Origin of the sequence: Nocardia brasiliensis NBRC 14402 (genome assembly GCF_000308475.2) — a bacterium.
GTDB classification, from domain to species: domain Bacteria; phylum Actinomycetota; class Actinomycetes; order Mycobacteriales; family Mycobacteriaceae; genus Nocardia; species Nocardia brasiliensis.
This window is the reverse complement of the sequence record NZ_BAFT02000053.1, coordinates 1-48,374: the sequence shown is the minus strand read 5'-3', so window position 1 is coordinate 48,374 and position 48,374 is coordinate 1. Positions and strand designations below refer to the sequence as shown.

General features: G+C 67.8%; 45 protein-coding genes, 2 tRNA genes and 1 pseudogene. 9 read left to right on the top strand and 39 right to left on the bottom strand.

Translation table 11 applies throughout. From position 1 onward, the window contains the following. Positions 1-137: 137 nt before the first annotated feature. From murA to argS, 23 genes are all read right to left on the bottom strand, one after another. On the bottom strand, positions 138-1,397 hold the full coding sequence (gene murA, locus TY25_RS16210) for a UDP-N-acetylglucosamine 1-carboxyvinyltransferase (RefSeq protein WP_042257062.1): 1,260 nt from the start codon (positions 1,395-1,397) through the stop codon (positions 138-140). 224 nt (positions 1,398-1,621) lie between these two features. Beyond that, positions 1,622-2,203, bottom strand: a complete 582-nt coding sequence (locus TY25_RS16205; protein WP_029903032.1) for a cob(I)yrinic acid a,c-diamide adenosyltransferase — start codon at positions 2,201-2,203, stop codon at positions 1,622-1,624. A 48-nt stretch (positions 2,204-2,251) separates the two neighbouring features. Beyond that, a complete protein-coding gene (locus TY25_RS16200; protein WP_014982074.1) occupies positions 2,252-2,668 on the bottom strand; it encodes a DUF2550 domain-containing protein in 417 nt (138 codons plus the stop codon). Between the two features lie 238 nt (positions 2,669-2,906). Further along, positions 2,907-3,284, bottom strand: coding sequence for a F0F1 ATP synthase subunit epsilon (locus TY25_RS16195; RefSeq protein WP_014982073.1), 378 nt, complete (start codon positions 3,282-3,284; stop codon positions 2,907-2,909). Between the two features lie 6 nt (positions 3,285-3,290). Further along, positions 3,291-4,739 carry a F0F1 ATP synthase subunit beta gene (atpD, locus tag TY25_RS16190; RefSeq protein ID WP_014982072.1) on the bottom strand — a complete coding sequence of 483 codons (1,449 nt, stop codon included), beginning with the start codon at positions 4,737-4,739 and terminating at the stop codon, positions 3,291-3,293. Positions 4,740-4,762: 23 nt separating this feature from the next. After that, a complete protein-coding gene (locus TY25_RS16185; protein WP_014982071.1) occupies positions 4,763-5,734 on the bottom strand; it encodes a F0F1 ATP synthase subunit gamma in 972 nt (323 codons plus the stop codon). 69 nt (positions 5,735-5,803) lie between these two features. Then, positions 5,804-7,441 (bottom strand): F0F1 ATP synthase subunit alpha, encoded by a 1,638-nt coding sequence (gene atpA / locus TY25_RS16180; RefSeq protein ID WP_014982070.1) that lies wholly within the window; start codon positions 7,439-7,441, stop codon positions 5,804-5,806. Positions 7,442-7,525: 84 nt separating this feature from the next. Continuing rightward, positions 7,526-8,338, bottom strand: a complete 813-nt coding sequence (locus TY25_RS16175; protein WP_042257060.1) for a F0F1 ATP synthase subunit delta — start codon at positions 8,336-8,338, stop codon at positions 7,526-7,528. A 19-nt stretch (positions 8,339-8,357) separates the two neighbouring features. Then, complete coding sequence (locus TY25_RS16170; RefSeq protein ID WP_029903023.1) at positions 8,358-8,921, bottom strand: F0F1 ATP synthase subunit B; 564 nt, start codon at positions 8,919-8,921, stop codon at positions 8,358-8,360. A 5-nt stretch (positions 8,922-8,926) separates the two neighbouring features. Further along, positions 8,927-9,175: an ATP synthase F0 subunit C gene (locus TY25_RS16165; protein WP_014982067.1), complete on the bottom strand. Its 249-nt coding sequence runs from the start codon at positions 9,173-9,175 to the stop codon at positions 8,927-8,929. Between the two features lie 75 nt (positions 9,176-9,250). Then, positions 9,251-10,099, bottom strand: coding sequence for a F0F1 ATP synthase subunit A (atpB, locus tag TY25_RS16160; RefSeq protein WP_171904504.1), 849 nt, complete (start codon positions 10,097-10,099; stop codon positions 9,251-9,253). Between the two features lie 253 nt (positions 10,100-10,352). Beyond that, positions 10,353-10,808, bottom strand: coding sequence for a Cg1360 family ATP-synthase-associated protein (locus TY25_RS16155; RefSeq protein ID WP_014982065.1), 456 nt, complete (start codon positions 10,806-10,808; stop codon positions 10,353-10,355). A gap of 11 nt (positions 10,809-10,819) precedes the next feature. Beyond that, the gene (locus TY25_RS16150) at positions 10,820-11,977 is read right to left on the bottom strand and encodes a glycosyltransferase family 4 protein (protein ID WP_014982064.1); all 1,158 of its coding nucleotides are present in this window, start codon (positions 11,975-11,977) and stop codon (positions 10,820-10,822) included. 52 nt (positions 11,978-12,029) lie between these two features. Next, positions 12,030-12,695, bottom strand: a complete 666-nt coding sequence (locus TY25_RS16145) for an L-threonylcarbamoyladenylate synthase (protein WP_042257058.1) — start codon at positions 12,693-12,695, stop codon at positions 12,030-12,032. A 38-nt stretch (positions 12,696-12,733) separates the two neighbouring features. Then, the gene (gene prmC, locus TY25_RS16140) at positions 12,734-13,609 is read right to left on the bottom strand and encodes a peptide chain release factor N(5)-glutamine methyltransferase (protein WP_042257057.1); all 876 of its coding nucleotides are present in this window, start codon (positions 13,607-13,609) and stop codon (positions 12,734-12,736) included. A gap of 25 nt (positions 13,610-13,634) precedes the next feature. Beyond that, the gene (gene prfA / locus TY25_RS16135) at positions 13,635-14,705 is read right to left on the bottom strand and encodes a peptide chain release factor 1 (RefSeq protein ID WP_014982061.1); all 1,071 of its coding nucleotides are present in this window, start codon (positions 14,703-14,705) and stop codon (positions 13,635-13,637) included. 88 nt (positions 14,706-14,793) lie between these two features. Beyond that, positions 14,794-15,030, bottom strand: a complete 237-nt coding sequence (rpmE, locus tag TY25_RS16130) for a 50S ribosomal protein L31 (RefSeq protein WP_014982060.1) — start codon at positions 15,028-15,030, stop codon at positions 14,794-14,796. A gap of 679 nt (positions 15,031-15,709) precedes the next feature. Further along, positions 15,710-17,692 (bottom strand): transcription termination factor Rho, encoded by a 1,983-nt coding sequence (gene rho / locus TY25_RS16125; protein ID WP_088607016.1) that lies wholly within the window; start codon positions 17,690-17,692, stop codon positions 15,710-15,712. 377 nt (positions 17,693-18,069) lie between these two features. Then, positions 18,070-19,035 carry a homoserine kinase gene (gene thrB / locus TY25_RS16120; RefSeq protein ID WP_042257055.1) on the bottom strand — a complete coding sequence of 322 codons (966 nt, stop codon included), beginning with the start codon at positions 19,033-19,035 and terminating at the stop codon, positions 18,070-18,072. A gap of 49 nt (positions 19,036-19,084) precedes the next feature. Then, on the bottom strand, positions 19,085-20,146 hold the full coding sequence (gene thrC, locus TY25_RS16115) for a threonine synthase (RefSeq protein WP_042257070.1): 1,062 nt from the start codon (positions 20,144-20,146) through the stop codon (positions 19,085-19,087). Between the two features lie 104 nt (positions 20,147-20,250). Further along, on the bottom strand, positions 20,251-21,585 hold the full coding sequence (locus TY25_RS16110; RefSeq protein WP_042257054.1) for a homoserine dehydrogenase: 1,335 nt from the start codon (positions 21,583-21,585) through the stop codon (positions 20,251-20,253). A 71-nt stretch (positions 21,586-21,656) separates the two neighbouring features. After that, positions 21,657-23,072 (bottom strand): diaminopimelate decarboxylase, encoded by a 1,416-nt coding sequence (gene lysA / locus TY25_RS16105; RefSeq protein ID WP_029903005.1) that lies wholly within the window; start codon positions 23,070-23,072, stop codon positions 21,657-21,659. A gap of 268 nt (positions 23,073-23,340) precedes the next feature. Then, positions 23,341-24,999 carry an arginine--tRNA ligase gene (argS, locus tag TY25_RS16095; protein WP_042257048.1) on the bottom strand — a complete coding sequence of 553 codons (1,659 nt, stop codon included), beginning with the start codon at positions 24,997-24,999 and terminating at the stop codon, positions 23,341-23,343. Positions 25,000-25,113: 114 nt separating this feature from the next. Between argS and TY25_RS16090 the strand changes: the two genes are divergently transcribed. From TY25_RS16090 to TY25_RS16075, 4 genes are all read left to right on the top strand, one after another. Beyond that, positions 25,114-26,037, top strand: coding sequence for a thioredoxin-like domain-containing protein (locus tag TY25_RS16090; RefSeq protein ID WP_042257047.1), 924 nt, complete (start codon positions 25,114-25,116; stop codon positions 26,035-26,037). Continuing rightward, positions 26,034-26,753 (top strand): DUF305 domain-containing protein, encoded by a 720-nt coding sequence (locus TY25_RS16085; RefSeq protein ID WP_081868911.1) that lies wholly within the window; start codon positions 26,034-26,036, stop codon positions 26,751-26,753. The genes TY25_RS16090 and TY25_RS16085 overlap by 4 nt, the downstream gene beginning before the upstream one ends. A gap of 101 nt (positions 26,754-26,854) precedes the next feature. Beyond that, positions 26,855-26,927 (top strand) — tRNA-Arg (locus TY25_RS16080). 483 nt (positions 26,928-27,410) lie between these two features. Next, positions 27,411-28,028: a hypothetical protein gene (locus tag TY25_RS16075; protein ID WP_042257046.1), complete on the top strand. Its 618-nt coding sequence runs from the start codon at positions 27,411-27,413 to the stop codon at positions 28,026-28,028. Between the two features lie 205 nt (positions 28,029-28,233). Here the strand turns inward: TY25_RS16075 and TY25_RS16070 are convergent, their stop codons facing one another. Then, entirely contained in the window at positions 28,234-29,409 is a 1,176-nt protein-coding gene (locus TY25_RS16070; protein ID WP_042257044.1) for a beta-ketoacyl synthase N-terminal-like domain-containing protein, read from the bottom strand. A gap of 312 nt (positions 29,410-29,721) precedes the next feature. Here TY25_RS16070 and TY25_RS16065 point away from each other — a divergent pair, with 312 nt between their 5' ends. Continuing rightward, positions 29,722-30,405: a hypothetical protein gene (locus TY25_RS16065; RefSeq protein ID WP_042257042.1), complete on the top strand. Its 684-nt coding sequence runs from the start codon at positions 29,722-29,724 to the stop codon at positions 30,403-30,405. Positions 30,406-30,415: 10 nt separating this feature from the next. Here the strand turns inward: TY25_RS16065 and TY25_RS16060 are convergent, their stop codons facing one another. The 4 genes from TY25_RS16060 to TY25_RS16045 form a co-directional block, all read right to left on the bottom strand. Beyond that, the gene (locus tag TY25_RS16060; protein ID WP_042257041.1) at positions 30,416-31,426 is read right to left on the bottom strand and encodes a hypothetical protein; all 1,011 of its coding nucleotides are present in this window, start codon (positions 31,424-31,426) and stop codon (positions 30,416-30,418) included. An 80-nt stretch (positions 31,427-31,506) separates the two neighbouring features. Then, the gene (locus TY25_RS16055) at positions 31,507-33,006 is read right to left on the bottom strand and encodes a flavin-containing monooxygenase (protein WP_226887055.1); all 1,500 of its coding nucleotides are present in this window, start codon (positions 33,004-33,006) and stop codon (positions 31,507-31,509) included. A 92-nt stretch (positions 33,007-33,098) separates the two neighbouring features. Next, positions 33,099-33,914 (bottom strand): CPBP family intramembrane glutamic endopeptidase, encoded by an 816-nt coding sequence (locus TY25_RS16050; RefSeq protein ID WP_042257040.1) that lies wholly within the window; start codon positions 33,912-33,914, stop codon positions 33,099-33,101. 84 nt (positions 33,915-33,998) lie between these two features. Beyond that, on the bottom strand, positions 33,999-34,355 hold the full coding sequence (locus TY25_RS16045; RefSeq protein WP_042257039.1) for a hypothetical protein: 357 nt from the start codon (positions 34,353-34,355) through the stop codon (positions 33,999-34,001). Between the two features lie 282 nt (positions 34,356-34,637). On the opposite strand from TY25_RS16045, the gene TY25_RS16040 reads away from it, so the two are divergent. Next, positions 34,638-35,207, top strand: coding sequence for an Rv0361 family membrane protein (locus TY25_RS16040; protein ID WP_052383005.1), 570 nt, complete (start codon positions 34,638-34,640; stop codon positions 35,205-35,207). Between the two features lie 16 nt (positions 35,208-35,223). Further along, entirely contained in the window at positions 35,224-36,633 is a 1,410-nt protein-coding gene (locus TY25_RS16035; RefSeq protein ID WP_042257037.1) for a metallophosphoesterase family protein, read from the top strand. A gap of 137 nt (positions 36,634-36,770) precedes the next feature. Here the strand turns inward: TY25_RS16035 and TY25_RS16030 are convergent. Then, positions 36,771-36,845: transfer RNA gene (locus TY25_RS16030), tRNA-Cys, on the bottom strand. Between the two features lie 150 nt (positions 36,846-36,995). Here TY25_RS16030 and TY25_RS16025 point away from each other — a divergent pair. Both TY25_RS16025 and TY25_RS16020 read left to right on the top strand, forming a co-directional pair. After that, positions 36,996-37,547, top strand: a complete 552-nt coding sequence (locus TY25_RS16025; protein WP_042257035.1) for a MarR family winged helix-turn-helix transcriptional regulator — start codon at positions 36,996-36,998, stop codon at positions 37,545-37,547. A 126-nt stretch (positions 37,548-37,673) separates the two neighbouring features. Next, positions 37,674-38,732 carry an Hsp70 family protein gene (locus TY25_RS16020; RefSeq protein ID WP_042257033.1) on the top strand — a complete coding sequence of 353 codons (1,059 nt, stop codon included), beginning with the start codon at positions 37,674-37,676 and terminating at the stop codon, positions 38,730-38,732. 78 nt (positions 38,733-38,810) lie between these two features. Here the strand turns inward: TY25_RS16020 and TY25_RS16015 are convergent, their stop codons facing one another. The 10 genes and pseudogenes from TY25_RS16015 to TY25_RS15970 all read right to left on the bottom strand — a co-directional run. Next, a complete protein-coding gene (locus TY25_RS16015; protein ID WP_042257031.1) occupies positions 38,811-39,587 on the bottom strand; it encodes an enoyl-CoA hydratase in 777 nt (258 codons plus the stop codon). Beyond that, positions 39,587-40,480, bottom strand: a complete 894-nt coding sequence (gene mmsB / locus TY25_RS16010) for a 3-hydroxyisobutyrate dehydrogenase (RefSeq protein WP_042257030.1) — start codon at positions 40,478-40,480, stop codon at positions 39,587-39,589. The genes TY25_RS16015 and mmsB overlap by 1 nt, the downstream gene beginning before the upstream one ends. Then, complete coding sequence (locus tag TY25_RS16005) at positions 40,473-41,540, bottom strand: enoyl-CoA hydratase/isomerase family protein (RefSeq protein ID WP_042257028.1); 1,068 nt, start codon at positions 41,538-41,540, stop codon at positions 40,473-40,475. Before TY25_RS16005 ends, mmsB begins: the two co-directional genes overlap by 8 nt. Next, complete coding sequence (locus tag TY25_RS16000; protein ID WP_042257027.1) at positions 41,537-42,676, bottom strand: acyl-CoA dehydrogenase family protein; 1,140 nt, start codon at positions 42,674-42,676, stop codon at positions 41,537-41,539. Before TY25_RS16000 ends, TY25_RS16005 begins: the two co-directional genes overlap by 4 nt. Before the next feature lies 1 nt (position 42,677). Next, on the bottom strand, positions 42,678-44,177 hold the full coding sequence (locus TY25_RS15995; RefSeq protein WP_029902967.1) for a CoA-acylating methylmalonate-semialdehyde dehydrogenase: 1,500 nt from the start codon (positions 44,175-44,177) through the stop codon (positions 42,678-42,680). A gap of 116 nt (positions 44,178-44,293) precedes the next feature. Continuing rightward, positions 44,294-45,247 carry a DUF2157 domain-containing protein gene (locus tag TY25_RS15990; RefSeq protein ID WP_042257026.1) on the bottom strand — a complete coding sequence of 318 codons (954 nt, stop codon included), beginning with the start codon at positions 45,245-45,247 and terminating at the stop codon, positions 44,294-44,296. Positions 45,248-45,299: 52 nt separating this feature from the next. Beyond that, positions 45,300-46,208: a hypothetical protein gene (locus tag TY25_RS15985; RefSeq protein ID WP_042257024.1), complete on the bottom strand. Its 909-nt coding sequence runs from the start codon at positions 46,206-46,208 to the stop codon at positions 45,300-45,302. Between the two features lie 21 nt (positions 46,209-46,229). Next, positions 46,230-47,048: a hypothetical protein gene (locus tag TY25_RS15980; RefSeq protein WP_042257022.1), complete on the bottom strand. Its 819-nt coding sequence runs from the start codon at positions 47,046-47,048 to the stop codon at positions 46,230-46,232. A gap of 58 nt (positions 47,049-47,106) precedes the next feature. Beyond that, positions 47,107-48,135 (bottom strand): hypothetical protein, encoded by a 1,029-nt coding sequence (locus tag TY25_RS15975; RefSeq protein WP_146154076.1) that lies wholly within the window; start codon positions 48,133-48,135, stop codon positions 47,107-47,109. A gap of 5 nt (positions 48,136-48,140) precedes the next feature. Next, positions 48,141-48,374, bottom strand: a pseudogene (locus tag TY25_RS15970) (hypothetical protein); the annotation flags it as partial.

Sequence of the window (48,374 nt, the reverse complement as noted above, 5' to 3'; positions counted from 1 at the left end):
TGGCCTCTCGCTCAGCCTTTCGGCTCAGCTCCTCGGCCCCGGGTCGGTGTCCGTGTCGCTCTGACTTGAATAAAGTTACGTGTCTGCGTGCATCATGTCAAATCGCCTGGTCAAGAAGCGTTTTCGAGCTTAACGCTTCATTCCGCCGCACCGACTCGGGTCACTTCCCCACCCAGAGCCTGTAGCTGCTCAACGAATTTGGGGTAGCCGCGGTCGATGTGGAAGACGTCGTGCACTTCGGTGGTGCCCTCGGCAACCAGACCGGCGAGTACCAATCCGGCGCCGGCCCGAATATCGGAGGACCACACCGGCGCGCTCGACAGGCGTGGAATACCGCGCACCACAGCGTGATGCCCGTCGGTGCGCGCGTCGGCGCCCAACCGGATCATCTCCTCCACGAAACGGAAACGAGCTTCGAAGACGTTCTCGGTGATCATCGAGGTGCCGTCGGCGATCGCGGCCAGCCCGATCGCCATCGGCTGCAGGTCGGTGGGAAAACCGGGAAACGGCAGCGTCGAGAAGTTGACCGCGCGCGGCCGCTCGGCCTGCACGACGCGGAAGCCGTCCTGCTCGAACGAGATCCGCGCACCCGCGGAACGCAGCTTGTCCAGCACCAGCGACAGGTGCTTGGGGTTCACGCCCGTCACCCGGACGTCGCCCATGGTCATGGCGGCGGCGATACCCCAGGTGGCGGCGACGATCCGGTCACCGATCACCCGGTGCGTGGTCGGCGCGAGCCGCTTGACCCCCTGCACGGTGAGCACCGAGGTGCCCGCGCCGGTGATCCGGGCGCCCATCTGCACCAGCATGTTGCAGAGGTCGACGATGTCGGGTTCGCGTGCGGCGTTGTCGATCACGGTCTCGCCCTCGGCGAGGACCGCGGCCATCAGGATGTTCTCGGTGGCGCCCACCGACGGGAAGTCGAGCCGGATCTTGGCGCCCTGCAGCTCGTCGGCGCGCGCCACGACGCACCCGTGCTCGATCTCGCTGGTCGCGCCGAGCAACCGCAGGCCCGCCTGGTGCATGTCGAGCGGCCGCGAACCGATCGCGTCACCACCCGGCAGCGCAACCACCGCGCGCTTGCAACGAGCCATCAGCGGGCCGAGCACACACACCGACGCGCGGAACTGCGTCACCGCGGGGAAGTCCGCGTGGTACTTCGGCTCCGCCGGGGTGTTGATGGTGACCGTTCCCGCGTCGATCGCGACGTCGCAGCCGAGGCCGCGCAGCACGTCGCCCATCAGCGGCACGTCGAGAATGTCCGGGCAGTTCGTGATCGTGGTGGTGCCCTCCGCCAGCAGGGCAGCGGCCATCAGCTTGAGGACGCTGTTCTTGGCGCCTCCCACCGCGACTTCACCGACGAGTCGATTCCCGCCGGTAACCAAAAACCGTTCCATGCCGCCTCTCCGCGTATTCGGCGCACTGTTGGGTGCAAGGATAGTTGCGGCACTGGCCCGCCACTCCAGGTATCCAGCTCCGCCACTCCGGGTATTCAGCGCACTGGTGGGTGCCACGGTAGTTCGGTTGCGGGCCGGTGGTCCGACGCCGGGGCTGAGTTCTGGGTATACCCGGGGTGTTTACCCATGTATCCGAGACAAGTGTGCTCGTGTCTCGAGCATTATCAGGTGCTCGACCTGGTTCCGCCGGGCTTCCACAGGATATCGCCGCCGGGATTCGCCACGCGGCTCAGGATGAACAGCAGGTCCGAGAGGCGATTCAGATATTTGGCCGGAAGCACATTCGTGTCCTCCGGGTGTGTCTCGATGGCGGCCCAGGCCGCGCGTTCGGCGCGCCGCGCCACCGTGCGGGCCGTGTGCAGCAGCGCCGCCAGCGGCGTGCCGCCCGGCAGGATGAACGAATTCAGTGCCGGCAGTTCAGCATTGAACTCGTCGCACCAGCCTTCCAGCCGGTCGATGTAGGGCTGGGTGATGCGCAGCGGCGGGTACTTCGGCTCCGCGACCACCGGGGTGGACAGGTCGGCGCCCGCGTCGAACAGATCGTTCTGTATCTGCAGAAGTACCGCGCGCAACTCCTCGGCGGGCTGTCCGAGCGCGATCGCCACCCCGATGGCGGCGTTCGTCTCGTCGCAGTCGGCGTAGGCGACCAGGCGCGGATCGGTCTTCGCGACCCGCGAGAAATCGCTGAGACCCGTGGTCCCATCGTCGCCGGTTCGCGTGTAGATCCGCGTCAGGTGCACACTCACGAGCCTCAGCCTATCCGTTGTCGCGCGATATCCGAGCGGGTGCGCCGACTAGCGCATCCGGCGGGTGCGGTCGGAGGGGCGTGACTCCACCCAGGACAGAAATGCGGTGCGCGAGGCGCGATCCAGGGCCAGCTCGTAGCTGCCGTCGCGATCGGTCACCGCGATCACCGCGATGTCGTCGGTCATGATGTCGTATTCGTCGCCGACCGGAGCGCGGCGGTCGCCGATCTCGATGCCCTGGCGGTGAATCGTGCAGTCGGGTCCGAGTTTCAGACTCGTCAGCTTGAAAAAGACCAATCGGTCCTCGTCGTAGCGGATCAGTCCGTGCCGCCAGCCCTGACCACCCCGCGCGGGCAATACCCGCAGGATCGCGGCGGTTCCGCCGCGCCGCAACATGATCAGGCGATAGGTGGAGGCCAGGGCGAGGAACACGAGCGTGAGCACCAGAATGATCAGGAGAACCATCCCGGTCTGCAATGCAGTTCGTCCCTTCGCTCTGTCGCCGTGTCGTCGACACCCTATTCAATTGGCGGTGCTCGCAAGCCCTCCGAGGATCCGGCTCCGGGCCCATCGCGATCACCGCCGTGCGGTCATTCAACCACGACCTCGAGTTTACAAACGGGCCACCCGTGTATTGAAACGACGATCGGCGGCGAAGAAGCCTTCGCCGCCGACCGTCTGCTACTCGATTTTCGGTTGTCGCCTACGCGTTCGCGGTCTGCTCCACCGCGCGCACCTGGGCCTGCGCCGCCAGCTGGTCCTCTTCGCTGGCCGCGGAGTCGGCCAGCACGCGACGTGCCGCCTCGACATCCACCTCGTCCGCGAACTCCGCGGATTCGGCCAGGACCCGGACCGTGGTAGCGGTCACCGAGAAGAAGCCGCCGTGCACCGCCGCGACGATCCGCTGACCGTCGGTGTCGACGATGGACACGATGCCCCCCTCGACCAGCTGGCCGAGCAGCGGCTCGTGGCCCGGCATGATGCCGATCTGGCCCTCGGTCGTCTGCGCGCTGACGAACGTCGCCTGGCCGGACCAGAGCAGGCGTTCGACCGCGACGAGATCAACTGACATTTCCGACATCGGGGACTACTTTCCGGCGATCTTCTTCGCGGCCGCCTCGACGTCGTCGAGGCCACCGCAGGAGTTGAACGCCTGCTCCGGGAAGTGGTCGAACTCGCCCTTGCAGACCCGGTCGAAGTCGTCGATGGTCTGCTCCAGCGGAACCACCGAACCGACCTGGCCGGTGAACTTCTCGGCCACGATGAAGTTCTGGCCGAGGAACTTCTCCAGGCGACGGGCACGGCCGACGAGGACCTTGTCCTCTTCGGAGAGCTCGTCCATGCCGAGGATGGCGATGATGTCCTGCAGTTCCTTGTACTTCTGCAGGATCCGCTTCACCTCGTTGGCCACGGCGAAGTGCCGCTCGCCGACGATCGAGGCCTCCAGGATGCGGGAGGTCGAGGTCAGCGGGTCGACGGCCGGGTAGATGCCCTTCTGCGAGATCGGGCGGGAGAGCTCGGTCGTCGCGTCGAGGTGGGCGAAGGTGGTCGCCGGGGCCGGGTCGGTGTAGTCGTCGGCGGGCACGTAGATGGCCTGCAGCGAGGTGATCGACCGACCACGGGTCGAGGTGATGCGCTCCTGCAGCTCACCCATCTCGTCGGCCAGCGTGGGCTGGTAACCGACGGCCGAGGGCATACGACCGAGCAGGGTCGAGACCTCGGAACCGGCCTGGGTGAACCGGAAGATGTTGTCGATGAACAGCAGCACGTCCTGGTGCTGCACGTCGCGGAAGTACTCGGCCATGGTGAGGGCCGAGAGAGCGACGCGCATACGCGTGCCCGGCGGCTCGTCCATCTGGCCGAAGACGAGGGCGGTGTCCGGAAGGACGCCCATCTCTTCCATTTCCAGGCGCAGGTCGGTGCCCTCACGGGTGCGCTCGCCGACGCCGGCGAACACGGAGGTACCGGAGAACTCCCGCGCGATACGGGTGATCATCTCCTGGATGAGCACGGTCTTGCCGACACCGGCGCCACCGAACAGGCCGATCTTGCCACCCTTCACGTACGGGGTGAGCAGGTCGATGACCTTGATGCCCGTTTCCAGGATCTCGGTCTTGCCCTCGAGCTGATCGAATGACGGGGGCTTGCGGTGGATGCCCCACTGCTCACCGTCGCGGCCGAGGCCGGGGGTGTCGAGGCAGTCGCCGAGCGCGTTGAAGACGTGGCCCTTGACGACGTCGCCGACCGGCACCGAGATCGGCTTGCCGGTGTCGGTGACCGGGGCGCTACGGACCAGGCCGTCGGTCGGCTGCATCGAGATGCAGCGGACGATGCCGTCGCCGAGGTGCTGGGCGACCTCGAGGGTCAGGGTCTTGGCCACCGAGGTCAGGGTGATCTCGGCGTGCAAGGCGTTGAACAGGTCGGGGATCGAGCCACGCGGGAACTCGACGTCCACGACGGGGCCGATGACTCGGACGACGCGACCTGTGTTTGCGCCGGTCCGACTCGTGTTGTCTTGGGTGACAGCTGCGGTCATTTGGTTTGGATTCTCTTCCTGCGCTAGTCGCGGTCCGAGCTCGCAGCCAGCGCGTTCACGCCGCCCACGATTTCACTGATTTCCTGGGTGATCTGGGCCTGCCGCACCGAGTTCGCCTGCCGGGAAAGATCAGTGGCCAGTTCGTTGGCGTTGTCGGTGGCTGCCTTCATTGCGGTGCGCCGAGCCGCGGACTCGGATGCCGCTGCCTCGAGCAACGATGAGTAGATACGCGTGTTGATGTACTTCGGCAGCAGGGCCGCCAGCAGCACACTCGCGTCGGGCTCGAATTCGTACTGCGCGTGCACGTCCGCCGTCGGCGAATCGGACACGAAATCCTCACCCATGTCGAAGTTCTCGTCGACGTAGCTCACCTGGATCGGCGCCAGGCGGCGCACCTCCGGGGTCTGCGTCAGCATCGACACGAACCGCGTGTACACGATGTGGAGCTCATCGACGCCCGCGATATCGCCGGTCCCGTTCGGCGCGGGGACCGTGCCGTCGGAGCCGGCCATGAAGGCCTCGACCAGGTGGTTGCAGGCGGCCGAAGCATCGGTGTACTTCGGCTGCTGCGAGAACCCGGTCCACGACGCGACCGGCGTGCGGTTGCGGAAGGTGTAGTACGTGAGGCCCTTGTTGCCCATCACGTAGATCACCGGTTCCTTGCCCTCGCCACGCAGCGTGTGCATCAACTCCTCGGCGCGCTTGAGCACGTTGGAGTTGTAGCCACCGGCCATGCCGCTGTCACTGGTGATCACCAGCACGGCGGCCCGGCGCGGGTCGGCCCGCTCGGTCAGCAGCGGGTGGGTCAGGTTCTGCGACGCGCTCGCCAGCTCGCCGAGGACCTTGGTGATCTCCTCGGCGTAGGGCTTCGCGGCCGCAACCCTCGCCTGCGCCTTGGAGATTCGCGAGGTCGCGATCAGCTCCTGGGCCTTGGTGATCTTCTTGATCGAATTCACACCACGAATGCGGGAGCGCAATTCACGCAAGCTTGCCATCAGCGGTTCACACTCCCTTCATTCGCTTGCATTGGGTAACCCATGGCTCGCATCAGTCTCGAACCTGGGTCACTTCTCGACGTGCTTGCGAGTGACCGAGAGGGTCTCGACCTCTTCGTGCTCGAGGTCGCCCGCCTCGGCCTCGTTCACCACACGGCTGCCGTCGGAAGCCAGGAAGCCCTGCTTGAACTTGTCGGTCTCGGCCTTGATCTGATCGGCGGCCTCGTCGGCGAGCACCTTGCCGCCCTCGATGGTCTTGAAGGCATCGGCCGCGGCCCGGTGCAGGTGCTCGAGCACCTCACGGTTGAAGCGACGGATGTCGGCGACCGGAACCGAGTCGTAGTAGCCCGCGTCGACCAGGTAGATCGAGACGATCTGGTCCTCGACCGCGACCGGCGAGTACTGGTCCTGCTTGAGCAGCTCGACCCAGCGGGCGCCACGCTCGAGCTGAGCGAGCGAGGCGGCGTCGAGGTCGGAGGCGAAGGCGGAGAACGCCTCCAGCTCACGGAACTGGGCCATTTCCAGACGCAGCGAACCGGCGACCTTCTTCATGCCCTTGGTCTGCGCGGCGCCACCGACACGGGAGACCGAGGTACCGACGTTGATCGCCGGGCGGACACCCTTGTTGAACAGGTCGGATTCGAGGAAGACCTGGCCGTCGGTGATGGAGATGACGTTGGTCGGGATGAACGCCGAGATGTCGTTGGCCTTGGTCTCGATGATCGGCAGGCCGGTCATCGAGCCGGCGCCCATCTCGTCGGACAGCTTGGCGCAACGCTCCAGCAGGCGCGAGTGCAGGTAGAAGACGTCACCCGGGTACGCCTCGCGGCCCGGCGGGCGACGCAGCAGCAGCGAGATGGCGCGGTAGGCCTCGGCCTGCTTGGTCAGGTCGTCGAACACGATGAGAACGTGCTTGCCCTGGTACATCCAGTGCTGGCCGATAGCCGAACCGGTGTACGGCGCAAGCCATTTGAAGCCGGCGGAGTCCGAAGCGGGGGCCGCGACGATGGTGGTGTACTCCAGCGCACCGTGCTCTTCCAGCGCGGTCTTGACGCCCGCGATGGTGGAACCCTTCTGACCGATGGCGACGTAGATGCAGCGCACCTGCTTGGCCGGGTCACCGGAATCCCAGTTGGCCTTCTGCGCCAGGATGGCGTCGATGCAGACCGCGGTCTTGCCGGTCTTGCGGTCACCGATGACCAGCTGACGCTGGCCGCGGCCGATCGCGGTAAGGGCGTCGATGGCGGTGATACCGGTCGCCAGCGGCTCCTCGACGGGCTGGCGCTCCAGCACGGTCGCGGCCTGCAGCTCGAGCACGCGCTGCTCTTCGGCCTCGATCTCGCCGAGACCGTCGATCGGCTGACCGAGCGGGTCGACCACGCGGCCGAGGAACTTGTCACCGACGGGCACCGAGAGCACGTCGCCGGTGCGGCGGACCTGCTGGCCCTCTTCGAGGTCGGCGTACTCGCCGAGGATGACCGCACCGATCTCGCGGTCCTCGAGGTTAAGCGCCACGCCCAGCACCCCGCCCGGGAACTCGAGCAGCTCGTTGGCCATCGCCGAGGGCAGACCGCTCACGTGCGCGATGCCGTCGGCGGTGTCGGTGACAACACCGACTTCCTCGATGGAGGTTTCCGGGGTGTAGCTCTGGGTGTAGCTCTCGATCGCGCTACGGATCTCGTCGGAGGAGATCGTCAGCTCCGCCATGTTCTTCCTGCTCTCGCTGTGTCGAATGTCGGGAGGGGGTCGGCAGCCGGCGAAGCCGGCGGGGTGGGTGAACCCGGGCGTGCGTCAGGCCAGGGACCGACGCAGCCGTTCCAGTCGGCCGATGGCGCTGCCGTCGATCACGTCGTCGCCGACGTGTACGACCAGCCCGCTCAGCAGACTCGGGTCGACCTGCACGTGCACCTGAATCGGCTTGCCGTAGATACGGTGCAACGATGCGGCGAGCCGCTCCCGCTGCTGTGCCGAGAGTGCGATGGCCGCGCGGACATGCGCGACGATCTGGTCACGACGAGCCGCTGCCAGGTCGGAGAGCTCGTCGAACGCCGAGGCGCCGACCGAGCCCTGCTGCCTGGCCACCACCTGTTCTGCCAGGGTGAGGGTGATGGTTTCGGTCTTGCCGTTGAGCAGCCGCTCGATCAGTGCCCGCTTGGCCTCGGCCGGCTTCGTCCGATCGGAAAGGGCCTGCTCCAACTCGGGGTTGTCGCTGACGATCCGGCCGAGCCGGAACAGTTCGTCCTCGACCGCGTCGAGCCGGCCGGTGTCCGCGGCCGACTCGAGCAATGCCTCCTGCCCGAGCAACACCAGGGTGTCGACCAGGTCGGTGGTCCGGGACCAGTCCTGGGCCACGGCGGTGGTCAGCACCGCCTGCGTGGCCGGGCTGACCTTCCCACCGAAGACCCGTTCGCTGAGCTCGGCCCGGGCCGAACCCGGCACCGACACGTCCGCGAGCGCAACACGCAGCGAACGCTGGTCGTCCAGCACGGCGACAACGGCGAACAATTCGGAACCCGTTGTGGCCGCGACACTGTCGCTTCCGGTCAGAGCGGCCCTGAGCGCCTCCCGAGACCGGGCGCAGGCCTCGCGGCTCGCTGCGTACATGCTTCTCACTTTCGCGTCGCTACCTTCCGACCCCGATGCCGGCTTTCGACTCGTCATCGAGTTCGGTCAGGAACCGCTCGATGGACGCAGCCTGCTTAGCTTCGTCCGAAACCGACTGTCCGATAATCTTTTCGGCCAAATCTACGGCGGTCTGGCCGAGTTCGGTGCGCAGTTCGGTCAGGATGTGCTGGCGCTGCGCCTCCAGCTGGTGCTGACCAGCGGCGACGATGCGGTCGCTTTCGGCCTGGGCCTCCGCGCGCATCTGCGCGAGGATCTGCTGGCCCTGGGTGCGCGCTTCCTCACGGATGCGGGCCGCCTCCAGCCGGGCGTCGGCCAGCTGCTGCTGGTACTGCTGCAGCGTGAGCTGGGCCTCTTCCTGCGCGACCTCGGCGCGCTTGATGCCGCCCTCGATCTTGTCGGCGCGCTCGTCGAGCACCTTCATCAGACGTGGGATCACGTACTTGTAGAAGAGAACCGCGATGATCGCGACGCAGACCACGGACCAGACGATGTCGTATGTCTCGGGGAGAAGAGGATTCACATCCTCTCCGCTTCCCGCTGCGAGAACAGAGAACTCGTTCATCGGAATCAGAAGATGAAGCCGGCGACGAGGCCGATCAGGGCAAGCGCCTCAGTGAACGCGATGCCGAGGAACATGTTGGTCCGGATGGTGCCCTGCAGCTCCGGCTGACGGGCGATACCTTCGATGGCCTTACCGACGACGATGCCGACGCCGATGCCCGGGCCGATTGCCGCCAGACCGTAGCCGATGGCGCCGTAGCCCTTGATCTTCTCAGAGGTGGTTGCGGCTTCCTGGGCCAGGTACGCGAGGCTCATGAGTCTTCCATTCCCTTTCTGTTGCACACCCGCCGGTCGACGAGGTGTAGCAGGTTTAACGTTCGGTCAGGCAGGTCAGTGTGAATCTGCGTGTTGTGCGAGTCCGATGTAAACGGCGGTCAGCAGCGCAAACACATAGGCCTGCAGGAAGATGACCAACAGCTCGAAGAGAGTGAACGCGAATCCCGCGAGGAGCGAGAAGGGCGAGAACACTTTCATCCACGCGACGGCGTCGAACAAGAAGAACCAGGTAGCACTGAAGAACAGCACCAACATGATATGTCCGGCCAGCATGTTCGCCATGAGTCGGACGGTCAGCGTGAACGGACGCAGGATGAAGGTCGAGACGAACTCGATCGGAATCAGCAGTACGTGGAGCGCAGGGGGCACATTCGGTACCACGATGCTGCTACGCAGGTACGTAAAGAATCCGTACTTTTTGATGCCGACGTAGTTGAAGGCGACGTACGCGATGACGGCCAGGACCAGCGGCATGCCGATTCGAGCGTTCGACGAGATGTTCAATCCGGGAATGACACCGGAGAAGTTCAGGAACAGGACCGCGAAGAAGATGGTCGCGATGAGCGGGAAGAACTTACGTCCGGATTCCTTGCCCAAAACTTCGTCGCAAATCTGTTCCTTGACGAAGACCAGACCGGTTTCCGCGACGTTCTGCAACCCGCGCGGGATGAGACGCGGATTGCGAAAAGCGAGCATCATCACGACAATCAGGACACCGGTCATCAGAAGCCGGATCGCCATCAAACGATCGAGTTCGAACGGCGTACCCTCGAACAGCAGCGCTGGAGGGAAGAAGTCGGTTAGCGATGGCGCGTGGAACTCGCCCGCCAAAGTGGTGACGCTCAGCGTTCTCTCCCGTGTTCGGGCCGTGGGTTCGGTTGATCCCGCGGTTCGATCGGACATTGACGATCAATTTGGGTCGACTCAGGTCGGCTCGAAATTCGTCAGCAGCTGTGCGGCGGGTTGGGATTCCACCTGGCGTCTGTACGTGTGTCGGCGACATCGTCGACATGCAGAACCGGAACCCCTCGGAGCCCGGCACGGCAGTAAGCATAGCGTCACTCGGGGCGGTCGGGGTGACCACCCTTCGCTTGGCAGCTTGCTTACCAACACTTTACCAAGTTATCTACGACAGCGTGTAGGGGGGTGGCGGTTATTACTCGCCGGTAGCTGTGTCGCTCGGCACATCGGGCACCGTCACGTACGGCACCTTCTGTCGCAGAACGCCGTACGTCTCCGCGCCGAGCACGATTACCAGCGCTCCGACAACGGTCAGGAACAGCGCGATCCGGTCATAAAAGGCGAATTGATTCAAGATCGCTATAACGATCAGGGCAACCAGCATTTTGCCGACCCAGCTGGCCAGCATCACCATGCCCGCGGTGGTCGGCGGCAATTTCGCGCCGAACAACACCACGGCGGCCGTGGTCAGGATGAAGCCACCGCCGATGGCCGCACCGAGCAGCGCACCCCACAGGCCGGGCACGCCGGCGACCGCCGTGGCGATCGCGACGGCGAGCACGACCAGCACACCCAGCCCGATCAAGCCGTAGCGCAGCGCCGCCTTCAGCGGGGCGTCCGGACCGGGAACAGGGGTAGGAACAAAGCTCACGCCTGCAAACCTTACCCGGAGGGCGGATGGTGCTCGGCTTCCTCCCCGCGCCGCAGGCCGGGGATCGCGGTCACCACCAGGGCGAACACCAAGCCGCCCGCCATCAGCAGGATGACCAGGCGCCGGTCCATCAGCGCGGTGCCGACGGCGCCGAACGCGAGGATGCCGACCCACAAATAGATGAGCAACACCACCCTCCGGTGCGAATGCCCGATCTGCAGCAGCCGATGGTGCAGGTGCATCTTGTCCGGAGTGGAGAAACTCACACCCGCGCGCACCCGGCGCACGATGGCCAGCACCAGATCCAGCACCGGAATGAACATCACCGCGCCGACCAGCAGCAGCGGCGACAGCAGGCCGACGATGTCGCGCGGGCCGAAACCCTGCAGCGGGATGCGCCCGGACGCGCTGGTCGAGACCGCGGCCAGCACCAGCCCGATCAGCATCGAGCCCGAGTCGCCCATGAAGATCCGGGCCGGCTGGAAATTGTGCGGCAGGAAGCCCAGGCAGGCGCCCGCCAGCGCGGCGGCCAGCAGGGCGGGCGGGTAGGTGTCCACCGAACCGCCCTGCTCGTTCATCAGGCCGAGCGAGAACACGAACACCGCGATGGCCGCGATCAGGCCGAGCCCGGCCGCCAATCCGTCCAGGCCGTCGACGAAGTTCATCGCGTTCACCAGCGTGACGGTCACCGCGACGGTGACCAGGCCGCCCTGCAGCGCGTCCAGGAACACCGTGGTGTTGTTGAACGGGTTGTAGATGCTGTACCAGCTCAGCCCCATCACGGCCATCACACCGGCGGCGGTCACCTGCCCGGCGAACTTGGTGAGCGCGTCCAGGCCCCAGCGGTCGTCCACGATGCCGACCGCCACGATGATCGTCGCGGCCACCAGCACCGCCGCCGGAATGTTCGGGCTGTAGTCGAAACCCCTTCGCAGCGCGGGCAATTGATGCGCGAACAGCATCGCGCCGACCACCCCGACGTAAATGCCGACGCCGCCCATCCGCGGGATCGGCTTGACGTGCACGTCGCGTTCCCGCGGCACCGCCACGGCGCCGAAACCGATGGCGAGCGTGCGGATTCCGCCGGTGGCGAGGAAGGTGATCACCGCGGAGATGAGCAGGACGAGCAGCAGCTCCCGCAGCGGGACCACCGCACCGGAACCGGTCATCCGCGGCACCGCCCGAGCATCGGGTCACCCATTCGCGCCGGCGCCTGATCGATCATCGGATGGAGGCGCTGGACAGCGCCTCCGGCGACATGCCGAGGACGTCGGCGATATCGCCGATCGATACGGCACCCTCGCGCAGCACGCGCGGTTGATCGGCGGTCAGGTCGACGATGGTGGAGGCGACGGCGTGCGCGGCGGGCCCGCCGTCGAGGTAGGTGCCCACGAGGTCGCCGAGTTGCTCGCGGGCCTCCGCGGCGGTCTTGGCGGGCGGCTGCCCGGACACGTTGGCGCTGGAGACGGCCAGCGGGCCGACCTCGCGCAGCAGGTCGAGGGCGACCGGGTGCAACGGCATTCGCAGCATCACCGTGCCGCGGGTGTCGCCGAGATCCCAGGCAAGCGAAGGCGCTTGCTGCACAACGAGACTCAGGCCGCCGGGCCAGAACGCCCGGATCAGCTCCCGCGCCTGCGGGCGCACCGAGAAGACCAGGCCGTCGATGGTGTGCCAGGAACCGACCAGGACCGGCACCGGCATGTCTCTGCCGCGGCGCTTGGCCGCGAGCAGCGAACTCACCGCGGTGGCATCGAAGGCGTCCGCGGCCAGACCGTAGAGCGTGTCGGTCGGCAGCACGACCAGCCGGCCGGATTTCAGCGCGCTGGTGGCTGCGGTCAGTCCGGCGGCGCGCAGGTCGGGATCCGCGCAGTCGTAGACGGTACTCACCGGACCATCCTGTCACGCGGGCTCGCCCCGACCACCTTTCAGGGGCGATTTGCGGCGACGAAGCGTGGTTTGCCCGCTAAGTCCGGATGCTCGACGATGTCGGCGAAATCGGCGGCGGCGAGCAGCGCGGCCAGGTCGGACCCGTTCGCGTCGTCGTGTTCGATAGCTGTGCTGCCGCCGGGACGCAGCAGGCGGACGATGGTGGGCAGCATGCCGCGGATGACGTCCAGGCCGTCCGGACCGCCGAACAGGGCCAGGTGCGGGTCGTGGTCGCCCACTTCCGGATCGAGTTGTGCACCCTCGGGGATGTAGGGCGGGTTGGACACCACGACGTCGACGCGGCCGTCCAGCTCGCGCAGCAGGTTCGGATCCGTGACGTCGGCGGCGTGCAGGACGATCGGGGTGTCCCCGTCGGCGCCGCGCTGATCGGCGTTGCGCCGGACCCACCGCAGCGCGGCCGGATCGAGTTCGACGGCATGGACCACCGCGTCGGGCCGGGCATGCGCGATGGCCAACGCGAGCGCGCCGGAACCCGTGCACAGATCGACGACGATCGGCGCGTGGCCATGCGGCAGCGCCGCCAATTGCGCCAGCGCCCAGGCGAACAGCAGCTCGGTCTCGGGCCGCGGTACGAAGACACCGGGCCCGACCGCCAGGTCGATATCGCCCATCGCCGCGGTTCCGGTCAAGTGTTGCAACGGAATTCGCTCCGCCCGCCGCGCGACCAGCGCGCGGTACTCGGCCAGCTCCCCCGGGGTGATGAGCGGCGTCATCAGCAACCGGCTGCGCTGCACACCGAGCACATGCGCGGCAAGGTGTTCGGCGTCGGCTTGCGGGCTGTGCACCCCCGCCGCCCGCAACGCCGCGACGGCATCGTTGATGGCGGGGCGCAACGCCACTCTGGTCGTGGACATCTCGCGAACTCTGCCCGAAAGCTCGTTATTCCGCGGCCATTCGGGCCTCGCGATCCGCCTTGCCGAGCGCGTCCAGCAGCGCGTCCAGGTCGCCGTCCAGCACCGAGTCCAGGTTGTGCGCCTTGAAGCCGATGCGATGGTCGGTGATCCGGTTCTCCGGGAAGTTGTAGGTGCGGATGCGCTCGGAACGGTCGACCGTGCGAATCTGGCTGGCTCGGCCCGCCGCCGCCTCCTGGTCGGCCTGCTCCTCGGCGAGCGCCTGCAACCGGGCGGCCAGCACCTGCATGGCGCGGGCCTTGTTCTGCAGCTGCGAACGCTCGTTCTGGCAGGTCACCACGATGCCGGTGGGCAGGTGGGTGAGCCGGACCGCGGAGTCGGTGGTGTTGACGCCCTGACCACCCTTGCCGGAGGACCGGTAGACGTCGACGCGCAGGTCGCTCTCGTCGATCTGCACCTCTTCCACCTCGTCGGGCTCGGGGTAGATCAGCACGCCCGCGGCGGAGGTGTGGATCCGGCCCTGCGACTCGGTCACCGGCACCCGCTGCACGCGATGCACGCCGCCTTCGAACTTGAACCGGGACCACACGCCGTCGCGCGCGGCATCGCGGCTCTTGATCGAGAGCGTCGCGTCCTTGTAGCCGCCGAGATCGGACACGGTGACGTCGAGGATCTCGACCTTCCAGCCGTGCCGCTCCGCGTAGCGGACGTACATGCGGGCCAGATCGGAGGCGAACAGCGCCGATTCCTCGCCGCCCTCACCGGATTTCACCTCGAGCACCACGTCGTCGCCGTCGTGCGGGTCACGCGGCGCGAGCAGATCGGCCAGCGCCTGCTCCAGCTCACCGACCTGGCGTTCCAGGTCGGGGACCTCGGCGGCGAACGCCGCGTCGTCGGCGGCGAGTTCCTGCGCGGCGGCCAGATCCTCGCGCGCGGACTTCAGCTTGGTGTAGGTCGCCATGATCGGCGCGAGCTCGGCGAACCGCTTGCCGACCCGGCGCGCGGCGCCCGGATCGTTGTGCAGCGCCGGATCGGACAGCTGCGTTTCCAGGCCGGCGTGCTCGGCCAGAATGTCGTCGATCGCGGACGGTTGCGTCACAGCTTCGCTTCCTTCTCTAGTTTCCCTGTCCCCCTCACAAAGCACCGACGCCCGGCCTGCAGCGCAGGACCGGGCGTCGGCGAGGAAGCTATTTGGCGTCGGAGTCGGCCTTCTTGCCGGCCCGCTTGCCGTAGCGCGCCTCGAAGCGGGCCACGCGGCCACCGGTGTCGAGGATCTTCTGCTTGCCGGTGTAGAACGGGTGGCACTGCGAGCAGACCTCGACGGTGATGTGTCCCGACTCCTTGGTGCTGCGAGTCTGGAAGGTGTTGCCGCAACCACAGACGACCGTGGTGTCGACATACGTCGGGTGGATTCCTGCCTTCATGGGTGTCCTCTCGATATTGGCCGCCGGGTCGCTCACGCGCGGAATCGCGGGAACGTGAACCGGAGCCGACTTAGGCGGGAGGTCTGCTCGAGTGAGCAGACGCAACGACCGTTCAGTATGCCAGAACTGTCGCTACGCTCCCAAAACACCCCGGGCGGGTGGTTTGTTCCCGCCCTAGGTAGACCCCCCGCCACTGTCGCCCCAGGAAGTTCGGGCACGCGCATCGACGCTGTCTCAGGAACCCTGAAGTCGGGTAGTCCGCTACTCACGAACACGAACAGCGACGTTCATAGAGTTGAGACCTCGGGCCGGTTCGCGGCGTGAGCACAGCCCTCGAAAGCGTGAAAGCCATCTCGAGTGTCGAGTGCACATCGGCGTGCCGTGACAGAAGGGAGAACTTGTGAACATCCGAGTCGCGTCCGCGATCTTCGGTCTGCTGCTTCTCGCTGTCGCGGTCGGCTGGTGTGCGTTGCCGGATATTCCGACTACGACTCCGCAAGCCGCCGTCCATGTCGAGACCACGAACACCGCTCCGGAGGGGAGCGCGGTGCCTGGCTCGACGATCATTCTGGGTTTCATGATCAGCGGCGCGGCCATGATCGGGCTGATGTTCTTCAGCCCGCAGACGCCGAAAGGGCCCCGCGGTGGCGAGGCCCTTTCGGCAGTACAACTCAGGAACTCATTCGTCGAGTGCGCCCGGCGCGGTCTTGCTGACCTGCATCAGGAACTCGAGGTTGTTCTTGGACTTCTTCAGACGGTCGATCAGCAGATCGATCGCCTGGTGCGAGTCCAGGCCGGACAGTACGCGGCGCAGCTTGTGCAGCACCGCCGCCTCGTCGGGGCTGAGCAGTAGCTCGTCCTTACGAGTGCCGGAGGGGTTGACGTCCACCGCGGGGAACACCCGCCGTTCCGCGATCTTGCGGTCCAGCTTGAGCTCCGCGTTACCGGTGCCCTTGAACTCCTCGAAGATGACCGTGTCACCGGTGGATCCGGTCTCCACCATCGCGGTCGCGATGATGGTGAGCGAGCCGCCGTTCTCGATGTTGCGCGCCGCGCCGAGGAACCGCTTGGGCGGGTACAGCGCGGTGGAATCGACACCACCGGAAAGGATTCGGCCCGACGCAGGCGAGGAGTTGTTGTACGCACGCCCGAGTCGAGTGATCGAGTCGAGCAGCACCACAACGTCTTTGCCCATTTCCACCAGTCGCTTGGCGCGCTCGATGGCGAGCTCGGCGACCGAGGTGTGGTCTGACGGCGGCCGGTCGAAGGTCGAGGCGATGACCTCACCCTTCACCGAACGCTGCATGTCGGTGACCTCTTCGGGACGCTCGTCGACCAGCACCACCATGAGGTAGACCTCAGGGTTGTTGATCGCGATCGCGTTCGCGATGTCCTGCATGATCGTCGTCTTACCGGCCTTCGGCGGCGAGACGATCAGGGCGCGCTGGCCCTTACCGATCGGCATGATCAGGTCGATGACGCGGGTGGTCAGCTTGTTCGGCTGGGTCTCCAGGCGCAGACGCTGGTTCGGGTACAGCGGGGTGAGCTTGCTGAACTCGGGGCGCCGCTTGGCCGCCTCGACCTCACCACCGTTGACCGTGTCCAGGCGCACCAGCGGATCGAACTTCTGCCGCTGGTTGCTCTGCTCGCCGTCGCGCGGGGCGCGCACCGCACCGGTGATCGCGTCACCGCGGCGCAGGCCGTTCTTGCGGACCAGGTTCATCGAGACGTAGACGTCGTTCGGTCCGGCCAGGTAGCCCGAGGTCCGGACGAAGGCGTAGTTGTCCAGCACGTCGAGGATGCCCGCGACCGGCTGCAACACGTCGTCTTCGCGGATCTCCAGCTCGCGGGCCTCGCCGCCACCGCCACCGGTTTCGCGGTCGCGCCCGCGGCGACGCTCACGGAACCGCCGGCCCCGCCGGCCGCGTCCGCCCTCTTCGTCGTCGTCGTTGCGCGCGTTGTTGCGGTCGTTGTTCCGGCCGCCGTTCGCGTTGCCGCCGTTGCCGTTCTGGTTGTTGCGGTCACCGGACTGGTTGCGCTCGCCCGACTGGTTGCGGTCACCGGACTGGTTGCGGTCACCGGACTGGTTACGCTCGCCCGACTGGTTGCGCTCGCGGCGCCGCTCGCCCTGCTCGGAGTCCTGCTTCGGCTCGTCACCACGCGCATCGGCCGCGGCCTCGCCGCCGCCGGATCGCGCCTGGTCACGGCCGCGCCGCTGCCGACCACGACCACGCTGACCACCCTCGCGACCCGAGTCGTCGGACTCGTTCGAGGTGGGCTGCGCGTTCTCGGCCGGGGCCTGGTTCGCGGGAGCTTCCTTTTCCTTCGCCGGTGCGGCGGCCTCGGCAGCGGGCGCCTCTTTTTTCACCGGGGCGGTGCCGACATCGAGGGTGCCCTGTTCGGCCCGGGCGGGCGCGGCGGCGGGAGCTTCGGTATTACCGGACGTTTGGGCCTTGGCGGAAACCGCGGACTTGGCCTGTCCCCCTTCGGGCTTTTCACCCTTCGCCGGTTTTCCGGCCTGATTTTCCTTGATGGCGGCGATCAAATCACCTTTGCGCATTCCGGAGGTGCCTCGGATACCGAGCTCCCCCGCGAGCGCGCGCAACTGCGGCAACAACATTCCAGTCAGCCCCGATCGTGCGACGTCGGTTTGTTCGCTCATCTTCGAAATCTGTCCGGAGTCACTTTCGCGGTCGCCCGAGGCTGGGTTGGATTCCACCCCTGGTGTCGCGAGCAGGTCCGTATCTGTCACGGAAATCCTTTCCTTCCCTCGATTGCCGTGTGCTGTTTCGAGGGTTCGTCCCGCAGTCCGGGCATTCTGCCGGACTCGGATGCGTCCGTCCGCTTCGCCACCGGTGGTGAGAGGTGGGAGAGATCATTCCAGTTGCGCAGCTACGCAGCACCCCCATGGCCTGGAGGCTCGAGCCTGGAGCCTGCTGGAGCGATTGCCCTGATGAAGCACCGGCGTCTGATGCGCACGATGTACGGACTCGCTCAGGATAGCTGCACACTGCGAATATCGGCAAGGCAGACGCGCCGTCAGTCGATCCGGACCCCGTCGGCCAGTCCCGGCTCGACCACCCGCAGGCCGTCCAGGGCCGCGAGTTCACGGAGTTCGGCAGGGAATTCACTGGTCCCGAGGGCCAGGACGGTTGGTCCGGCACCGGAGACGGTGGCCGCGATACCGGCCGCTCGCAGCCGGGAAATCCAGGTGGTGGTCAGCGGTAATGCGGGCGCACGCTGGGCCTGGTGCAGCCGATCGGCCGTCGCAGGCATCAGCAGGTCGGGGCGCTGGGTGAGCGCCACCACGGCCAGAGCGGCCCGGCTGACGTTGAACGCGGCATCACCGTGCGGCACCACCTCGGGCAACAAGCCCCTGGTGTGCGCGGTCGCCGACCGTTCCTCGGGGATGAGCACGACCGGACGCAGTGTGGGATGCGCGTCCAGCCGGACGGCCCGGTAGACCCGGCCGTGATGTTCGGCCACCGGGACGCCGTCACGGCCGATATCGGCCGCCCGGTCGGTCTCGGTCCAGGACACCACGATGCCGCCGAGCACGCTGGCCGCCGCGTTGTCCGGATGCCCCTCGAATTCCGATGCGAGCTGCACCAATTGGTCGTCCGAGGTGGCCAGCGCCGAATCGAATTCCGCCGCGATGGCACACCCCGCGGCCAGCCCGCCGACCACCGCGGAGGCGGACGAGCCGAGCCCGCGTGAATGCGGAATCACGTTGCGGCACACCACATCGAGGCCGTCGGCCCAGACGCCTGCGGCCTCCAGACCGCGCTCGATCGCCCGCACCACGAGATGCGAAGGGCCCCATGGCACATCGTCGGCGCCCTCGCCCTCGACCCGGATGCTGAGCCCCGAATCGGTAGTGCGCACGTCGATCTCGTCGAACATGCCGAGCGCCATCCCGAGCGAGTCGAATCCGGGACCGAGGTTCGCGGTGGACGCGGGCACCCGCGCGGTCACCGAAATACCCGCGGGCAGCGTCCGGCTCATCGCCGAACCGCGTCGCCGTTCGGCCAGCTGACTATCCTTCGAATTCAATTCAGGCCAGCTCTAGCTCGGCGGCGACCGCGACCGGGTCCACCGGAATCGCCTGCACCTGCGGCATTCCCAGCAGGGCGGTGTCGGGATCCTTGAGTCCGTTACCGGTCACGGTGCACACGACGGTGAGGCCGGAGTCCAGCCAACCCTCGGTGCGCGCCGCGAGCAGACCCGCGACGCTGGCGGCCGACGCGGGCTCGACGAACACGCCCTCGCTCGCCGCGACCAGCCGGTACGCCGCGAGGATCTCCTCGTCGGTGGCGGCGCGGAAGGCCCCACCGGATTCCTCCTTGGCCGCGACCGCCGCGTTCCACGACGCCGGCGCACCGATCCGGATGGCCGTCGCGATGGTCTCCGGGTCGCTCACCGGGGCGCCGTGCACCAGCGGTGCGGCCCCCGCGGCCTGCACGCCGAGCATGCGCGGCAGCTGCGTGGTGACGCCGTCGGCGTAGTACTCGCGATAGCCCCGCCAGTAGGCGGTGATATTGCCCGCATTTCCGACCGGCAGCGCGTGCACGTCGGGCGCGCGGCCCAGCACGTCGCAGATCTCGAACGAAGCGGTCTTCTGCCCCTCGATGCGTGCCGGGTTCACCGAGTTCACCAGGCCGATGCTCGGGAAATCGGAGGTCACCTTGCGCGCCAGCTCGAGACAGTCGTCGAAGTTGCCGTCCACCTGGATGATCTTCGCGCCCAGCATGACCGCCTGGGCCAGCTTGCCCATCGCGATCTTGCCCTGCGGGATGAGCACCGCGCAGGTCATGTCCGCGCGGGTGGCGTAGGCCGCGGCGGATGCCGAGGTGTTGCCGGTGGACGCGCAGAGCACCGCCTTCTGGCCCTGATACTTCGCGTCGGTGATGGCCACGGTCATCCCGCGGTCCTTGAACGAGCCGGTCGGGTTCAGGCCCTCGACCTTGAGATATACCTCACACCCGGTCAGCTCGGACAGATGCGGTGCGGGCACCAGCGGCGTACCGCCCTCGAGCAGGGTGACCGGCTCCCAGTCCCGCGCACCGGCGATCCGGTCGCGATAGGCCGCGATCAAACCCGGCCAGCGCGAGTGCACTCCGGCCTGCGGTGCCACACCTGTACTTACCCACCCCGCCGGCTCCGCCGGCTGCCGACCCCCTGTACTTACCCACCCCGCCGGCTGCCCGCCCCTGGAGGTATTCATTCTTCGGTGCCTTCCAATCTGAGAACGCTGGTGATGGATGTGACGGATTCCATCTCCGCCAGAGCGGCGACGGTGTCCGCGAGCGCCGATTCCAGCGCGTGGTGGGTGACCACGACCAGGCGGGCTCCCGTGCCGTGCCCCTCTTGGCGGACGGTCGAGATGCTCACCCCGTGCTTGGCGAATTCGCCCGCCACCGCGGCCAGGACCCCGGGACGGTCTTCCACCTGCAGGTTCACGTGGTAGCGGGTGGGTGTATCGCCGATCGGTGCGATCGGTAGCTCAGCATAAACCGATTCGCCCGGCGCACGGCCACCGTAGAACTTGTTGCGCGCGGCCATCACCAGATCTCCCAGCACGGCGGAGGCCGTGGGCGCGCCGCCCGCGCCCTGGCCGTAGAACATCAACCTGCCCGCGTTCTCCGCCTCGACGACCACCGCATTGAAGGCCCCGCTCACGGCTGCCAACGGATGCTTGCGCGGCACCAGCGCCGGGTAGACGCGCACCGAGACCCGCTCCTTGCCGCCCTCCTCGGGGCTCGGCTCACCCGGACCGGCGGCGACCCGCTCGCAGATGGCGAGCAGCTTCACCGTGCAGTTCAGTGCGGACGCGGTCTCCAGATCCTCGGAACTGATCTTGGAGATGCCCTCGCGGTACACGTCGGCGGCGGTGACCCGGGTGTGGAAAGCGAGCGAGGCGAGGATCGCGGCCTTGGCCGCGGCGTCGAAGCCCTCCACGTCGGCGGTCGGGTCCGCCTCCGCGTAGCCGAGGCGGGTGGCCTCGGCCAGCGTGTCGGCGTAATCCGCGCCGGTCTCGTCCATCGCGGAGAGGATGAAGTTGGTGGTGCCGTTGACGATGCCGACGACCCGGTTCACCCGGTCACCGGCCAGCGACTGGATGAGCGGGCGGACCACCGGGATGGCGCCGGCGACCGCGGCCTCGAAATACAGGTCGGCGCGGTTGCGTTCGGCGGCGGCGGCGAGCTCGCCGGTGTAGTCGGCCAGCAGCGCCTTGTTCGCGGTCACCACGGATTTGCCCGCGTTCAAGGCCGCCAGGATCAGTCGGCGCGGCGGGTCGATTCCGCCGATGACCTCGACCACCAGGTCGACGTCGTCGCGCGCGACGAGCGCGTCGGCGTCGGTGGTCAGCAGCGCGGTCGGGATACCGCGATCGGTCGCCAGATCACGGACCGCGACGCCGCGCAGCACGACGGGCGCGCCGACCCGGGAACGCAGATCCTCGGCATGCTCCCGCAGAATCCGCACCACCTCGGTGCCGACATTGCCCATGCCGAGCACCGCGACACCGATGGGCTGGTCTCTCCCCCATACCATTTGAGCCGAATTCGGCCCGACCGCCGACCGGCCACCACCGCTGACCGAATCGCCTTGCGATACTGCGTTCATCACACCTCCAAGCTGAGCAAGTCCGCCACCGTTTCCCGGCGCAGAATGAGTCGCGGTTGTCCGTCACGCACCGCGACCACGGCGGGCCGGGTCAACTGGTTGTATCGGCTGGACATCGAATAGCAGTACGCACCCGTCGCGGCGACGGCGACCAGATCGCCGGGGCCGACATCCTCCGGCATCCACGTGTCCCGGATGACGATATCGCCGCTCTCACAATGCTTTCCGACCACACGCGCGACTACCGCCGCGGCCTCGGAGGTGCGCGAGACCAGGCGGCAGTCGTAGTCCGCCTGGTACAGCGCGGGGCGGATGTTGTCGCTCATGCCGCCGTCGACGCTGATGTAGCGCCGGCGCAGGCCACCGTCGAGCGACACGTCCTTGGTGGTGCCGACCTCGTACAGCGTGACGGTGCCCGGCCCGGCGATGGCCCGGCCCGGTTCCACCGCGATCTTCGGCTCCGGCAGGCCGATGCTCGCGGCCTCGGCGGCGACCAGGTCGCGCACCTTCGCGGCGAAATCGTCCAGCGGCGGCGGATCGTCGTTCGGCAGGTACGAAATACCAAGGCCGCCACCGAGATCCAGCGTGGAGATCTGCGCGGTCCGTTCCACGCCGAACTTCTCGATGGCGTCGTGCAGCAGGCGCAGCATGCGACGCGCGGCGATCTCGAAACCGTCGATCTCGAAGATCTGCGATCCGATATGGCTGTGCAGGCCGACCAGGCGCAGGTTGTCCGCCTCGAAGACGCGAGCCAGCGCCTCCATCGCGTCGCCCCCGGCGATCGAGAAGCCGAACTTCTGATCCTCGTGCGCGGTCGAAATGTATTCGTGGGTATGGGCTTCCACGCCGACGGTGACCCGGACGAGCACGTCCTGCACCACACCGGCGCGGCCCGCGATGGCCTCGAGGCGTTCGATCTCGATGAGCGAGTCCACCACCACGTGGCCGACCCCGGCGGTCACCGCGGCCTCCAACTCGGTGGCGGATTTGTTGTTGCCGTGCAAGGCGATTCGCTCCGCCGGGAACCCCGCGTGCAGGGCGATCGCGAGTTCGCCGCCGGAACACACGTCCAGCGAAAGGCCCTCGTCCCGGATCCAGCGCGCGATCTCGCCACACAGGAAAGCCTTCGAGGCGTAATGCACCCGGGCATTCGGACCGAAGGCGCGCACCATATCGCGGCAGCGCGAACGGAAATCGTCCTCGTCGACCACGAACAGCGGCGTGCCGAATTCGGCGGCCAACTCGTGCACGGGCACGCCCGCCAACCGCACGACACCGTCGGAATCACGGCTCGCGTTGCGCGGCCACACATTCGCGGGCAGATCGATCATCTGCTGCGGATCCCGCGGCCGCTCCGGCAAACTCGGCGCGTGCGGAATCTCAGCATGCCGGGGACCGGCCGGATGCGCGCTCACAGCTCCGCCTCGCTGGCGCTCGGCTCCACTGTGACCGCGCAAGCGGCTGTAATTTTGGTTCGCTCGCTGCGCTCCCTCACGGACACCACCTCGCTGACGCTCGGCTCCACTGTGACCGCGCAGGCGGCTGTAATTTTGGTTCGCTCGCTGCGCTCCCTCACGGGCTCTGATCCCTTCTTCATATCTATACGAAAGGCCTTCTGCCCGTGTACAACTCTGCCCGCTGCCGCAAATGGTTTTGCGGGGGTGGGATATTCGCGGAACCCGTTCACATCCGCTCCGGTGCGCTCACGCCCAGCAGCGCCAGGCCGTTCGCCAGCACCTGGCGGGTCGCGTTGACCAGCACCAGGCGGGCGGCGTTGGTCGGGCTCACCGGCTCGTCGCCGAGTGGGAGCACGCGCAGGTTCTTGTTGGTCTGGAAGCGGTGGTAGGTACCGGCCAGCTCCTCCAGGTAGCGGGCGACCCGGTGCGGTTCCCGCAGGCTCGCCGCGCTGCTCACCACGCGCGGGTATTCGCCGAGGGTGCGAATGAGTTCGCCTTCTTCGTCCGCGGTCAGCAACGCGAGATCCGCAGTGACCTTGTCGTAGTCGAATTCGGCGGCATTGCGCGCGATGGACGCGGTCCGCGCGTGCGCGTATTGCACGTAGTAGACCGGGTTTTCGCTGCTCTGGCTGGTCCAGAGGGTCAGGTCGATATCGATGCTGGAATTCACCGAGGAACGCACCAGCGAATACCGCGCCGCGTCGACCCCGATCGCCTCGACCAGATCTTCCAGCGTGACCACGGTGCCCGCGCGCTTGCTCATCTTCACCGCGACACCGTCTTTGAGCAGATTCACCATCTGCCCGATCAGCACCTCGACGGTCGCCGGGTCGTCACCGAAGGCGGCCGCGGCGGCCTTCAACCGTCCGATATACCCGTGGTGGTCGGCGCCGAGCATATAAATGCACAGATCGAATCCGCGCGACCGCTTGTTCTGGAAGTACGCGATATCGCCCGCGATATAGGCCGGATTACCGTCGCTCTTGATGACGACGCGATCCTGATCGTCGCCGTATTCCGTACTCGCGATCCACCAGGCGCCGTCCTTCTCGTACAGGTCGCCGGAATTCTTCAGCGTCGCGACGGCCTGCTCGACCGCGCCGGAGGCGAACAGCGAACTCTCGTTGAAGTACACGTCGAAGTCGGTGCCGAACTCGTGCAGCGACTGCCTGATCTGCGCGAACATCAACTCGACACCCTCGGCGCGGAACAGTTCGAGCCGCTCGGCCTCGGGCAGCGCGACGGCGTCCGGGTGCGCGGCGACGATCGTGCCCGCGATCTCGCCGATGTAGGCGCCCGCGTAACCGTCCGCCGGGGTCGGCTCGCCGGTGGCCGCCGCGACCAGCGACCGGGCGAACCGGTCGATCTGCGCGCCGTGATCGTTGAAGTAGTACTCGCGCACCACCTCCGCGCCCTGCGCGGCCAGGATCCGGCCGAGCGCGTCGCCGACCGACGCCCACCGGGTGCCGCCGAGGTGCACGGGCCCGGTGGGGTTGGCCGAGACGAACTCGAGGTTGATCCGGGTGCCCTGCAATGTCTCGGCGGTGCCGTACGACGCGCCCGCGGCCAGCACCTGCTCGACGATCGCCCCCTGCGCCGATGCGGCCAGTCGGATGTTGAGGAAGCCGGGCCCGGCGACCTCGGCCACCTCGACACCGTCCGCGGCGGTCAACGCCTCGGCCAGCCAGGTCGCCAGATCTCGCGGATTCGTGCCTGCCTTCTTTGCCACCTTCATCGCGACATTCGTGGCATAGTCACCGTGTTCCGGGTTGCGGGGACGCTCGACAGTGACCTCGTCGGGCAGGACCGCGGGATCGAGCCCACGTTCGACGAGCACCTTCGCCGCGGTGGTGCGAAGGAGATCTGCAAGGTCAGCTGGAGTCACGAGTCTCTATCCTATGGTCTTGGCGGGTGTGCACCTCGAGTGGGCATTGCGCCGGAACCGTCCGCAACCTGTAGCAGCACGCGGATCCGTCACGTCGAGAGAGCACAACGAGCGATGCCGAGCAGTCCCAGCGCCAAATCGGCCAAGGCCACCAAAGCCGGCGCGAAGTTGTCGGCCTCCCGTAAAGGGGGCGGCCGGGGTCAACTTCCCAAGAACAATCGTCAGATTCCCTGGTTGGCCATCGGCGCGGCCGTAGTCATCATCGCATTGATCGGTGCCCTCGCCTACAGCCTGGTACCCAAGTACCAGGAGAAGGCCGCGCTGGACAAGTACACGCCCAGCGCCGACCGGAAGGACCCGTCCGAGTCGATCTCCGGCGTGGTCAAGAAGGAGTATCCGGCCGGACTGCACATCGGCCCGACCCAGCGGGTCGCCTACGACCAGAGTCCAGCGTTCGGCGGACCGCACGACGCGTCCTGGGCGACCTGCACCGGCATCGTGTACGACAAGCCGATCCGGATGGAGAACGCGGTGCACTCGCTCGAGCACGGCGCAGTCTGGATCACCTACAACCCGGACAAGGTGGACGCCGCGGGCCGCGACCTGCTGGCGAGCAAGGTCAAGGGCAAGCCGTACTCGCTCATGTCGCCGTATCCCGGTCTGGACACCCCGATCTCGTTGCAGTCCTGGGGCCATCAGCTGAAGCTGGACAAGGCCGACGATCAGCGCGTCGGCCAGTTCATCACCGCCCTGCGGCTCAACGCCTACACCTATCCCGAGGTCGGCGCGGATTGCTCGACCATCGCCTTCGATACCGACAACCCGCCGCCGTTCGACCCGACCCCGCCCGGCCCCGACGCGGTGCCGATGGACGGTAAGGGACTGCAGCCGGATCCGTCCGAAATGCCCGGCGGTCTGCCGGGCGGCATCCCGGGTGTACCCGGCGTGCCCGGGCTGCCCGGCGCGCCGCTGCCCGGACAGCCCGGCCGGCCGCAGCCCGCGCCGATCCCCGGTCAGCAGGCGCCGGTGCAGCAGTGACGCCGACCGAGCCGGCACGCGACACCGAACCTGCCGCGTCCGGCCTCGGCGGCCAGTTCCAGCGGCAGCGGACCGCGCTGCTGGTGCTCGGCGTCGTCGGCGCGATCGTGCTCGGCGTCGCCATCGGCGCGCTCGTCCGGCTGCCGTTCACCGGCTCGTCCGAACCGGACCCGGGTGCGGTCGACGTCGGTTTCAGCCAGGACATGTCGGCCCATCACGCCCAGGCCGTGGAGATGGCCGGCGTCGTGCTGGTCAAGTCCACCGACACCGACGTGCGCCGCCTCGCCTACGACATCATGACCACCCAGCAGAGCCAGGTTGGTCGGATGCAGGGCTGGCTGCAGTTGTGGGGCAAGCCCGCACAGAGCGTCGACGGCTACATGGGCTGGATGAGTGGGCAGCCCGGCGGTCACGGTCACTCCGGCGGCACCACGGCCATGTCCGGTCCGATGGTGGCCATGCCCGGCATGGCCACGCCCCAGGACCTCGCCGCCCTGCGCCAGGCCACCGGCACCGAACTCGACACCCTGTTCCTGCAACTCATGCTGCGCCATCACCAGGGTGGCCTGTCGATGATCCAGTACGCCGCCGAGCACGCCGACACCACCGCAGTCCACACCCTCGCCGACACCATGGACAAAACCCAGCGCGGCGAAGCCCAGCTCATCACCACCATGCTGACCGCCCGCGGCGCCCAACCCCTACCGCTGAACTGACCCCAACCGCCGCCTCCGCCACGCTTTTTGGCGCACGGCCCCCGATGCGATACGCTTTCCCCGCCCGATCGGCGGCCACAAGCCCCGCTCGGCCCTATCCCGCCCTCGTAGCTCAGGGGATAGAGCGTCTGCCTCCGGAGCAGAAGGCCGCAGGTTCGAATCCTGCCGAGGGCACAGACAGAAAGGCCCCAACCAGCACGAATCTGGTTGGGGCCTTTCTCGTCCGAATACTCACCCAGCCTCGATGTCACGAGTTGTCACAATTTCCCCCGAAGTCTTCGCCGCGGCCTCCAGGGTCAATAAGAGATCGCCTGCGAAGAGTTGCCTCGGAGGCATCGCCGCGGGCGAGCACACCGAGCGCAGCCTGATCCTGGACCTGGCGTTCGCCCTGGCCGCGGACCGGCCTCCGATGTAGCTGGTACGAGCCTGTGAACAGTCTCCACGGCGAGCCTCCATCAAGATCGAGTTCGGTGCCGAAGAGTAAGTGGGGGTACCAAGCGAGGACAGGATGCCCGACGTGGCCGATAGGGCCTCTGCGGGGTTTGCCCTGCGATGCGACCGGTTCGTTCTTGACCAACGACTGGAGGTAATGGACACATGCGCTCAGCCATACCTACTGGTGCTGCCGCAGCTGCGGCAGCAGCACTGACATTGTCTGTGATCGGCTACACCGGTGCCGCGACCGCACACGCCGACACTCTGCGGGCCTGCGCGTCCATCAGCGTCGAACTCACCGCGATCCCGGACAGCAACAAGGACAAGGCGGTCATCGACCAGCATCGAGACCGTGCGTGCAGTGCCGCGGCCCGCGCTCGGGCCGCCGCAACCGCTGGCGCCTTGCATCGCGGCGGTAACAGCAACCGCAACACCTGGGTCGAGTCGGACGTCAAGGAGGCCGTTGCCCATGCGGTCAACGCAGCCAAGAACGACACCGCTACCGTTGCCGCCGACGCCGCCGCCGCAGCTGCTGCCATCGCCAGCAGTATCACCGACGATGCCAACACCGAGGCTATCTCGGCCGCGAACAAGGCCGCCCGCTTTGAACACAGCGATGAGACGGCTGCCCGCATCACCGCTGAACTCGCCGCCAATGTCGCCGCGCTCGACGCCGCCAAGGCAGCGGCAACGGCAGCAGCGACGGCTAAGGAAAGCCCTGCCGATACCTCGGTCGCAGATGATGCCGCCAACGCGGAGAACAAGGCAGTTGAAACCGCAAAGAAGGCATACGCGGGGAACCCGGATATCGCATCGATCGAACTGATCGGGACTACTTAGCCAATCGGCCCACGGAATCGGCGTGATCAGCCGAATCGTCCACTCGAACCGTGGTGATCGAGACGGATATGCGCAGACCCGGCGTCGTGATACGTCGAGATCGGCAGCTGCGGGTCGTCCGTTCCCATGTTCGGCACGCCCGCCGAGGGCACCACGAGAAGGCCCCCGACTGTCACGGTCGGGGGCCTTCTCGTGTACGCGCAGTTCAGTCGACCGGGCCGAGCACCAGGGCCGAGTTGTTGCCACCCATGCCGAGGGCGATCTTCATGGTGAGGCCGTTGCCGGTGTGGTCGATGACGCCGTCGATTAATCGGGGGTGGGCGGCGGCGACGATCGGGGCCGAGACCATGAGGCCGTGTTCGTAGCCCATGATGGTGGCGGCCACCTCGACTCCGCCGGAGGCGGCTTGGCAGTGGCCGGTCAGCGGTTTGGTGGCCAGCACCTGCGGGCGATCGTCGAAAATAGTTGCCAGTAAAGCGGTTTCGGCAACATCGCATTGCTGGGTGCCGGAACCGTGGCTGTTGAGGTAGGCCACCTGCGCCGGGTCCACCCGTGCGGCCGTCAGCGCCTGCCGCACGCAGGCGAAGATCTGCTCGTGCGAGGGCTCCACGGAGATGACGTGGTAGCCGTCGTTGGTCATGGCGCCGCCCAGCACCGCCGCGTACGGCCGGTCGGCCGCGCCGGTCACCACGAACGCCGTGGCGGCCTCGCCGAAGCCGAAACCGCGACTGCCCTCCTGGAACGGACGACAGGCCATGAGCGGATCCTCGTCGGTGACCGCCGCACCCAAGGTCACGAAGGGCTGGACGATGTCCGGGATCGCGCTCAGGTCGCTCGCGACCACCACCACGTCGTCGACGAAGCCTTGCGCCAGCCACATCTGGGCGGTCATGAGCGCGGCGTTCGCCGAGGAGCAGGCGGCCGTGACGTTCATCGCCGGACCGTGAAAACCGTGCTCGCTCATCAGGTTGGAGTTGGGCGTGGAGGGCAACAGCCGCAAGAAGTCCCGCGAACGGCGTTTGCCGTGGTCGTGGACGTAGAAATCATGCCACTCGTCGGTGTCGCCGAGCACGATCGCGTGCAGCAGCCCCACCGTGGCGCCCGGTCGCCAGCCCCGCGCGCGGGCGTCGGCCACCGCCTCGCGGACCGACTCCTGCACCGATCGCAGGTACACCGAACCCAACTCCGGATCGCCGCCGTCCGGTATCCGGGCCACCCATCCGTCGGTGTCCCGATCCGGACCGAACCCCGGCTGGGGCCGGGCCGCGTGCTTACCGCTCAGCAGTCCCTGCCACAGCGCCTCACGCCCCCAGCCATATCCGGTGACCGTGCCCAGCCCCGCAATGACCACACGATCTCGAGCAGCGTTCTTGCCTGGCATTTCACATCGTTCCTTCGCGAGCCGGTATTCGTCATGATCACCGCACCGAGGCCGCCGATGGGTGGAACTATGATCTATTCAACACGGCCCGGCAGGCATGGTAGCCAGGCGCCTGATTGTGTTTGCTCGGTGGCGCACATTCGCAGGTCGGCCACCGTACACCGCTACTTTCCGCGCCCCTGGCCCAGACAGACGCACTTGCTATGATCGAGTCAGCGTCGGCCGGAGAGCGATTCCCGAGCCCGGAAGCAGATCCCCCGTTGGAACGGGGCCGCGCTCCCGGCTGCCCCGGTGTCTTCTGGAGTCCAGTTGATGGATCAGGTCAGCCGCATCGGCCGAGCAGAACTCGACGGCACCACCCCGGATACGCCCGCGCTCCTGCAATTCTTCGATCACATCGTGCTCGGCAGCACCAACGAGGCCGTATGGCGTTGTGAGACAACGCATCTCTTGGATCAGTACGGACAGCCCTCGTTCGCGGTGCGCCTCGATCTCGACCCGCACGCCGGGAACGTCCTGGGCCGTGTTCCGGGCGGCGGCACCCGGAATCACCTGGTCGAACTCCACGACTGGTCCGTGCCCGCACTGGAAGCGGCCGCTCGGCGGCTGCTGAAATGCGGCACCGAAAGCCGCGCACATTACGGGACCGTGCTGCGGGAGTTGCCGCTGAGCCACCGCTCGAATTCGATCGGGGCGAGCTTGCTGACCAATTGCCTGCCGGTCACCTGGGCGGAAAAGGGATGTGCGTTCCAACGGGTCGCCGACACCACCGGCGCGAACGGAGTTTTCTTCGGCGCGATCACTCTCGCGGCCCCCGCGACAATCCTCGAGCTCACCCTCGCCGCGTATTTCCCGGCGCTCCCGCTGTTCGACGAAGCGCGCGGCGCGGAAGACGGACTGCGCTATGCCCTGGGCCGTTCGTGGTCGGAGGTGTCGATCACCCGCGTCGGGCAGACCGTGTTCTGGACCGCCCGGCAGCCACGCCGCCTCGGGTGAGCCGCCGCGCTCAGTTCACCGCACCGTCCTCGACCGGCCGGAGCACGATCGCGGCGGGTTGCACGGGCTTGGACTGCACACTCGGCAGGGGCCACGCGGTGGCCTCGTACCGGCGGTCGTTGATCGTCACGGTGGCCTCGACGCTGGTCTGCGATCCCGAGACGATCCGGGCGATCTGCAGGTCTTCCAGGAGTTCGACGATGTTGCTGTCGCGCAGTTCCTCGCGCAGCACCCCTTCGGTGTGCAGCGTGATCCGGCGTTCGGCGTCGACCAGGATCAGCGTGTGCCGGGTGAACTGGACGATGTGCCGCAGGGTCGCGACCACCGGCTCGGGGCGGCGGACCAGTTGCAAGCTCATGCCGTAGACGGATCGTGCGGTGGGACCGATGCCGGGGTGCGCGGCGCTCCAGAAATGCACCCAGCCGGGGGCGCCGGGTGGGTTGATCGACCAGATCGCTTCGGCAGTAAGCCCTTTGGTACCGGTCGCCGCATCCCAGTACAGCGCGAGGAAGCGCGGTACGTCGTCGGCGTTGGCGAACCGGAGCAGATCGCGGATGGGGCGCGGTTCGCCGGCCTGCCGGTCGGTGCCGAGCATCGCCAGGTCGTCGCCGGCGCTGCTGGTGGTGACGGCGTCCAGATCCAGGATCCAGCTGTTGTAGATCGGGCGCGGCAGGACCGGACCCGGCGCGAGCCACAGCACCAAGCCGAGCGGCATGCCATCGGGCGCCTTCACCCAGTGCGCACGCAAGGCCATCCCGGCCTCGTCGGCGGTGCGGTCGTCGTACGGTCCGTCGAAGAGGTCGGCGACCATATCGGCCCACAGCCGCTCGCCCTCGACGTCGAACCCGAGCATGCTCGCACAGCGCGTCAGCACCCGCGCCACGCGCTCGCCCGCGGCCGAGTGCACCATGATGTCGCTGCGGCTCAGTCGCGAATCCGCCCCGTCGCGCGCGACCCGCGCTTCCCGCCGCAGTCGAGTCGTGAGGACATCGACCCCCACCCACGCCGCTGGTACCCGCATGCCCAGAGCCTAGCGAGATCGGCCACCGCGATGCCGCGCACGCACCCGACCACGCGCGATTCCCGGCAGCGGCGGCGGGCTCAGGAAACCTTGCGCAGGTGGAAATCGCGATCGTCGGGGGTCGCGAGCAGCGCCTCCATGGTGGCGCGGTCGAACGGCAGCAGATCGATGTGGCCGCCTTCGGTGAAGTACCAGGAATTGCACCCGGTGTTCCACACCGTGGGCTCCAACGCCGCGCCGACCTCGGCTTCGAATCGGGCGGTGGCGGCCTCGGTCACCTCGACCGTGTCGAATTCGCCTGTGCGCCAACGGTTGATCCACGCGACGATATAGCGGGCGGTGACCTCGGCGGCGTGGTGCAGTGGAATGGAGCCGGTCGGTGAATTCGGTCCGAGCACGGTGAACAGGTTGGGGAAGCCCGGGACCGCGGTCATCCGGTAGGCCCGCGGGCCTTTCACCCACGCGTCGTCGATCGCGATCCCGTCGCGGCCGGCCAGGTTCATCGGCCGCATGTAGTTGTGCGCCTGGAAGCCGGTGGCCAGCACGATCATGTCGAACTCGTGCTCGGTGCCGTCGGCGGTGCGGATGCCGGTGGGGGTCACGGCCGCGATCGCGTCGGTGACCAGCTCGGCGTTGCGGGCGTGCAGCGCGCGATAGTAGCTGCCGGACAACACTTGTCGCTTGCACAGCGGCTGATAGTCCGGGGTGAGCTGCGCACGCAGTCGCGGGTCGCGCACCTGGACGCGCAGGCTCAATCGCGCGTACTCCTGCACCGCACGACGCCGCCAGCTCGGCCGCGTGACGACGTCGGTGAACAGCTTCGCACCGGTCATGCCCGCGCGATACAGCGCGCGATTGACCTGCGGGAGCCGGTCCAGCACCGCGCCGACGACGGCGGGTTGCGGCAGCCGCATCGGCGCCCAGATCACCCACTGCGGACTACGGACGAAATGGACGAGCCGGCGCGCCTTCGGCTGCAGTGCCGAAACCACCTGCACCCCGGTCGATCCGGTGCCGATGACGGCGATGCGCTTGCCGTCGGTGGGCACCGAGTCGTCCCAGCGCGCCGTGTGCAGCACGTCGCCGGTGAACTCGGCCAGGCCCGGCAGCTCGGGGGTGGCCGGATGGTGCAGCACGCCGGTGGCGGCGATCACGAAATCGGCCTCGTAGCTGTTGCCGTCGCCGGTCTCGACCCGCCAGCCCGATCCGGTGAAGGTCGCCGCCGTGACCTCGGCATTCGTGCGTACGTGCGGCCGAAGGCCGAACCGATCGACAACGTCGGCGAGGTAGCGCTGGATTTCCGGGCCGGGGGCGAAGACCTGCGACCAGTCCGGTTTCGGGGCGAAGCCGAACTGATACAGCTGTGACGGGACATCACAGGTCAGCCCGGGATAGTGGTTCCAATGCCATACCCCGCCGACATCGGACCCCTTCTCCAGGATCACGAAATCATCGATTCCGTTGCGCTGCAAAGTGATCGCGCTGGCAATACCGGAGACGCCGGCACCGATGATCACGACCCGCGGCGCGCGCGACGCGGTCACCACTGCCCCACTGTCCCCTGCCGAACGCTCACGCACTTGCCCAACTCCTTTGTCGGATACCCTCGGTATTCGAATACTGACGGTATTGTGAACCCGGCAGCATGTCAATGGAGTGGCGAACGGCAGGCCTAGCTCACTACGGGGACAGGACGTCGACTGCGGTACCACCACATGACGAGCGGGGTGGCCAGGAAGGGAAGGATGACGAAGGCCAGACCCTGCACGGACAGCTCGGGGTCGTGTAGTTCGAGGTAGTTCCACTTGCTCGCGAGGAACTGGGTGGTCACCTGGAAAGCGGCATGGAAGCCCATGCAGGCCATGATGTTTCCGGTCACCGACCGCAGCACGCCGAGCACCAGGGAGAAGCTGAAGAAGAGCACGGCTCGCCCCACCGAGCCCGCGGCGCCGATGAGCACACCCCACGCCGTGAACAGCAGCGCCTGCCCGACAACCGCACTCGCGGTGGACCACCGTTCGTTCAGATTGGCGAAGAAGTACCCGCGAAAGATGAGTTCTTCCGGAATGGCCTCGTACAGGAGCACCAGCACGAGCAGCCCGAGCAGTGCCAGCATGGTGCGCGGAAACGACTCCCGCACAGTGATATCCGCCCACCCGAGCCACAACATCACCGCCATCGCCGACCAAGCCGGAATTCCCCAGCACGCGGCACCGAAGAGAAATGCGCGACCACCGCGGCCGACGGAGGAGCATCCCAATTCGGCAAAGGGCATGCGGTCGAGAAACTTTCGAGCGAACAGAATCAATGGCACGGTGAACACCGCCGCGCCCACGGCGCGCATGTTGTGCGCCGAACGGGTGTATTCCCCGGCGGGCGGCACCAGGTGGTACAGCACCAACCACCACACCGTCACCGCGACGAAAACAATCCCCGCTCTGGCGACCAAAGCGGGACGGGCCCGTAATTCTTCACCGGAAATACCCACCCCGCGACCGTATCCCGCCTGATGAGCACGGCGCGTCCTACGAAAGTGGGAGTCGACGCGAACTCAATCGAATAGAGAAGTTCCTCAGGCGCAGCTGAATTGGAACGGCGCGGTTTGGGTGACGCCCGGTAAGACGATCATCTGGACGTACTCCACGCCGCGGACCGAACAGCCGGACGGCGGTGCGGTGACGCGCACCTGATAGCAACCGGGCGTCAAGTCGGCGCGCACCGTGCCGTCGGGTCCGGTGGTCAACGCGGTGGGGGCGGGCGCGGCACCGCACGGCGCGATACCGACCTCGGCCCCCGCCACGGCGAGTTGATCGGCCCCGGTCGTCGCCCGGACCTGCACCGCACCCTGCCCTGGATCGGCGCCCGCGAGGCCGGCGGCGGCCAGCAGGCCGACCCCGGCGCCTGCACCGATGAAGAGCACCCTGCGCATCCGAATCTCCCTCTGCACGAACGAAGATGAGCGTTGGTCCCCCGCTCGGTCAATATAGGCGGGGCGCCGGCGGACCGGAAACACACTCCCCTGATGATTAACCCCGCGCAGGATGCTCTAATCGGAACCGCGCGACCTCGTGATCGATGACACTTCAGCGACTCGCTCGGCGACATGCCCGGGCCCCCGCTCGATACACCGGTCGGCGTCTCTTTTCACGCACCCGAACGTCCGGTTGCCGTAACCTTCCAGGAACCAGGGGGGCCGACGGAGGACGAGCCGATGACTTATCCGAATCCGCACCAGCCCGACCAGCCCACCGGCTACCCGCCGCCGCACTATCCGCAGGCCGCGACTCCTCCGCCGGGGCCATCCGGCCCGCGGCAGCCCTCCCGGAAAAGCAAGGTCGGCCTCGTCATCGGGTTGATCGCGGTGGTGTTGCTGGCCCTCGGCGGCGTGGTGGTGATCGGGGCGGTGCTGACGGCGCAGGGCAAGGGACCGTTCGCCTCCGACGCGCAACGGATCGAGTCGGCCATCCACGACTTCTACGACACGCTGGAGAAGAAGGGCTTCCCGGCGGCCGCGGCCAAAGCGTGTGCGGCCGACCGCGCCGAGTTCGACGCGCTGCCCGCCGAACAGAAACAGGAATTCGACACCGCCGCGGTATCGGTCAGCATCGATAAGATCGATGACATCAAGATCGATGGCGAGCTGGCGACTGCACGGATCACCGGCAAGCTCACCCTGGAGTTGCCCGGCCAGGAGCCGGACACCGATACCAGCACCACCGAGCACCTGAAGAAGGAAGACGGCAAGTGGAAGGTCTGCTCCGCGGGTTCCGGCCGGAACTGACGAGCCGCGGCCCCGCATGACGTGCTGCGGGCCGTCCCGGCGCACCCTGCTCGGCGCGCTGGGCCTCGCGGCACTGCTGCCGGTGGTCGGCGCTGCGCGGCCGGGTTCGGCTCGGGCCCAATCGAATCCGATTCTCGCCACCGATCTGGAGGTGGTCACGATCACCGATCGGACGGTGATCGTGACCTGGACGACGCTGACACCGGACGCCGCGGGGCGGCTCGCCCCGATCGCCGCGGACGCGGAACTACGTCTCGCACCGGCGGATTCGCCCCGCGCACCGGTTCCGGTGTGGTCCGACCCGGAGCCGACGCCCTTCCACTACGCCGAAGTGGACGACCTGGAACCCGGCCGCGCGTACCGATTCGAGGCGTGGTCCAACGGTGTTCGCGCGATCCCCGCACTCTCGTTGACCACACTGAGTCCCGGCACCCCGGAGATCACCGGTGAATTCACCACATTGATGCCGCCGCCCGGACGTCCGCTGCGAACCATCGCCCTGGCCAACGACATCCATTACGGCGAGGAGGTCAGCGGCCTGCTCGTCGCGGGTCTGCCGCCCGGCTTCCGCCAGGACGTGCCGCCGTATCCCGAGGCGATGCTGGCCGCGCTGCTCGACGACCTGCGCAGGCCCGACCGGGACGCCGCGCACCTGCTGATCGCGGGCGATCTCACCGACGAAGCGTCCCTTGCGGATTCGCGCGCGGTCCGCGCGCAGCTCGACGGCTGGGGCCTGCTGGGCACCGACTATCTTGTGGTCCGCGGCAACCACGACCGGCCGCACACCGGGCCGGACTACGCGGGCTGCACCCCGGCGCCGGCCGCGCATCACGACTGCTGGGCCGAGGCGTTCACACCGCGCCAGCAACTCGTGGAGCACGAGATCGGCGGACTGCGCGTGCTCGGCCTGGACACCAGCGAGCTCGACGGCTCCGGTGGCACCATCGACCGCCCGCAGTTCGACCTGTTCACCGAGCGGCTGCGGGCCGACCCGGACCGGCCGACACTGGTGTTCAGCCACCATCCGGTCACCAGGGAGTCCGGTTACACCAATCTGGCAGGCCCGGGGTTCGTCCTGAACGGACGGGACAGCGCCGAACTCCAAGCGAGCTACGAGCGCACTCCCGGCGTCTTCCTGCACCACAGCGGCCACACCCACCGCAACCGCCGGACCCGCCCGGATACCGGGTGCGCCGTCGAATTCCTGGAAGTGGCTGCGGTCAAGGAATATCCGGGCGGCTACAGCCTGCTGCGCCTGTACGAGGGCGGCTACATGGTGAACTTCTACAAGACGCGGACCGCGGCCGCGCGCCGCTGGAGCGCGACCACCCGGGGCGAATACTTCGGCCTGCTCCCGGATTACACCCTCGGCACCACCGCCGACCGCAATCACGTTGTGCTACGCGATTTCTCGGGCCTCGGCTGATTCGCCGGGAATAGCACGACCGAGACCGCGCCGAGCGGGCACCGAGCAACGAGCGCCGGGCATCGCCCGAGCTGCTCGGCGCGGCGGTGGCGTACACCGCGCCGAGCGCCGCTCGATCGACGACCTCGAGCCCTGCTTGGAGCGAGCGGCGGGAATTGAACCCGCGTAAACGGCTTTGCAGACCGTTGCCTCAACCACTCAGCCACGCCCGCCTCGTGATTGATAGTGCCGGGCGCGGGTCTCCGGCCACACCCTTGTGCTCACTCTGATTCGAAGAGCACGGTCTGATTCGAAGAACACTGTGATCCACAGTGCCCGTGGATGTCCCCGATCACCACCCGGCCCCATGGAATGATCAGGGCATGTCCCGGCCACGTCCTTTGCCGCTCGACCCGATCGAGGAGGCCCATCGCCAATGGGTCGACCACGGCTGGGGGGATGTCGCCGACGGTATGGCCGCGGTGACCTCGCTGGTCCGAGCCCAGCAAATCGTCATGGCACGGGTCGACGAGGCACTGAAACCAACCGGTTTGACCTTCTCCCGCTATGAATTGCTCATGCTGCTGAGCTTCAGCAAGACCGGTGCGCTGCCGATGGCGAAGGCCAGCGCGCGGCTGCAGGTGCACCCCACCAGCGTCACCAACACCGTCGATCGCCTGGAGGCGGCGCAGCTGGTCGAGCGGGTGCCGCACCCCACCGACCGGCGCGCCACGCTCATCGAGATCACCGCCGCTGGAAGGGAATTGGTCGCGCAGGCGACCGAGGAACTGAACGCCAGAGTCTTCGCGCTGCCCGGCCTGGCACCCGATCGGCTGCACACCCTGCTCCAGCTGCTCGCGGAATTCCGACACGCCGCGGGCGACTTCGACACCGGCGCGGCGCAGGCGCACTGGTCCGCGACTGGACCCGAATAACCGGACACAACTGGACGGTCCGATACACCCCGCACTTGGCGGTGCAGTAACGGTCCGGCATCCAACTAGCGAATTTCTCGCCCTGTCGCCTTGGCAGCGGCGCGGAAAAGGTCCACCATGTAAATCATGGTGCTGGTCTTGGGGGTATCGGCGGGCGCTGGTGGCGCACGCGCGATGCTGACGCATTCCGATCAGCCACACCTCCCGCCCATCGATCGTTGCCAGGTACTGCGCCGCCCGGGCGGCGGCATCGACGAGCCGGTGCTCGAGGCCATCCGGCAGATGCGCGGCGCCGCCGATCGGCGCGACGAGCTGGTCACCGGCACGGCCGTGACCTGTCGCTGCACCATGCACTCCGAGGCCATCCGCGCCAGCGCGGGCCGCAGCGGGCTCACCATCGTCGACGAACCGCTGGCCCAGCTGCGCTACCTCCGGTTCACCGGGCAACTGCCGGACAGCGGCTCGGTACTGCTGTACGACCTCGGCAGTTCCGGTCTCACCATCACCCACGCCGATTGCCGCACCGACACCATCCTGGCGGGCAAACGCAGCACCGTGCTCGGCGGTGACGGCTACGATGCGCTGCTGCGCTGGCAACTCGCCCGCGGCGGCGTGCTCACCGACAAGCTCACCAGCCGCAGGCATCGGGAGGCGTTGAGCAGCGAGCGGGTGGTCACCGCGATCGACCCGATCTCCGGCGGCCGCGAGGTGGTGACCCGCAGCGACCTGGCGGAGCTGTGCTCGGCGAGCATCCATCACTCGGCGTCGTTCGTGCGCCAGCTGATCGAGGAGAGCGGGGTCCGGCCCGAGGCGCTCGTGCTGCTCGGCGGCTGCACCCGCAACCCGAACATCCGCGACGAGCTGGCCGAACTGATCGACCTGCCGATCATCTACGACCCCGAACCGGATTACGTCTCGGCGCGCGGCGCAGTGCTGCTGGCGGCCGAACGCCACGGCGGGGAGGTGCGGATGGCGCGAGCGCGCACGGGTGCGGCCCTGTCCGCGTCGCTGGTGCACGGCCCGGTCGACCGCCGCAAGCTCATCGCCGCCGTCGCGGTCACCGCGGCGCTCGGCGCGACCATCGCGGGAATCCTTGCCATGGACAGGAGTTCGGCCGAACCGAGCGACGGCAACACGCCGACACCCGCGGAGATCATCGGTCCGTCGCCGTCCGACTTCGGCTGACCCGAACCCACTAAGTGGACAGGCATTCTGTCCGGACCGCGGTCCGCCCACCCGGATCGCGGGCGGGCGGACGACCGATCAGCGGTTGGTGAACTTCGCGGGGCGCTTCTCGACGAAGGCGGTCATGCCTTCCTTCTGATCCTCGATGGCGAACAGCGAATGGAAGACGCGGCGCTCGAAACGCAGGCCTTCCGCGAGGGTGGTTTCGAAGGAGCGGTTGACCGCCTCCTTCGCAATCATGGTGACCGGCAACGACATCGACGCGATCGTCTCGGCGACCTCGAGCGCGGTGTCCAGCAGCTCCGCGGCGGGCACGATGCGAGACACCAGGCCGGCGCGCTCGGCCTCTTCGGCGTCCATATTGCGCCCGGTGAGCACCAGATCCATCGCCTTGGCCTTACCGACCGCGCGGGTCAGCCGCTGCGAGCCGCCGATACCGGGGATGACACCGAGCTTGATCTCCGGCTGCCCGAACTTGGCGGTGTCGGCCGCGATCAGGATGTCGCAGATCATCGCCAGCTCACAGCCGCCGCCCAGGGCGTACCCGGCGACCGCGGCGATGGTCGGCTTGCGGAATTCCGCGAGCCGGTCCCAGCGGGCGAAGTAGTCGTTGAGGAACATGTCCATGTACGACTTGGGCTGCATCTCCTTGATATCTGCGCCCGCCGCGAAGGCGCGCTCCGATCCGGTGATGACGACGGACCCGATCTCCGCGTCGCGCTCCAGTTCGTCCAGCGCGGCGATGACATCGTCGAGGACTTGCGCGTTCAACGCGTTGAGCGCCTTCGGCCGGTTCAACGTGATCCAGCCGACCCGCCCCTTGCGCTCCAGCAGGATCGTCTCGAAATCGCTCACTAGGCACCTTCTCGCTCAGAACGGCTACGAATATCGGTGACGATAGCGGAGAAGTCCAGGTCGCCCGACGACTGGTTGAACCGCTCGTAGATCTCGGCGGCGAGCAGGCCGAGCCGGCCCTCGATGCCGTTCTCGCGCAGCGCGTTCGCGGCGAGGCCGAGGTCCTTGGTCATCAGCGCGGTGGCGAAGCCGGGCCGGTAGTCGTTGTTGGCCGGGCTGGTCGGCACCGGGCCGGGGACCGGGCAGTAGGAGGTCAGGGCCCAGCTCTGGCCGGATGCGGTGGAGACGACGTCGAAGAAGGACTGGTGGGTCAGGCCCAACTGCTCACCGAGCACCAGGGCCTCGGACAGGCCGATCATCGAGATGCCGAGCAGCATGTTGTTGCAGATCTTGGCGGCCTGCCCGACCCCGGAGCCGCCGCAGTGCACGACCTTGCCGCCCATCACCTCGAGCACCGGCAACGCGGTGGCGAAATCGTCGGCGGCACCGCCGACCATGAAGGTGAGGGTGCCCGCCGCCGCACCGGCGACGCCGCCGGAAACCGGGGCGTCCAGCGCCCGGTGCCCCGCGCCGATCGCGAGGACGGCCGCGGACTTCGCGTCGGCCACGTCGATCGTCGAACAGTCGATGAACAGGGTGCCCGGCTTCGCGGCGGGCAGGATCTCCGCGTACACGTCGAGCACCAGCCGCCCGTTCGGCAGCATGGTGATCACCACGCCCGCCTCCGCCGCCTCGACGGCGGTGGCGACGACGGTCGCCCCGTCCTTCGCGGCCTGCTCCCGCGCGGCGGGTACCGGGTCGTAGGCCAGTACCTCGTAGCCGGCTTTCACCAGGTTCGCCGCCATCGGCGCACCCATGTGGCCGAGCCCGAGGAATCCGATCTTTTCAGTCATTGCTCACCAAACCCAGTTCCTGATCGCCCAATTCGGCGAAGTATGCGTCGACCTGCGCGGCGCTGACGTCGGCGAGGGTCGCCGGCGACCACTGCGGGGCACGGTCCTTGTCGATCACTTGCGCGCGGATGCCCTCCACCAGGTCGTGCGAGGCCAGGGCCGCGATGGAGACCCGATACTCCTCGTTCAGCACCACCTCCAGGCTCGGCGCGGCACCCGCCGACCGCAACGACCGTAACGCGACCTTCAGCGCGACAGGCGATTTCGTGAGAATGTCGGCCGCCGCCCGGCCTGCTTCCGGCGCCTCGTGCGCCTGGAGCCGCGCGACGATCTCCTCGACGGTGTCCGCGCCGTAGCAGGCGTCGATCCACCCGCGCTGCGCGAGCAGACCGGATTCCGGTGCACCCGTGGCGAATTTGGCGATCGCGACCTCGACGGCCTCGGTGCGCAACGTCTCCAGCAGCGCGGGCAGGTGTTCGGTGGCGACGAAGTAGTCGGCGAAACCCGCCGCGATCGCGTCGCCCGCGTCCATCCGCGCGGTGGTCAGCGCGACGTGCGTGCCGATCTCGCCGGGGCTGCGCGCGAGCAGGTAGGTACCGCCGACATCGGGCACGAACCCGATGCCCACCTCGGGCATGCCGATCTTGGACCGCTCGGTGACGATGCGGTGGCTGCCGTGGCCGGACAGCCCGACCCCGCCGCCCATCACGATGCCGTCCATCACCACCACGTAGGGCTTCGGGTACCGGCCGATCAGCGCGTTGAGCAGGTATTCGTCCCGCCAGAAACGCCCGGTCGGCGAATCGGGGCCGACCGCACCGCCGGTGGCGTCGGTGTGGATCGCGACGATATCGCCGCCCGCGCACAGACCGCGCTCCCCCGCGCCGGTGAGCACGACGGTCCGGACGGCGTCGTCGTCCGCCCAGGCGCGCAACGCCTCGGTGATCGCCAGTGTCATCGAATGATTCAGCGCGTTGATGGCTTTGGGCCGGTTCAGCGTGATCAGTCCCAGGCCGTCCTGCTGCTCGATGCGGACCTCGGGCTCAGCCGCGTCGGTCATGCCGCTCCTTCCACCGCACGGGCGACGACCACCCGCATGATCTCGTTGGTCCCTTCCAGGATCTGATGTACCCGCAGATCCCGGACAATCTTCTCCACACCGTATTCGGCGAGGTAGCCGTAGCCGCCGTGCAGTTGCAACGCCTTGTTGGCCACCTCGAAACCGGTGTCGGTGGCGAACCGCTTCGCCATGGCGCACAGCTCGACCTTGTCCGGCGCGTCCGCGTCGAGCGCGGCCGCCGCCCGCCACAGCAGGGTGCGGGCCGCCTCCAATTCGGTACGCATATCGGCGAGCTGGAACCGCAGCGCGTCGTTCTTCAGCAGCGGCTTGCCGAACGCGTGCCGCTCGGCCAGATACGGCACCGTCTTGTCCAGTGCCGCTTGGGCGCCGCCGACCGAGCAGGCGGCGATGTTCAGCCGCCCGCCGTTGAGGCCGTTCATGGCGATCCGGAAGCCGTCGCCCTCGGCGCCGAGCAGGTTCGCCGCGGGCACCCTGGCGTCCTCGAAGATCACCTGACGGGTGGGCTGAGCGTTCCAGCCCATCTTCTTCTCGTTGGCGCCGAAGGAAACTCCGGGCGTATCGGCGGCCACGATGAACGCCGAGATACCGCGTGCGCCGTCGGCGCCGGTCCGCGCCATCACCACGTAGACGTCCGTGGCGCCCGCGCCGGAGATGAATTGCTTTGCGCCGTTGAAGATGTAGTCGTCACCGTCGCGAACGGCCTTGGTGCTCAAGGCCGCCGCGTCCGAGCCGACGCCTGGTTCGGTCAGCGCGTAGCTGGCCAGCAGCTCCATCGAAGTCAACCGCGGCAGCCACCGATCACGCTGTGTGGCATCGCCGTAGCGGTCGATCATCCAGGTCGCCATGTTGTGGATGGAGATATAGGCGGCGATGGCCGGGCACCCCGTCGCGAGCTGCTCGAAGATCCGCACGGCGTCGAGCCTGCGCAGGCCCGAACCGCCCACGTCCTCGCGCACGTAGATACCGCCCAGGCCGAGCGGGCCCGCCTTGCGCAGCACGTCGATCGGAAAGTGCTTCTGCTCATCCCATTCCAGCGCGTTCGGCGCGAGGAACTCGTCGGCGAAACCGCGCGCGGTGTCGCGGATCGCCTTCTCGTCGTCGTCGAGGATGAACATGTCAGTCCATCGTGGGGATCACGAAGGCGTTGCTCTCCTTCAAACCCGAAGGCCAGCGCTGCGTGACGGTCTTGGTCTTGGTGTAGAAGCGGATCGAGTCCGGGCCGTGCTGGTTCAGGTCGCCGAAGCCGGAACGCTTCCAACCGCCGAAGGTGTAGTACGCGATCGGCACCGGGATCGGCACGTTGATGCCGACCATGCCGACCTGCACGCGGGCGGCGAAATCGCGGGCGGTGTCGCCGTCGCGAGTGAAAATCGCGACGCCGTTACCGTATTCGTGCTCGTTGGCCAGCCGCAGACCCTCTTCGTAGTCCTTGGCGCGCACCACGCTCAGCACCGGACCGAAAATCTCTTCTTTGTAGATCCGCATCTCCGGCGTCACGTTGTCGAACAGCGTCGCGCCGACGAAGTAGCCGTCCTCGGCGCCGGGAACGGTCACGCCGCGCCCGTCGACCACCAGCTCGGCCCCCTCATCGATGCCGATCTGGACGTAGTTGTGCACCCGGTCCACGCCGTCCTTGCCGACCAGCGGGCCGTAGTCGGCGCCCGGATCGTCGGACCGTCCGATGTTGAGCTTGTGCACCCGCTCGGTCAGCTTGGCGAGCAGGCGATCCGCGGTCTCCTGTCCCACCGGCACCGCGACCGAGATGGCCATGCAGCGCTCGCCCGCGGAACCGTAACCGGCGCCGATCAATTGGTCCGCGACGTCGTCGAGGTCGGCGTCCGGCATGACGATCGCGTGGTTCTTCGCGCCGCCGAAACACTGGGCGCGCTTGCCGTTCGCGGTCGCGGTCTCGTAGATGTACTGGGCGATCGGGGTGGAGCCGACGAAGCCAACGGCCTTGATCCGCGGATCGTGCAGCAGCGCGTCGACCGCTTCCTTGTCGCCGTTGACGACGTTGAACACACCCGCGGGCAGGCCCGCCTCGAGGAACAACTCGGCCAGCCGCAGCGGCACCGAGGGATCGCGCTCGGAGGGCTTGAGCACGAACGCGTTGCCGGTGGCCAGCGCCGGGCCCGCCTTCCACAGCGGGATCATCGCCGGGAAGTTGAAGGGGGTGATGCCCGCGACGACGCCGAGCGGCTGACGCATCGAGTAGACGTCGATGCCGGTGCCCGCGCTCTCGGTGTACTCGCCCTTGAGCAGGTGCGGGATGCCGGTCGCGAACTCGATGACCTCGAGACCGCGCTGGATGTCGCCCTTCGCGTCGGCGATGGTCTTGCCGTGCTCGGCGGAGAGCAGCGCGGCCAGGTTGTCCATGTCGTCCTGCACCAGGGTCAGGAACTTCATCAGCACCCTGGCCCGCTTCTGCGGATTGAACGCGGCCCACACCCGTTGCGCCGCTTCGGCGTTCGCGACGACCGCGGCGACCTCGTCCTTGCTCGCCAGCGGCACCCTGGCCTGCACCTGGCCGAGGTTCGGGTCGTAGACATCGCCGAACCTGCCGGAGGTGCCCGCTACGTGTTGCCCGCCGATGAAGTGAGTGAGTTCGCGAACCATGCCAGTCCTGTCCTGGTAGCCGACCATGACACCGCGCGTGCGGTATGCGGTCATCCTATAGTTGGACGTCCATGCTTTTTCCGAGTGTGACGAACCACACCCGGTCGAGCGCTCACTCAGGACACGGGCGGCTCGTCCTTGGAGCCACGGGTGAGCACGAACGCGCCGCCACCGAGGACCAGGGTGCCGATCGCCAGCACGGTCACCGCGACAGCCAGCGGGTTGTCGGTCAGTTCGGTGACCGCCTGACCCGCCGCGAGCGCGACCGCGAGCGCGCCGCCGACCACGAGCACCGTCGAGCGCCGCTGCGCGAACAACCCGAAACAGACGCCGGCCACCAGCACGCTCAGCAGGAACGCCCACGGCCTGCCGTCCGCCTCGACGACCACCGCGCCGAGCAACGCGATCGCCACCGCGATCGCATAGCCGAGCCAGGTTTCGACAAAGACGTCGAACCCGGTGAGCGCGAACCAGATTCCCGCCACGGCGAGCAGGCCGAACCCGACCCAGATATCGGTGGCGCCCGCCAGATCACCGAGCAGGCCGGGCACCGCCGCGGCACTGCACACCCCGCAGGCGAGCATGCCGAGCACCGCCGGAACGGCGATATAGCCGAGCACCGCGGTCACCAGACCGGCGAGCACGGCCCAAGCCCCGGCATCGGCAGAGCTGTGGTCCAGGGCGGTTCCGACCATCCCGGCCACTGACCCGGCGGCGAGCGCGAGCAAGGCCGACGCGAGCCGCACCCGCGAACCGGACTCGGCCCGGCCGAACATCCGCGCGGGGCCGCCGACCACGGCCACGGCGCCGAGCACCAGCCCGAGCGAGACCGCGAAGAGCACCGCGACCTGCCCGGCCCGCGCGAGATCGTCCCAGGACGACCCGATCACCAACGCGATCCCGCCGAACACCAGCCCGGCGCCGATATATGCGGCGATCTCGGCCACCACCTTGCCCGGCGGGCGCTGTTCCCGCGCCGCCAGCGCGGCCACGACCGCGGCGTACTGCGCTTCGGTCAGCACGCCGTCGGTGACCAGCCTCCGCAAGGCCGCCTGCCGGGCTCTCGCCATCCGCATATTATGTCCGGATTCCGCGGGGCCGAGGCCGGATCAGCGGTGGTCCTCAGGATTCGGGACCGAGTTCCACGACGGTGCCGGGATGCGCCAGCGACGCGACGGTGATCCGGCCGCCCTTGGCCTGGTCGATGATCTGGCCCTGCCACGCGACTAAGCAGGAGGCGATCTCGCTGTTGTAGACCCGGTTGAGGATCGGAGTCAGCACCTTGGCCAGTTCACCCTCCGCGGCGATCAACTGTCCGCGATATGGCCCGTAGTAGGGCAGGATCGCTTGCAGGACAACGGCTTCTACGCCTTGCACCTGAGTGATGATCGGGTCGATCACCGGTTGGTACTGCGCGATCACCGGCGCGATCTCGGCCAGCACCGGACCGGCCAGCTGCAAGACGGGCTGGTAGACCGAGCCGAGCGCGAACGCCTCCGAGGAGAACGGGCCGGCCAGCGGCGCAAGCCCGATCAGCGAGGCGAGTCCACCCTGCTGTTCGGGGGCGGGCCAGCCGAGCGGGCACGGCGGCTGCGTCGCGACCGGCGCGGACGCGAACGGATCGGCGGCACCGAGCGGCACCGAACCGTTCGGGGCATTGCCCGTACCGAGGGGCACCGAACTGTTCGGGGCCGCACCGGCATTGGGGGCTCCGGCACCCGGGTTGATCGAGACCGCGGCAGGCACACCACCCGAACCCAGCGGGACCGCGGCAGCGGGTGCCGCCGCGGGCGGTGCCGCCGGACCCGGCGCGGCCAGTGCCGGAGCTGCCGCCGCAGGCGCCGGAGTGACCGGTGCGGCGTGCCGGGCAGCCGCGACCGCCTGCTCCTGGGTGACCACCACGGTGGTGACGTCGTCGTCGGTGCGAACGGTCAACGCGGTGACCGCGACGGCGCTGCCGATCACGGTCAGCGCGGCCACCGCGCGGATGGCCACGGTGAGCGCGGGCCGGGTCGTCGTGCGAGAACTCATCGGGCGGAACTCCTTCGATGTCTATTTGGCCGAGGGTGTCGGCGCGGCCGGCGCGGCGGCGTCGGGTTCGAACACGCCCTCCAGATGCCACACGCCGGTGAAGCCGTTGAACGGCCCGCCGACGATCAAGCTGGTCCATTGCAGGGTGAACTTGCGAGACTTGCGGTCATAGCTGCCGGTCGCCGACGGCCCCTGCGCAGCATCGGATTTGGGCTTGTCGAACCATTGCTTGGCGACCCAGTCCCACACCTTCTGCACCTGCTCGGCGCCCGCGACCTGGGCGTCCTGCTTCTCCGGCGGCTTCGGCGCGCCCTGGTTGAACTCCTGGTCGTTCCACGAGGCCGCCCAGGACGACAGGTCGGCGGTCAGGGTGCCGCCGTCGTCGGTCACGGTCGGCGGCGGCACCCGGCGCTGCGTCTGCGGGTCCACCGGGTTGGTCGAGATGCCGAACTCGACCGCGAAGAACTTGGTCGGCTTGGTGATCGACGCGGACAGCGAATTACCCTGCGCGAAACCAGGGTTCGGCTCGCTCTGATATCCGCCGATGCGCAGCCCGCCGGCCGTGCCGGGTTCGAGCAGCGTGGTCGAACCGCCCTGGGCCGGTGAATCACCGTTGGGCATATAGGGCCCCTTCTCCGGGGTACCGCCCGGCTGGACCATCCGGAACCAGGTGCCTGCCACCTCGTCGCCCGACACCGAACCCGGTGTGAAACGCAGCAATCCGACCAGCTGCTCGGGCCCGCTCGGCGCGGGATCGTCGTCGCCACCACCGGAACAGCCCGGAACCACCAGCACCAGCGCGGCAAAGGCCGCCAGTGCGAACGTCTTTCGCAGGCTCATACCGGCTTGCCTCCTGAGCTTTCGACCACGGTGGGCCGATCGACTGTGGGACGAATACTCATTTCGCCTGGCCGCCCGGCGAATCCGACGGCGTAGGTCCCGCCCCGCCGTGCCGTCCGCGCGGCAGCTGCACTCCGGTGCCCGCCAGCGCGAGCGCGCCGGGCACGAGGTAGAAATAGCCGAGACCGCGCAACGCGCCGAAACCCATCGGGCGCGTCGAGTCGTTCAGCGCGACAACGGCGTCGAAGTTGCGGACGTTGTCGTTCATCGCCCCGATCAGGGCCGCGAAACGTGAGGTCATCGGCTGCCACTGCGCCTCCAGCGTGGTGATGCCGGTGAGCTCCGCGTCGGGGTGCGCGTTCCGCACCGCGACGGTGTATCGGCTGTTCAATTCACCGTCCGCGGCCACCAGCGTGACGAAATAGCCCTGCAACTGCCGGACCTCGTCATGGGTGAGAATCGGGCGCAGATCATCGATCAGGGGTTGTCCCGCCGGAGCAGCCGGGAACAACCCGCCGAACGCCGATGTCGCGATCAGCCCGAGCGCCGCGAGTCCCGCGAGCGAACGCCAGACGAGCACCCGCTCCCCCTCCTTCGCCCGCCGGTAGCCGAACACGCCCGCGGCCACGAGCACCGCGCCCGGCAACGCCAGCAACCACGGCAGCGTGCCGAAAGGTATGACCGAGGAGAGCTTTTCGTAGTTCTGCCGGTTGTCATCGATCGCGCCGAGCATCCCGGACATGTGCGCGCGAATCTCCGGATAGTCCCGGACGAACTGCTCGACCCGGTCGTAGGTACCCGGCTGTTGCCCACGCTGCTGCAAGGTCACCACGTTCGTGCGCGCGTCCGCCAGCACCTGCAGATCGTGCTGGTAGCCGTCGAGGCTGGAGCGGGTCATATAGGGCTCGAACGCGTCGATCATCGCCTCGCCCTTGACCGCTCGGGGAAACATGCCGGTGACGATCGGGGCCAGCACCAGCACCGCGCCCAGGACCACGAGAACGACGAACGGCCATCGCTTCCCGGGTCGCGGAGGTGCGGGTTCCGGGTTCGAGACGAACTCGGAATAGGCGGGCAGCCCCGACACGGCGGTCACTGTCGTTGCCGACGGACGATCCGGTCCGCGTTGGTGAACACCGCGGTCGCCACGATCGCGGCGACGAACAGCGTCGGCACCACCCACGCCGGAGTGTTCCGCTCGTGCGGTACCGCGACCGTCTTGCTGGCCAGCACCGGGTCGGTGCGCGCGGCCTGCGTGTCATCGTGCACGACCGGAACGGTGGCGGCGGGCGGCGCGGGGGCATCCGCCGGCGGGGCGGCCGGAGC

What these genes read in the sequence shown, in the direction of transcription:
- murA (WP_042257062.1), bottom strand. Translation starts at nt 1,397, where the DNA reads ATGGAACGGTTTTTGGTTACCGGCGGGAATCGACTCGTCGGTGAAGTC.
- TY25_RS16200 (WP_014982074.1), bottom strand. Translation starts at nt 2,668, where the DNA reads ATGGTTCTCCTGATCATTCTGGTGCTCACGCTCGTGTTCCTCGCCCTG.
- TY25_RS16195 (WP_014982073.1), bottom strand. Translation starts at nt 3,284, where the DNA reads ATGTCGGAAATGTCAGTTGATCTCGTCGCGGTCGAACGCCTGCTCTGG.
- atpD (WP_014982072.1), bottom strand. Translation starts at nt 4,739, where the DNA reads ATGACCGCAGCTGTCACCCAAGACAACACGAGTCGGACCGGCGCAAAC.
- TY25_RS16185 (WP_014982071.1), bottom strand. Translation starts at nt 5,734, where the DNA reads ATGGCAAGCTTGCGTGAATTGCGCTCCCGCATTCGTGGTGTGAATTCG.
- atpA (WP_014982070.1), bottom strand. Translation starts at nt 7,441, where the DNA reads ATGGCGGAGCTGACGATCTCCTCCGACGAGATCCGTAGCGCGATCGAG.
- TY25_RS16175 (WP_042257060.1), bottom strand. Translation starts at nt 8,338, where the DNA reads ATGTACGCAGCGAGCCGCGAGGCCTGCGCCCGGTCTCGGGAGGCGCTC.
- TY25_RS16170 (WP_029903023.1), bottom strand. Translation starts at nt 8,921, where the DNA reads ATGAACGAGTTCTCTGTTCTCGCAGCGGGAAGCGGAGAGGATGTGAAT.
- TY25_RS16165 (WP_014982067.1), bottom strand. Translation starts at nt 9,175, where the DNA reads ATGAGCCTCGCGTACCTGGCCCAGGAAGCCGCAACCACCTCTGAGAAG.
- atpB (WP_171904504.1), bottom strand. Translation starts at nt 10,099, where the DNA reads ATGTCCGATCGAACCGCGGGATCAACCGAACCCACGGCCCGAACACGG.
- TY25_RS16150 (WP_014982064.1), bottom strand. Translation starts at nt 11,977, where the DNA reads ATGACCGGTTCCGGTGCGGTGGTCCCGCTGCGGGAGCTGCTGCTCGTC.
- prmC (WP_042257057.1), bottom strand. Translation starts at nt 13,609, where the DNA reads ATGTCCACGACCAGAGTGGCGTTGCGCCCCGCCATCAACGATGCCGTC.
- rpmE (WP_014982060.1), bottom strand. Translation starts at nt 15,030, where the DNA reads ATGAAGGCAGGAATCCACCCGACGTATGTCGACACCACGGTCGTCTGT.
- rho (WP_088607016.1), bottom strand. Translation starts at nt 17,692, where the DNA reads ATGAGCGAACAAACCGACGTCGCACGATCGGGGCTGACTGGAATGTTG.
- thrB (WP_042257055.1), bottom strand. Translation starts at nt 19,035, where the DNA reads ATGAGCCGGACGCTGCCCGCGGGTATTTCGGTGACCGCGCGGGTGCCC.
- TY25_RS16110 (WP_042257054.1), bottom strand. Translation starts at nt 21,585, where the DNA reads ATGGTATGGGGGAGAGACCAGCCCATCGGTGTCGCGGTGCTCGGCATG.
- TY25_RS16090 (WP_042257047.1), top strand. Translation starts at nt 25,114, where the DNA reads ATGCCGAGCAGTCCCAGCGCCAAATCGGCCAAGGCCACCAAAGCCGGC.
- TY25_RS16070 (WP_042257044.1), bottom strand. Translation starts at nt 29,409, where the DNA reads ATGCCAGGCAAGAACGCTGCTCGAGATCGTGTGGTCATTGCGGGGCTG.
- TY25_RS16065 (WP_042257042.1), top strand. Translation starts at nt 29,722, where the DNA reads ATGGATCAGGTCAGCCGCATCGGCCGAGCAGAACTCGACGGCACCACC.
- TY25_RS16060 (WP_042257041.1), bottom strand. Translation starts at nt 31,426, where the DNA reads ATGCGGGTACCAGCGGCGTGGGTGGGGGTCGATGTCCTCACGACTCGA.
- TY25_RS16045 (WP_042257039.1), bottom strand. Translation starts at nt 34,355, where the DNA reads ATGCGCAGGGTGCTCTTCATCGGTGCAGGCGCCGGGGTCGGCCTGCTG.
- TY25_RS16040 (WP_052383005.1), top strand. Translation starts at nt 34,638, where the DNA reads ATGACTTATCCGAATCCGCACCAGCCCGACCAGCCCACCGGCTACCCG.
- TY25_RS16035 (WP_042257037.1), top strand. Translation starts at nt 35,224, where the DNA reads ATGACGTGCTGCGGGCCGTCCCGGCGCACCCTGCTCGGCGCGCTGGGC.
- TY25_RS16025 (WP_042257035.1), top strand. Translation starts at nt 36,996, where the DNA reads ATGTCCCGGCCACGTCCTTTGCCGCTCGACCCGATCGAGGAGGCCCAT.
- TY25_RS16020 (WP_042257033.1), top strand. Translation starts at nt 37,674, where the DNA reads ATGGTGCTGGTCTTGGGGGTATCGGCGGGCGCTGGTGGCGCACGCGCG.
- mmsB (WP_042257030.1), bottom strand. Translation starts at nt 40,480, where the DNA reads ATGACTGAAAAGATCGGATTCCTCGGGCTCGGCCACATGGGTGCGCCG.
- TY25_RS16005 (WP_042257028.1), bottom strand. Translation starts at nt 41,540, where the DNA reads ATGACCGACGCGGCTGAGCCCGAGGTCCGCATCGAGCAGCAGGACGGC.
- TY25_RS16000 (WP_042257027.1), bottom strand. Translation starts at nt 42,676, where the DNA reads ATGTTCATCCTCGACGACGACGAGAAGGCGATCCGCGACACCGCGCGC.
- TY25_RS15995 (WP_029902967.1), bottom strand. Translation starts at nt 44,177, where the DNA reads ATGGTTCGCGAACTCACTCACTTCATCGGCGGGCAACACGTAGCGGGC.
- TY25_RS15990 (WP_042257026.1), bottom strand. Translation starts at nt 45,247, where the DNA reads ATGGCGAGAGCCCGGCAGGCGGCCTTGCGGAGGCTGGTCACCGACGGC.
- TY25_RS15985 (WP_042257024.1), bottom strand. Translation starts at nt 46,208, where the DNA reads ATGAGTTCTCGCACGACGACCCGGCCCGCGCTCACCGTGGCCATCCGC.
- TY25_RS15980 (WP_042257022.1), bottom strand. Translation starts at nt 47,048, where the DNA reads ATGAGCCTGCGAAAGACGTTCGCACTGGCGGCCTTTGCCGCGCTGGTG.